Here is a 52,817-nt window from a genome sequence, read left to right as displayed (position 1 = left end):
CGGAAGCTAAGCCTTTCAGCGCCGATGGTACTGCCCGGGGGACCGGGTGGGAGAGTAGGACGCCGCCGGACATAACTTCACGAAACGGGGGTCGGAGCATTGCGCTCCGGCCCCCGTTTTGTGCGTTTGTCCGCTTTCGTCGACCGACCGGATCCAGCCGCTACCGCGGGGAACCGGGTGGATGCGATGCCGTTCAGGTGCCCCCACCGGGCGTGCGCCGTTCATCAGTGAGGTACGTAGAACACCATGACTTCTCCGCGACGAGGGCCGTCAGGGTCAGATCGAGGTCGTAGCGCCGGCGGCAGTGGCGGCGCAGCCCGTCAGGGTGGCGCCGGCCGTCCGCAGCGGCCAGCCGGACACCGCGGGTCCCGACCGACCGAGGGCAATCGGGGGGCCCGGCCTGCCGATGGCAGCCGTGGTGCCGCCAGCGGCCGCGGGTCGTCACGTGACGATCGTCCGAGCGCACCCGGTGGTCCTGGCGGCGAGTGGCGCGATCGGCGCCCCGCTGGCGAGCGTTCTTCTGGCGGTCGGTCCGGCGGCGGTCGGCCGCAGGGCTCTGGGCGTCCGCAGGGTGGTGGGCGTCCGCAGGGTGACCGGCCCTCCTGGCAGGACCGTCGTCCCAGCGGGGATCGTCCGCAGGGGCAGGGCCGTCCGCAGGGTGACCGTCCCGCGTGGCAGGACCGTCGGCCGGGTGGAGACCGTCCGCAGGAGCAGGGCCGTCCGCAGGGTGACCGTCCTTCCTGGCAGGACCGTCGGCCGAGTGGTGACCGTCCCCAGAGCCAGGGGCGTCCGCAGGGTGACCGTCCCGCGTGGCAGGACCGTCGTCCCAGCGGGGATCGTCCGCAGGGTGGTGGGCGTCCGCAGGGTGACCGGCCCTCCTGGCAGGACCGTCGTCCCAGTGGCGATCGTCCGCAGGGGCAGGGCCGTCCGCAGGGTGACCGTCCGCAGGGTGGTGGGCGTCCGCAGGGTGACCGGCCTTCTTGGCAGGACCGCCGTCCGGGTGGAGACCGTCCGCAGGGGCAGGGCCGTCCGCAGGGTGACCGTCCGCAGGGTGGTGGGCGTCCGCAGGGTGACCGGCCTTCTTGGCAGGACCGTCGCCCGAGTGGTGACCGTCCGCAGGGGCAGGGCCGCCCCCAGGGTGACCGGCCCGCGTGGCAGGACCGTCGTCCCAGCGGTGACCGTCCGCAGGGGCAGGACCGTCGTCCCAGCGGGGATCGTCCGCAGGGGCAGGGGCGTCCGCAGGGTGACCGGCCCGCGTGGCAGGACCGTCGTCCCAGTGGTGACCGCCCGCAGGGTGATCGCCCGGCGTGGCAGGACCGTCGTCCGGGTGGTGACCGTCCGCAGGGTGGCCGCCCTGCCGGGGAGGATCGGCGGCCCAATGCTGAGGCCGCGGTACGTCGTCCCGCCGGGCCGGCTCTGCCGGAGTGGGTGGACCCGCGCGACCTGGACCAGTCGGTCCGGTCGGCGCTGCGCGGGCTCGACTCCCGCAATGCCGACACCGTGGCCCGACACCTCGTGGCCGCGGGCGGACTGCTCGACGACGAGCCGGAGCTGGCCCTCGAGCACGCACGCGCTGCGCGGGACCGGGCGTCCCGGATCGCTGCCGTCCGCGAGGCCGTCGGCGTTGCCGCCTACCACGCAGGCGACTACGCCGAGGCTGCTCGTGAGCTGCGGGCCTACGCACGGATGAGCGGGGACGACAGCTACCGCGCAGTGCTGGCCGATTGTGAGCGTGCCCTCGGCCGGCCGGAGAACGCCCTGCGACTGGTCCAGGAGGCGCTGACCACCGAGCCCGGCGAGGAGGAGCTCGTGGAGCTGCACCTCGTGGAGGCCGGGGCGCGGCAGGACCTGGGTGAGACAGCAGCCGCTGCACTCGTGCTGGAGGCTGCCCTCGGCGGACGCCCGACCCCGGCCACGCTGGGCCACCCGGATCTCGGCCAGCTCCGACTCGCCACCGCGTACGCCGAGCTGCTCGACGCCCGCGGTGAGGAGGAACTGGCCGGCGACTGGTTCGCCGCCATCGCCGCAGCCGACCCGGACGACCTCACCGGCGTCGCAGCCCTCTTCGCGGACGAGGACGAGGAGGCCGACGAGAGCGAGGCCACCGGCGACCCGGATGTCGACGGGGCGATCGCCGACGAGCCGGTCGTCGACGAGCAGATCGCCCAGGAAGAGGCCGTCGCGCAGGAGGACCCGCCGGCAGGTCCGACCGAGGGCGACCAATCGGGTGCGGACGACGCTGTGCAGCTTCCCACCGCCGAGATCGGCGGCGTGGAGTTCGCGGACGTCGACTTCGGGGACGTCTCGGCCGATGACATCGAGGCCGAGGTGGCCGAGCTCCTGGGCGAGACCCCGCCCCCCGTGGAGCGGGACCACACGCGCCTGTTCCAGGAGGCGCCCGGGCACGACGTCCCGGAGCAGGAGGCACCGACGGACTGACCCCCGTCGTCCACACCGGCCAGGTACGTCCACAGACCGTGGGCGCACCTGGCCGGTGTGCGTTCCGGGCAGCGAGGCTGCCTGCATGAGCCTCGCTGTCATCGACCGGAACGACGTCGTCCTGCGCGGTCGGCTGTCCGCCGCACCCGAGCTGCGCCCGCTGCCCAGCGGCGACACCCTGCTGGTGTTCAAGCTCGTCGTCCGCCGGGACAGCCCGCGGCCTCGGGGGCCGAAGTCCGACGTCATCACCTGCGTCAGCCTGCTGCCGGCGCTCCAGCGCTACGCGGCCGCCTGGACGACCGACGACGTGGTGGAGGTGGAGGGGGCGCTGCAGCGTCGGTTCTGGCGGACCCCGACCGGCACGGCGGTCGCCTACGAGGTGACCTGCCGGCGCGGCCGCAAGGTCTCCCGGGCAGCGCCACGGCCATCCGCCGAGTCGGGATGAGCCGGGTGCGGCCGCCGGTCAGTCCCCGTGCGGGCGCAGCACCAGTCCGGTGCGGGGCTTGGGCACGAAGAGCGTCGACTTCCGGGGCATCCGTGCCCCGGCCCGGGCGACCGCGGCGACATCGGTCGGCGAGGGAGACCGCAGCAGCAGGGCCACCCCGGCCCGCTCCTCGGCCAGCCGCAGCGCCTCCTCGACGTCGTGGGCGACCAGCACCGACGACGGGTCGTCCGGGCGCCCCCAGAGACCGGCCAGCAGCGCGGAGTGGGCGAGGACGACGTCCAGCCGGCGCCAGGCCGTGGGCGCCTCAGCCGGTACGGCCGCCCGCATCGCCGGCGACGGTTCGGACAGTTCGGCGACCCGGTTGCCGTCGGTGAGCAGGAACGTGCCGTCTGCGCCGGTGTCCAGCCAGTCCGCGACCGCTGCCCGGACGCCGCCGGACGGTACGACGTCGCGGACGGTGAACCCGGCAGCCGCCGACCCCAGCGCGGTCGACATCGAGAGGTCGGGCACCACGCGGTGGATGGCCCGGACGCGGAGCCCGCCGGCCCCCATCGGCGTGACCAGCGCCAGCACGCTGCCGTGCCCGGCATGACCGTGGTGGTGGTCGCGGGCGGCGGCGAAGCGGTGGTGCCCGTCGGCGATCACCGCGGCGGTCCCGGCCAGCGCGCGGGTCAGCCGGTCCAGGAGCACGGGGTCGGTGACCCGCCACAGCCGGTGCACCACCCCGTCGGGGTCGGCGACCTCGAGCGTGGGTGCGAGCTCTCCGGTCTGCCGGGTCAGCGCCGCCACCTCCGGGTCGGGATCGTGCGCGAGGACGATGGGCTCCAGGTCGGTGTCGGTCCCTGCCAGCAGCGCGGCCCGACCGGCCACCGCCGGGGGGAAGGTGTCCTCGTGCGGGAGCACGGCCACCGACCCGGGAGCGGGCAGGGTGACCGCGCCCAGCCAGCCGACCGTGGGCTCGGCCCCCGGCGTGGCCATCTCGTACCGCCACAGCGCGGGGACCCGGTCGCGGACCAGCACGTTTGCGGCCAGCCAGTCCCGCAGCGTCTCCCCGGCGACGGCCGCGGACCGGCGGTCGCGCTCGGCGCGGGACACCTCCGGTCCCGGCAACGGCTCGACGTCGGGCAGGATCAGGCGGACGATGTTGTGCGGATCGGCGGCGGCCAGACGGTCCCGCCCTGCCGGGTTCACCAGGTCGTAGGCCGGTGAGCTCACCCGCGCCAGGTGGTCGGCGTCGTGCTCTCGATAGGTGAGGGCGCGGAACGGCCGGACGTCGAGGCCCGTCACGTCGGGAGGCGGGGCATCCGCCGACGTCGTGGGCAGGGAGTCGTCGAGGGCACGGAGTCGATCGTAGGAGCGCCCGCACCGGGGACCGGAGGGGTACCTGCCGACACGGCAGGGTGTGCAGCGCCGGGGAGGCGCGGGGGAGGAGCTGCGATGGCGGACCTGGGACAGCCGGACGGTGGCGTCTACGACTGGTACCAGCGGGGGCTCCACCTGCTGGGCGACGGCAACCCCGATGCGGCCGCGACCCTGCTCGGCCGTGCACTGGCCGCCGAACCCGGTTCGCGGAGCGTCCGGGAGGCGCTCGCCCGGGCCCAGTACGACGCCGGCCGGTACCGCGAGGCGATCGAGAACTTCGGCGCGCTGATCGCGGCCGACCCGGCCGACGACTACGCCCAGTTCGGCCTCGGGCTCGCCGCCAGCCGGGCCGGCGACCTCGAGCTCGCCGCCGAGCACCTCGCGCTGGCCGTGGCGATGCGTCCGGACCAGGGTCACTACGCCCGGGCGTTGCGCGGTGTCCGGGCCCGGCGGGGGATGGCGACGGAGCTGCCCTGAGGACAGGCTCCCGGGCCGCTGCGACAGGATGACGGCGTGAGCTCCGACGCTGGGTCCAGCCCGCGCACCACCGACGTCCGCACGCTGCTGGCCGCAGGCACCGACACCCCACCCACCCGGGCGTACGACGTGGCCCTCCTCGACCTCGACGGGGTCGTCTACGTCGGCCCCGTCGCCGTGCCCGGCGTACCCGCGGCCCTGGAGACCGCCCGGGACCATGGCATGCGGCTGGGCTTCGTCACCAACAACGCCGCCCGCACGCCGGAGCAGGTGGCCACCCACCTCACCGAGCTCGGCATCCCAGCCGCGCCCGACGACGTCATCACCAGCTCGCAGGCCGCCGCCTCGGTCGTGGCCGGGCTGGTCGGGCCGGGCGCCCGGGTGCTGCCGGTCGGCGGTCCCGGCGTCGCGGCCGCCCTGTCGGCAGCCGGTCTGACGGTGGTCGAGCGGGCCGAGGACGAACCGGCCGCCGTCGTCCAGGGCTACGGGCCGCAGGTCGGGTGGGCCCAGCTGGCCGAGGCGGTGGTGGCGGTGCGGCAGGGAGCCCGGCACGTCGCCACGAACACCGACGCGACCATCCCCTCACCGCGGGGCGTGCTGCCCGGCAACGGAGCGCTGGTCGGCGTCGTCAGCACGGTCACCGGGCAGCAGCCGCTGGTCACCGGCAAGCCCGACCCGGCCATGCACGCCGAGTGCGTCCGCCGGACCGGCGCCCGCCGGCCACTGGTGGTCGGCGACCGGCTGGACACCGACATCGAGGGCGCCCGGCGGGCCGACGCGGCCAGCCTGCTGGTGTTCTCCGGGGTGGCCTCTCCCGCCGACCTGCTCGCCGCCGGCCCGGTGCACCGGCCGGACCTCATCTCCGCCGATGCCGCCGGGCTGCTCGTCGCGCACCCGGTCGTGACCCCGGTCGAGGCCCCGGGCGTCTGGCGGTGCGGCGGCTGGGAGGCCCGCACCGACGGGGAGCAGCTCACGCTGCGCGCCGTCGGGCCGGAGCGCCAGGGGGCCGACGGGCTGGACGGCCTCCGCGCGCTCGCCGTCGCGCACTGGGCGCAGCACCCCGGAGACGGACGGACGGCGGTGCCGCACGCCGGTGACGACGCAGCCGCCGAGGTGCTCGCCCGTTGGGGCCTGACCGGCAGGTGAGGACAGGCCAGCGGGACCAGCGGGTCAGAGGAGCGAGCGCAGCCGCAACATGTCGCGGAGACCTGCCTCGAGCTTGATCCGGCCCGACGCCCACGCGGGCCCGAAGGACAGCTGCCCCGACGTCAGGGCCAGCAGGTCGTCGCTGGTCATCGTCAGCCGAATGTCGGCCTTGGGCACCGACGGCCCGTCCGGCACGGCGGCCATGTCGTGCACCGAGCCGCGGGCCAGCCGGCCGGCGACAACGTGGTCGAGGTCGGTCAGCCGGCAGGAGACGCTGCGGTCCAGGTCCCGCGCGCCCTCCTTGGCGGCCAGTTTCCCGACGAAGTCGTCCAGGGCGATCATGCACTCGTCGAGCGTCGCCACGTGTGGTGCCTCCTCCAGCCGAGGACCGGGCTCGTCCCGGCCGGTCGGTCGGAGCGGGACGCTACCGGCGGGGACGTCACGCCGGCCGGGCGGTCCGCGGGGCAGGCCGTCGCCGTGGGGCGAGGACGGGTCCACCGACTCCTCCGGTGCGCCGTCGCCGGTCGGTGGCGGCCGGTAGCCTGCCAGGTGGTCGCCGAGTCCTCGGTGCCCCGGGACCGGCAGCTGCCGACTCCGGTGAGAACCGTCGGTGGAGGAGGAGCCCGTGAGCGTGCCCGGCCAGCCACGCCCGGTCCCGCGCCCCCCCGGCGGCGCGCGGCCCGGTCCGGTCCCACCGACCGGCCCCGCCCCGGTCCCGGCGGCGACAGCTGAGCCGGTGGAGTCGACGGCCACGGCGGGGTCGACGGCGCCCGGCGGCCCCGGGGCACCCCCGTTCGCCGACCTGGCCGGGCGACCGGTGGCCGAGCACGTCGCGGTGTTCGAGGCCGAGCACGCGCGGCTGCAGCGCGAACTGTCCACCATCGACCAGCTCTGATGGCCCGCCGCAGCCGGCTCGACGCCGAGCTCGTGCGCCGCGGGCTGGCCCGCTCCCGCGAGGACGCCGTCGCCCTGATCGCCGAGGGGCGGGTCACCGTCGGCGGGCAGGCCGCCACCAAGCCGGCCACCGGCGTGGAGGCGGGCACGCCCGTCGTCGTCCGCACCGACCCCGACGAGCCCCGGTGGGTCTCCCGCGGCGCGCACAAGCTGATCGGCGCCCTCGACGCGTTCGGTGTCCCCGTCGAAGGGCGGCGCGCCCTGGACGCCGGCGCCTCGACCGGGGGCTTCACCGAGGTGCTGCTGAGCCGCGGGGCCCGGGAGGTCGTCGCGGTCGACGTCGGGTACGGCGAGCTCGCCTGGTCCCTGCGCACCGACGAGCGGGTCGCCGTCCACGAGCGCACGAACGTCCGCGAGCTGACCCCGGAGGCGATCGGCGGCGCCACCGACCTGGTCGTGGCCGACCTGTCCTTCATCTCCCTGCGCCTGGTGCTCCCGGCGCTGACCGGCTGCGCCGGGCCCGACGCCGACCTGCTGCCGATGGTCAAGCCACAGTTCGAGGTCGGCCGGCACCGGCTCGGCTCGGGCGGCGTCGTCCGCGACCCCGACCACCGCGCCGACGCGGTCGCCACCGTGGCGGCGGTCGCCGCCGAGCTCGGCTGGGGCACCGCGGGGGTGGTGGCCAGCCCGTTGCCCGGCCCGGCCGGCAACGTGGAGTTCTTCCTCTGGCTCCGCCGGGACGCACCCCCACCGGACCAGGCAGACATCACCCGAGCAGTTCAGGAAGGACCACAGTGACCGAGCCCCAGCCAGGCGCACCGGCGGGCAGCCCCGACGAGGCCTGTCCGGCTCCTCGGCGGGTGCTGCTGGCCGTGCACACCGGGCGCGCCGACATCGTCGGTCTCGCCCGGTCCGCCGCGGCCCGGCTCGCCGAGGCGGGCATCGTGGTCCGGCTGCTCGACGACGAGGCCGAGGCGATGGCCGTCCCCGGCGCGGAGGTCTGCCCCTTCGGGCCCGAAGCGGCCGAGGGCGTGGAGATCGTGCTGGTGTTCGGGGGTGACGGCACCTTCCTGCGCGCGGCCGAGCTGGCGCGCAGCACCGACGCGGCGATCACCGGGGTGAACCTCGGCCGGGTCGGCTTCCTGGCCGAGACCGAGCCCGAGGCGGTCGAGGAGATGATCGCCGCCGTGCAGCGCTGCGAGTACGACGTGGAGGAGCGGCTCACCCTGGAGGCGACCGTGCTGGACGCCGAGGGCCGGCCCACGGGCGAGGGCACCTGGGCGCTCAACGAGGTCTCGGTGGAGAAGGTGGAACGGGCCCGGGTGCTCGACGTCGTCCTCGAGGTCGACGGGCACCCGCTGACCAGCTTCGGCTGCGACGGCATCCTCTGCGCGACGCCGACCGGGTCGACCGCCTACGCGTTCTCCGCCGGTGGCCCGGTCGTCTGGCCCGACGTGGAGGCGCTGCTGCTCGTGCCGACCAACGCCCACGCCCTGTTCGCCCGGCCGCTGGTCACCTCACCGACGTCGGTGCTGACCATCGCCGTCCCGCCCGACGGCACCCGGGCCCGGGTGTCCGCCGACGGCCGGCGATTGGTCGACGTGCCCGACGGCGGCCGGGTCGAGGTCCGGCGCTCCGAGCGGCCGGTGCGGATCGCCCGGATGAACCCGACGGCGTTCGGGGACCGGCTGGTCGCCAAGTTCGGGCTGCCGGTGCGCGGCTTCCGGGACGCCCGGTCCCACGGGCCGGGTCACGAGGCGCCCGTCGGGCGCACCAACGTGCTCGCCGGCGACGTCAACACCAGCGACGGCGTCCTGCGGACCCCGGAGGAGGTGGGCGGTGGCCACCCGGACGGCGAAGCGTGAGCGACCGGCTCCGCAGCCGGGGCCCGCGCGGCCGCAGAACGGTGCCCTGTCGGAGCTGCACATCCACGGGCTGGGCTCCATCGACGACGTCACCCTGGAGCTCGGCCCCGGCCTGACCGTGGTCACCGGGGAGACCGGCGCCGGCAAGACGATGGTCGTGACCGGCCTGAGCCTGCTCTTCGGCGGACGGGCGGACCAGGGGCGGATCCGGGCCGGGGTGCGGGCCGGCGTCGAGGGCCGGTTGGTGCTGCCGCCGGAGTCGCCGGTGTGGGCCCGCGCCGCCGACGCCGGCGCCGAGCCCGACGAGGACGGCAGCCTGATCCTGGCCCGCACGTTCAGCGCCGAGGGGCGCTCCCGGGCGCACCTGGGAGGCCGCAGCGTGCCGGTCGGCGTGGTCGCCGAGCTGGCCGAGGACGTGCTCGCGGTGCACGGGCAGACCGATCAGCTGCGGCTGACCCGCCCGGCCGAGCAGCGGCGGGCGCTGGACCGGTACGCAGGTGCGGCGCACCTGGCCCTGGTCGAGGAGCACCGCACGGCCCACGCCACCTGGCGAGGGCTGGCCGAGGACCTGGACCGCCGTCGCGGCCAGGCGAGGGAGCTGGCCCAGGCCGCCGACGTGCTGCGGCACGGCCTGGAGGAGATCGCCGCCGTCGCACCGGAGCCGGGTGAGGACGTCGACCTCGACACCCTGGCCAAGCGGCTCGGGGACGCCGACGCGCTGCGGGACGTCGCCGACACGGCCCGGCTGGCCCTGGTCGGCGACGTCACCGGCGACCTCGGTGGGGACGGCGACCTCCCGCAGGACGCCACCAACGCGCTGGCCACCGCCGAGCGGGCGCTGGCCTCCTCCGACGACCCCACCCTGGTGCTGCTCGCCCAGGACCTCGCCGACGCCGTGGCCGTGGTCTCCGACGTCGGCGTGCAGCTGGCCAGCTACGTCGCCGACCTGGACGCCGACCCGGCGCGGCTGGCCGAGGTGCTGGACCGTCGGGCGGCGCTCACCGCGCTGGTGCGCAAGTACGCCGACGCGGGGGAGGGTCTGGCCGGGGTGCTGGCCTGGTCCGCCGACGCGGCGGACCGGTTGTCCCAGCTCGACGTCTCCGACGAGGCGCTGGCGACCCTGGAGGCCGAGCGGGACGCCGCCCGCGCCGAGCTGGCCGGCCTGTCCGCCCGGGTCACCGCCGGCCGCCAGGCCGCGGCGGAGGGCTTCGCCGCCGAGGTGGGGGAGGAGCTGGCCGGGCTGGCGATGAAGAACGCGCAGGTCTCCTTCCGGATCGACACCGACCCGGACCAGCCCGGGCCCGAGGGCGCCGACGAGGTCGTCCTGCTGCTGTCACCGCACCCGGGCGCCCCAGCCCGGCCGGTGCACAAGGGCGCCTCCGGCGGTGAGCTGTCCCGGGTCATGCTGGCCATCGAGGTGGTCTTCGCCGGCGCCGACCCGGTGCCGGTGATGGTCTTCGACGAGGTCGACGCGGGGGTGGGCGGTCAGGCGGCCGGCGAGATCGGCCGGCGGCTGGCCCGACTGGCCCGGGAGCACCAGGTCGTCGTCGTCACCCACCTGGCGCAGGTCGCCGCGTTCGCCGACACCCACCTGGTGGTGGACAAGTCGCCGGACACCGCCCTGGGGGTCACCGCCACCGACATCCGTGCGGTGCGGGACGAGGACCGGGTCCGGGAGCTGGCCCGGATGCTGTCCGGCCTGGCCGACAGCGACACCGGCCAGGCGCACGCCCGCGAGCTCCTCGCCGTGGCAGCCGAGCGAGGCCGCTGACGCTCGGCCCCCGCCGCGCGCGGTGGGGGCGAGGCGGTTCCGCCTTCAGGGGCGCTTGGCGTACCCGGCCAGGCCGAACTGCAGCAGCGCGAGCCCGCGCCGGCCGCGGGCGCGGAGATCGGCCACCAGCTCCGGGCCCGATGCGCCGGCCAGCACCCGGTCCCGGGCCAGTTCCAGCAGCGCCGAGTACAGCCCCATGACGGCGTTCGCGGCCAGCCACGGCTCCAGCTCCCCGGCGGAGGCGCGGGTCTCCAGGGTGATCTGCTCGGCCAGCGTGTCGGTCAGCGCACCGAGGATCTCCCGTTCCCGGGCCTGCAGCGTCCGGCTGGCGCGGATGATGCGGGCCATCTCCGCGACGCCCTCGGCTGCCGCGGGGGAGCCCAGCTGGCTGACGGCGGCGACGACGAAGCTGCCGGCCGCGGCTGCCGCGGACTCCCCGGCGGGGCGCCGGCGGACGGCGTCCAGCAGCGCGGCGCGCATCGGCGGGTCGGCCTCGAAGACCAGCCCCTCCTTGACCGGGAAGTGGTTGAAGACGGTCTTCTCCACGACGCCGGCGCGCTGGGCGATCTCCAGCACGCTGACGTGGTCGAAGCCGCGGGCGGCGAAGAGCTCGGCCGCTGCGTCGATGATGGCCTCGCGGGTGCGCAGGCGTCGCTGCTCCCGCAGGTCGGGGCCCCGCCGTTCCCGGCGACGGGCCCGGCGGCCGGGGCCGGAGGCATCCGCGGGATCGGCTGCCTGGGGGTCGGCTGCCTGGGCGTCACGGCCGGCCTGGACGTCGGCCGCGGGCTCGGCCGGCAGCCGCTCGGTCGTGTTCGGGGCCACCGGTGAGCTGGGCGCGGTGACAGGGGTGGGCAGGACGGCGGCGGGCACCGGGGGCCGGGACGGCAAGGGCACCACCCGGGCGGACGGCGGTTCCGCGCCCCGCGGAGGTGCGCCCGCCGGCTCGCGGGCGACGGTGTTCGTGGGCTCGACGTCCGGCGCGGCGGCGGCGTCGTCGGCGAGCAGGTCGGTCGCTGTACTCCGGCGCGCGGAGGCCCCTGCAGTCACAGCAGTCACGCTAGTGACGAGCCGGTCCCGTCCCGGGGCAGCGACGCGCGGTCACCTGCACGGCGAGTCGCCGTGCACCTGGTGTCGCTCACTGAGCGTGACTGGTCGACCCCGCTCGCGCGTCGGGGGGCCGGGCATCTGTTGGCCCGTGGGACGATGGACGCCATGCGCATCGGCACCCTGCGGCGCGGACGGTCGTCGGACACGGCTCCCGGCGTCACCGGAACAGTCCGCGTCGACCGGCGGACCAAGAACCTGACCAAGCGGCTGCGGCCGGGCGAGATCGCCGTGATCGACCACCTGGACATCGACCGGGTGAGCGCCGACTCGCTCGTGGCGGGCAAGGTCGCGGCGGTCGTCAACGCCTCGCCGAGCATCTCCGGCCGGTACCCCAACCTGGGCCCCGGGATCCTCGTCGAGGCGGGGATCCCGCTGGTCGACGGGGTGGGCAAGGAGGTCCTCACCCAGCTCAAGGAGGGCACCGAGGTCCGGCTGGAGGGCAACCGGCTCTACGCCGGCGAGACGGTCGTGGCCGAGGGCGTGGAGCAGACCCCGGAGACGATCGCCACGGCGATGGCGGAGGCGCGGGCCGGCCTCTCGGCGCAGTTGGAGGCCTTCGCCACCAACACCATGGAGTACATGAAGCGCGAACGCGCGCTGCTGCTCGACGGGGTGGGCGTCCCCGACGTCACGACCCGGATCGAGGGCCGGCACGTGCTGGTCGTCGTCCGGGGGTACGACTACAAGGAGGACCTCCAGGCGCTGCGCCCCTACATCCGGGACTACCGCCCGGTGCTGATCGGCGTGGACGGCGGCGCCGACGCGCTCAAGGAGGCCGGCTACCAGCCGGACATGATCATCGGCGACATGGACTCGGTCAGCGACTCCGTGCTCCGGTGCGGCGCCGAGGTGGTCGTGCACGCCTACCCCGACGGTCGGGCTCCGGGTCTCGAGCGGGTCACCGACCTCGGTGTCGAGGCCATCACCTTCCCGGCGGCGGCCACCAGCGAGGACATCGCGATGCTGCTGGCCGACGAGAAGGGCGCCACGCTGATCGTCGCGGTGGGCACCCACGCCACGCTCGTCGAGTTCCTGGACAAGGGCCGTGGCGGCATGGCCTCCACCTTCCTCACCCGGCTGCGGCTGGGCGGGAAGCTCGTCGACGCCAAGGGGGTCAGTCGGCTGTACCGCAGCCGGATCTCCACCCTCGCGCTCGTCCTGCTCGTGCTCGCCGCCCTGCTGTCGATCACCGCCGCGCTCGCCGTGTCCACCGCCGGCCGTGTCTACCTCGACCTGCTCATCGACCAATGGGACAGCTTCGTGTTCTGGTTGGAGAACCTCTTCTCGTGATCGACTTCCGTTACCACCTGGTCTCCCTGATCGCGGTCTTCCTGGCCGTGGCCCTGGGGATCGTCATCGGCACCACCCAGCTGAACGGGCCGGTGCTGACGAACCTGCAGAACCAGGTGGCCGCCCTCCAGGAGGACAAGCGGATGCTGGAGGACGAGACCCAGCAGCTGCAGATCGCCCTGGACCAGGTCGGCGGCTTCGAGGAGGCGGTCGGCCCGGCCCTGGTCGCCGAGACCCTCGCCGAGCGCAGCGTGCTGCTCGTCGTCGGCAGCGAGGAGGTCCCGACCGAGGTCGTCGAGGGGGTCACCGCGCTGCTGGCCGACGCCGGGGCCACCGTCACCGGCGTCCTGCGGCTCCCGGAGGGGTTCGGCGACCCGGCCAACGAGGCCGGTCTGCGCAGTTACCTGACCGGCCCGGGCCTGCCGCCGGGGATCACCCCGGCCGAGACCGACGACACCGGTGAGCTCCTGGCCGACGTGCTGGCCGACGTCCTGGTCGTCCCCGACGGCGAGGGTGACGAGGCCGGGGTCGCCCCCGACCCCGCCGCGACGGCCTCGGTGCTGGCCGGGCTGGAAGAGCTCGAGGTGCTCAGCCGGGACACGTCCTCGGTGGCCGCCGCCGACTTCGCCGTGCTGCTGACCGCGGGCACCGCCTCCGGTGACGAGGCCGAGGAGCGCACCACCGCGCTGGTCCAGCTGGCCACCGCCCTGGACGCCCGGGGCTCCGGCGCCGTGATCGCCGGCGACCTCGCCGCGGTGGAGGACGGCGGCCTGGTCGGTGCGGTGCGTGCCGACCGCCCGGTCTCCGACGGCCTGTCGACGATCGACAACGTGGACACCCCGGCCGGCCGGATCAGCACCGTGCTCGCGCTGGTCGCCGAGGCGTTGGACACCTCCGGCCGGTACGGGGTCGGGGAGGGCACCCAGCCGGTGCCCACACCCGTCTCGTGAGCAGCGCCCGTCTCGGGAGCAGCTCCCGTCCTGTGGGCAGCGCAGCCGGTCGGCGCGCCGCCGTGGCCGCCGGGGCCGCCGTGGCCGCCTGGGCCGGGCTGGCCGCGGCGGGCGCGCTGACGGCCCGACCGGCCGGGGCGCCGTGGCGGCGCACCAACTACGCCGGGCGCCCGGTGACCCTGCTCGGTGGTCCGGTGCTGGCCGCCGCCGCGACCGGGTCGGCGGTGCTCGGCGCCCCCGCGGGCCAGCGGGCGGCGGCCGCCGTCGTCGGTGCCGTCGCCGGGGTGGTCGGCGGCTACGACGACCTGGCGGGCGCCCGGCCGGAGCAGGCCCGGGACAAGGGACTGGCCGGTCACCTGGCCGCGCTCCGCGCGGGGCGGGTGTCGGCGGGGGCGGTCAAGGTCGCCGGCATCGGTGCCGCCGCGGCGGTCGCCGCCGTGCTGACCCGCCGGGGGTCCGGCGCCGCTGCCGTCGTCGACGGCGTGCTGGCCACCGGCCTGGTCGCCGGGACGGCGAACCTGGTCAACCTGCTGGACCTGCGTCCCGGCCGGGCCGCGAAGGCCGCCGTGCTGCTGTCCGCGGCCACCGTGGGCGGGCCCGCCGGTGGGCTGGTCGCCGGCCCGCTGGGCGCCGGGCTGGCCGTGCTGCCCGCAGACCTCGGCGAGCGGGTCATGCTCGGCGACTGCGGGGCCAACGCCGTCGGCGCGCTGCTCGGCCTGCGCCTGGCCGCACTGGAGAGCCGGGGTGCCCGCGCCGGCCTGCTCGGGGTGGTCACCGCGCTCACCCTGGCCAGCGAGAAGGTCAGCTTCACCCGGGTCATCGAGTCGACCCCCGGCCTGCGGGAGCTCGACCGGCTCGGCCGCCGCCGCGCGTGACCGCCGTGGGGCACCCCGGGGGGCGTCCTCCCGGGCGGGCCCGGCGATGACCAGCACCACTCGCCGCCGGGCCGTGCGGGGCGTGGCCGGGGCGGCGCTGCTGATCTCGGTGCTCACCCTGCTGGCGCGGCTGGCCGGCTTCGGGCGCACCGTCGTCTTCACCAACGCCGTCGGCGCCGACAGCACCGCGGACACCTACGTCGCGGCCAACACCGTGCCGAACATCGTCTTCGAGGTGGTCGCCGGCGGCGCGCTGGCAAGCCTCGTCGTCCCGATGCTCGCCGGTGGGATCGCCGCCGGGGACCGGGAGCAGGTGCGCCGCACCGCCAACGCCCTGCTGGGCTGGTCACTGCTGGTGCTGGTGCCGCTGGCCGGGCTGCTCGCGCTGTTCGCCCGGCCGATCGCCGAGGCGCTGCTCGGGGGCGATGCGGCGGAGGTCGAGCTGGCCGCCCGCTTCCTGCTCGTCTTCGCCCCGCAGGTGGTGCTCTACGGCGTCGCGGTGGTGCTGACCGGCGTGCTGCAGGCACACCGCCGCTTCGCCGGGCCCGCGCTGGCGCCGCTGCTGTCGACCCTCGTGGTGGCTTCCGCTTACCTGCTGTTCGCCGGCCTCGACGGCAGCCGCACGGTGAGCGGGCTGTCCACCACGGCCGAGTTGGTGCTCGGGGTGGGGACGACGTTGGGCGTCGTGGCGCTCGCGGCGTCCCTGCTGGTGCCGCTGCGCGGGTTGCGGCTGGGGCTGCGGCCCTCGCTCCGCTTCCCGGTCGGGGCGGCGCCCCGGGTGCGCCGGCTGGCGATGGCCGGGGTGCTCACCCTCGCCGGGCAGCAGCTGGTCGCCCTGGTCGCGATCCGGCTCGCCGCCGACGGGCCCGACGGCACCCAGGTCGCCTACTTCGCCGGGATGACCGTCTTCCTGCTGCCGTGGGCGGCCCTCGCGGTGCCGCTGGCCACCTCGGTCTACCCGGGCCTCACCGAGCGGTCCGCCGTCGGGGACGAGGAGGGGTACCGGCGGACGCTGGCGCCGGCCGTCGTCCTCACCGTGGTGACCAGCGCGGTCGCGGCGGCCGGGCTGGTCGCGGTCTCCGGTCCGATGGCCCGGGTGTTCCTGGCCGCCCCGGAGAACGCCGGCGCGGCGGACGCACTCCAGTCGAGCATCGCCGCCTTCGCCCCCGGCCTGGTGGGCTACGGGTTGGTCGCGCTGCTCACGCGCGCCCTGTACGCCCGGGGAGCGTGGCGCGCACCGACGATCTGCGTGGTCGGTGGCTGGCTGGTGGCCGTGGCGGCGGACCTGGTGCTGGCTGCGGTGCTGCCGTCGGCCGACCGCGCGTTCGCGCTGGCCGCCGGGCACAGCATCGGGGTCACCGTGGCCGGGGCCGCGCTGCTGGTCGTGGTGGCCCGGGAGGCCGGGGCCGGCGCACTGGCCGGCGCCGCCCGCACCGGCGGGCCGGCGCTGCTGGCCGGCGGGCTGGCGGGCGCGGCCGGCCTGCTCACCGTCCGGGCACTGGGTGCCGACCCGGTGCCCGAGGACGGCGTGCTCGCCGCGGTCGGCATCGGGCTGGCGGCCGGCGGGGTCGTGCTCGTGGTCGCCGCGGCGGTCATGATGGGGACCTCCCGGCGGCCGTTGACCGCGGCCGTGCAGGGCCTGCGGGGGGCCGACGCCCGAGGAGGGGACGGATGACCGACGAGCCTCTCCTGACCGGACGCCGGATCGCGCAGGTGCTGGCCACCAGCACCGGCGGCGTCGGGACCCACCTGCGCTCGGTGCTGTCCGCGCTGGCCCGTTCCGGCGCGGCCGTGCGGGTCTGCGGCCCGCAGGCCACCGAGGAGCTGTTCGGCTTCACCGCCGCCGGCGCCGACTTCCACCCGGTGGGCATCTCCGCGGGGCTGGACCCGGTCGCCGACCTGCGCGCCGTCCTCGCCCTGCGCCGGGCCACCGCGGGGGCGGACCTGGTCCACGCCCACGGGCTGCGGGCCGGGCTGGTCGCCGCGGCGGCCCGTGCGCCGGCCGGGCAGCGTCGTCGGCCGCTGGTGCTGACGCTGCACAACGCGCTGCCCGAGGGCGGCGGGCTCCGCCGCCGCGTGCTGCAGGCCGCCGAGCGGGCCACCGTCCGCGGCGCCGACGTGGTCCTGGCCGCCTCCGGCGACCTGGCCGAGAACGCCCGCCGGCTCGGCGCCCGGGACGTGCGGGTCGCCCCGGTGTCCGCGCCGCCGCTGGGGCCCGCCCGACGAGACCGCCGCGAGGTGCGCCGCGAGCTGGGGCTGGACGACGACCGCCGGCCGCTGGTCGTGGCGATCGGACGGCTGCACCCGCAGAAGGGGTACGACGTGCTGCTGGACGCCGTCGCCCGGTGGTCGGCGGACCCACGGCTGCACCCGGAGCCGCTGGTGGCCATCGCCGGGGACGGTCCGCTGGCCGACGAGCTGTCCCGGCGGATCGCCGCCGAGGGGCTGCCGGTGACCCTGCTGGGCCGGCGCACCGACGTCGCCGACCTGCTGGGCGCCGCAGATGCGTGCGTGCTGCCCTCGGTCTGGGAGGCGCGCTCGCTGACCGCCCAGGAGGCGCTGCGGGCCGGGACGCCGCTGGTCGCCACCGCCGTGGGGGGGATCCCGGAGCTGGTCGGGGACGCGGCGGAGCTGGTCCCCGCCGGGGACGTGGCGGCGCTGGCCGAGACCGTCGCCCGGGTGCTCACCGACCCGGCCGAGATCGCCCGGCTGGGAGCGGCCGGCCCGCGTCAGGCAGCCACCTGGCCCGACGAGGCGGCGACCGCGGCCGCCCTGGTCGACCTCTACCGGGAGCTGCTCGGACCCTCTGGGGTGCGGTGATGAGCCGACCGGGCGCCCTCCTGCGCCTCTCGCTGTCGCTGGTCGTGCTCACTCTGCTCGGCGGGCTGCTGGTGGGCTCAGCCGGCCCGGCGGCGGCCGCCTCCGCGGAGCCGTGGTCGGCCACCCGGGTGGTGGACGTCGGTGTCGCCGGGCTGACCTGGTCGGACCTGGACCCCGAGCGCACCCCCGAGCTCTGGGCGCTGGCCGAGGAGTCGGCCATCGGCGCGCTGTCGGTGCGGGCCGCCCGGCCCACCACCTGCCTGCTGGACGGCTGGGCCACGTTGGGGGCGGGGAACCGGGCCCGCTACCCGGGCCCGGTCGAGCCGGTGCCCCCGGTGTCCCTGCCCAGCGTCCCGATCCCGGACGAGGACGTCGCACTCCCGGGCGGCGCGGGAGCCGAGGAGGGCCCGGCCGCGGTGCAGCTGGACACCCGGCTGTCCTGGTGCGGTCTGGAGGAGCAGGTCGCCGACGTCGGCCTCGCCGAGCCGCGGCAGACCGTCGCGCGGGTGGCCGCCGACGAGGCCACCGCCCGGTTCGGCGCCGAACCCGGTGCGCTCGGGGAGGCGGTCGGGTGCAGCACGGTCGTCGGCCGCGCCGGCTCGCTGGCGGTGGCGGGGGAGAGCAGCGAGTTCACCGTCCGCGACCGGCTGCCGACCGACCCGGCCGAGGTCGCCGCGCTGCTGGCCGAGTGCCCGCTCACCGTCGTCTCGCTGGACCAGTTCACCGATGCCGGGGCGCCGGCCGCGGAGGAGACCGACACCGGCACCCAGCCCTCCCGCCGCGAGGCGGCACTGGCGGTCATCGACCAGACGATCGGCCGGCTGCGCGACGCGGTGGCCGAGCTCCCCGGGGACACGCTGTTCCTGCTGCAGGGCATCTCGGAGGTCAACGGCGGCCGGCCGCAGCTGCACGTGGGCCTGGCCAACGGGCCGGGGGTGCCGCCGGGCTGGCTGACCAGCGCGAGCACCGGCCGGGTGCCCTTCGTGCAGCTGATCGACGTCGCGCCCACGATCCTGCGGGCGCTGGACCTGGATCCGGTCGCCTCGATGAACGGGCAGCCCTTCCGGGTGGCCGGCGACCGCCCGGACCTGGCGACCGCGATCGCCGAGCTGGAGCAGATCAACACCAGCGCCGTCGTGCACTACCGCAGCACCAGCACGACCTTCTGGGCGCTGGTTCTGCTCAACGGCGCGCTGGTCGTGCTGGGCGTGCTCGGCCTGGGCGGCTGGGCGACCGGCTGGCTGCCCGGCCGGGCCCGGGGGCGGGTGCGTGGCTGGCTGCAGCGGCGCACCCGGGGACGACGGCGGACGGCGGCGCTGCGGGTCGCCGCGCTCACCGTCGCCGCCGTCCCGATCTCGACCTACCTGGCGAACCTGGTGCCCTGGGAGCTGAGCTCGGTCCCCCGGGCGGCGCTGGCCGGTTCGGTGCTCGGCTGCACCCTCGTGGTGACCGCCGTCGCCGCGCTGGGGCCGTGGCGGCGGACCCGGCTGGGCCCGGCGATCGCCGTCCTGGCCATCACCCTGGCCACCCTGGTGGCGGACGTGCTCACCGGCTCCCACCTCGAGCTCGACGGCCTGCTGGGCTACGACGCCATCGTGGCGGGTCGCTTCACCGGGTACGGCAACCTCAGCTTCGGGCTGCTGGCGGTCAGCTCCCTGCTGCTCACCGCCGCGGCGGCTGCGCTGGTGGCCCGCCGGGTGCCGATGCCCGGCCGCCGGCACTGGCTGCTGCCGGTGCTGGTGGCCGGGGTGGGGACCGTGGTGGTGATCGGCGCGCCGTCGCTGGGCCGGGACTTCGGGGGAGTGCTGGCCGCCGTCCCCGGCTTCCTGGTGCTGGGCATGCTGCTGGGCCGGATCCGGGTCACCGTCGTCCGGCTCGTGGCGGTGCTCGCCGTCGCCGTGCTGGCCGTCGGCGCCGTCGCGGTGTTCGACTGGCTCGGCCCGGCCGAGGAGCGCAGCCACCTGGGCCGCTTCGTCGGGCAGGTGCTGGACGGCCAGGCCTGGACGGTGGTGAGCCGCAAGGCCCAGGCCAACCTCAACATCCTGCTGGGGAGCCCGCTGGCCTGGATGCTGCTGGTCGCGCTGGTCGCCGGGGTGTGGCTGCTGCGCCCCGGGGGGCTGCTGCGCAGCCGCCCCGGCCGGCCGGCCGCCGGGCTGCCCGCCGCCGACGTGCGGGTGCTGCGGGCCGGGCTCACCGCGGTGGCGCTGAGCCTGACCCTGGGCGCCCTGGTCAACGACAGCGGCGTCGCCCTCCCGGCGACCGCCGCCACCGTCCTGGTGCCCCTGCTGGTCTGGCTGGTCGCCGGTGCACCGGGTGGCGCGGAGGCCGGGCGGCCGTCCCCGGAGGGGGCGTCGGCCTCGGCGCCGGAGGCCCCCGAGGCCCGTGTTAACGTGGGCGTCCGTGGGTCGACTGGCAGAACCTCGTGACCGCGGACCTCTTCTCCCCAACTCCCAGCCGACGAAGTTCGTCTTCGTCACCGGCGGCGTCGTGTCGTCACTGGGCAAGGGACTGACAGCAAGTTCTCTGGGGGCGTTGCTCTCCAGCCGTGGCCTGCGGGTCACGATGCAGAAGCTGGACCCGTACCTCAACGTGGACCCGGGGACGATGAACCCCTTCCAGCACGGCGAGGTGTTCGTCACCGAGGACGGCGCCGAGACCGACCTGGACATCGGGCACTACGAGCGGTTCCTGGACACCGACCTCACCGGCCGGGCCAACGTGACCACCGGCCAGGTGTACTCCGACGTGATCGCCAAGGAGCGGCGCGGGGAGTACCTGGGCGACACGGTGCAGGTGATCCCGCACATCACCAACGAGATCAAGGCGCGGATCCTGGCCGGGGCCGACGGCCCCGAGCGGGTCGACGTGGTGATCACCGAGGTGGGCGGCACGGTGGGCGACATCGAGTCGCTGCCGTTCCTGGAGGCCGCCCGGCAGGTGCGGCACGAGATCGGCCGGGACAACTGCTTCTTCCTGCACATCTCGCTGATCCCCTACATCGCGCCCTCCGGTGAGCTGAAGACCAAGCCCACCCAGCACTCCGTCGCCCAGCTGCGCAGCATCGGCATCCAGCCCGACGCGCTGGTCTGCCGGTCGGACCGGGAGATCACCGAGGGCATCAAGCGCAAGATCGGCCTGATGTGCGACGTGGAGGCCGAGGGGGTCACCTCCTGCCCGGACGCCCCGTCGATCTACGACATCCCCCGGGTGCTGCACCGCGAGGGCCTGGACGCCTACGTCGTCCGCCGGCTCGGGCTGCCGTTCCGGGACGTCGACTGGACGGTGTGGGGCGACCTGCTGGACCGGGTGCACGACCCGAAGCAGACCGTCACCGTGGCGCTGGTCGGCAAGTACATCGACCTCCCGGACGCCTACCTGTCGGTCACCGAGGCGCTGCGGGCCGGTGGCTTCGCGCACCGCTCGCGGGTGCAGATCCGCTGGGTGCCCTCCGACGACTGCGAGACCCCCGAGGGCGCGGCGGCCGCGCTGGCCGGCGTGGACGGCGTCTGCATCCCCGGCGGGTTCGGGGTCCGCGGCATCGAGGGCAAGCTGGGCGCGATCCGGCACACCCGGGTCAACGGCATCCCGACCCTGGGCCTGTGCCTGGGCCTGCAGTGCATGGTCATCGAGGTGGCCCGGGACCTGGCCGGGATCACCGGCGCCAACTCCACCGAGTTCGACCCGGAGACGCCCGACGCGGTCATCTCCACCATGGCCACCCAGCTCGACGTGGTGGCCGGCCGGGGCGACATGGGCGGCACGATGCGGCTGGGCAGCTACCCGGCTGTCCTGCAGAAGGGCTCGGTCGTGGCCGCGGCCTACGGCTCGAACGAGATCACCGAGCGGCACCGGCACCGCTACGAGGTGGCCAACGCCTACCGCGACCGGCTGACCGAGGCCGGGCTGGTGTTCTCCGGCACCTCGCCCGACGGCACGCTGGTGGAGTTCGCCGAGCTGCCCGCCGACGTCCACCCGTTCTTCGTCGGCACCCAGGCGCACCCGGAGCTGAAGAGCCGGCCCACCCGGCCGCACCCGCTGTTCGCCGCCTTCGTCCAGGCCGCTGCCGGCTACCAGGACGCCGCCCGGCTGCCGGTGCCCGAGGGCGAGCAGGTCGGGATCTGATGGCGCACGAGTACGAGGTGCTGGCCTCCGAGGAGCTCTACGCCGGCCGGATCATCTCGCTGCGCAAGGACACCGTCGCCATGCCCGGCGGCGGGGAGAGCGGCCGCGAGGTCGTGCACCACCCCGGCGCGGTCGGCATCGTGGCCCTGGACGACCAGGACCGGGTGGTGATGCTGCGCCAGTACCGGCACCCGGTCGGGGAGCACCTGTGGGAGGTGCCGGCCGGTCTGCGCGACGTCGACGGCGAGCCGCCGGTGGAGACCGCCCGCCGGGAGCTGGCCGAGGAGGTGCAGCTGTCGGCCGAGCGCTGGTCGCTGCTGACCACCCAGCACCCGTCGCCCGGCTTCTGCGACGAGCTCGTGGTGCTCTACCTGGCCGAGGGGCTCAGCGACGTCGCCCGCCCCGACGGCTTCACCGTCGAGCACGAGGAGCTGGACATGACGGTGGAGCGGGTGCCGCTGGCCGAGGCCGTCCAGTGGGTGTTCGACGGGAAGATCCGCAACTCCCTCGCCGTCATCGGGGTGCTGGCCGCCGCGCAGGTGCGGGTCACCGCGCCGCAGCTCCGCCCGCTCGACGCGGTGTGACGGGTGGGTCCGGGTTGCCCCCGGACCCACCCGCGGGCGAAGGTGGCCCGGTGCTGACACATGACCAGGCCCTGACCCTGCTCCAGGCCGCGCGGGAGGAGTCCGCGAAGCTCGGCGTCCCGATGTCCTTCGCCGTGATGGACCCCAGCGGCCACCTCGTCGCCTTCGTCCGGATGGACGGCGCGCCGTGGATCTCCGCCGACGTCGCCCAGGGCAAGGCGTGGACGGCGGCCGCCTACGGCGCTCCGAGTGCGGCGCAGAAGGCGAAGATGGAGCCGATGCCCAACTTCGCCTCGGCGATCACCACGATGACCAACGGGAAGTTCACCCCGCAGACCGGCGCCGTGCCGGTGTACTCCGACGGGACGCTGGTCGGCGCCCTGGGCGCCAGCGGCGGCACCGGCCAGCAGGACGAGGACGTCTGCGCCGCCGCCGTGGCTGGCTGCGGCTACTCCACGGACTGACCGCCGGGCGGGCGGAGGCCCAGCCGCTGCAGCTCCAGCCCGGCCAGCGCGTGCAGCGCGGCCGGGTCGCCCGCCCGCCAGCCGGCCCCGGTGCCGGCCGGCAGGCGGGCCAGCTGGGGCAGCGGCGCGGTGGCCATCGCCCGGGCGGCCAGCAGCTCGAGCTCCGGCGCCCGGCCCGGCCCGCCGCCCAGCAGCCGGTCGGTGGCCCGCGCCTCCCGCAGCCAGCCCAGCCGCCAGGGCAGCCAGCGCAGCAGCAGCCAGCCCACCGGCAGCAGCACCAGCACGACGGCGAGCACCACGGCCAGGGTGTGCACGGCGTCCGAGGCGCCCTCGCCGGCGCCGGTCACCGAGTGCCCGGCGTCGCTCAGCGCACCGAACGGGGCCGCGAGCTCGTCACCGACCACGGGCATCCCGTCGGCCGCGCCGGCCGCCGTCCCCATCGAGTCCGAGATCGACCGGCCGAGGTCGGCCACCGCCAGGCCCGGCTCGGCCAGCACCAGCACCGCCCCGTGCACCGACCGGGCGACCAGCACCCACAGCACCGCCCACGCCACCAGCCCCAGGTCGGCGACGAGCTGCCGGGTGCGGTGGTCGGGGCGGTCGGCGTACAGGCGCATCGGGCAGCTCCGGGTCTTCGCGGCGCGGGGGTCCCCGGGATGGTGCGTCACTGCGGCCGGGACGGCGATCCGAGCAAGAACGGTCGGGCGCCGTCCCCGCGGTGACGGACAGACTCCTGCCATGACGTCGGACCAGGCCCCCGCCGGGCGCGACCGGCTCCGCGAGCTGCTGGACGCCGTGCTCGACGAGGACAACCACACGCTGACCGAGATGGCCGGGGACGCATTCGCCTCGCCCTGGCACTTCGCCCGGCAGGTGACCCGCGGCGCGGGGGAGTCGCCGGTGGCGCTGCGCCGCCGGGTGCAGTTGGAGCGCGCGGCCTGGCAGCTGGCCGGCGGTGCGAGCGTGACCGAGGTGGCGTTCGCCGCCGGGTACGAGTCGGTCGAGGGGTTCAGCCGGGCGTTCCGGCGGGCCTACGGCCGGACCCCGGGTCAGCCGTGCGCCGCGCACACCCGCGACGGTCACTGGCTGCCCGCGCCCAACGGCGTCCACTTCCACCCACCCACCTCGCTGTGGGTGACCGGCGAGCAGGGGCCCCGCGGGGGCGACGAGGTCACCGCCCTGCTGGTGCACCACGCCCTGGAGGACACCCGCGCGCTGCTCGACCTCGCGACGAGGCTGCCCGAGGAGGAGTACCGGCGGCCCCGGGTGCCCGGCCTGGAGGTGCTGCCCTGGGACGGCCCGGAGGAGTCGCTGGCCGCGGTGCTGGACCACCTGGTCTGGACGACGGAGGTGTGGCTGGCCTCGGTCGAGGGCGCCGACCACCCCGATCGGGCCGCAGACGACCCGGTCGCCCTGCTGGCCCGGCACGACGCGGCCGCGCCCCGGTGGCTGGCCTCCGTCCGCGACGTCTCCCGGCGGGGCGCCTGGGGCGACCGGCTCGTCGACGCGCTCTGCGACCCGCCGGAGACCTTCGTCCTGGGCAGCGTGGTCGCCCACGTGCTGACCTTCGGCGCGCACCGGCGGCAGCTGGCCCGGCACTGGTTCCGCGCGGCCGGCGTCGCAGTGGACGCCGGCGACCCGATCGACTGGCTGACCAGGAGGACGCCATGACCAGGAGGATGCCGTGACCCGGAGGATCCAGTGACCCGCACCGTCTACTACACCGCCACCTCGCTGGACGGCTTCATCGCCACCGTCGACCACTCGCTGGACTGGCTGCTCAGCCGGGAGAACGACGCCGCCGGACCGATGGGCTACGACGGCTTCATCACCGGGATCGGTGCGGTGGCCATGGGCGCGACGACCTACCTGTGGGTCCGTGAGCACGACCCCGACTGGCTGCCGGAGAAGCCCACCTGGGTGTTCACCCACCGCAAGCTCACGGCACCGCCGGGGGCCGACCTCCGGTTCACCGCCGAGGACCCGGCCCGGGTGCACGCAGCGATGGTCGAGGCGGCCGCCGGCGGGGACGTCTGGGTCGTCGGCGGCGGGGACCTGGCCGGCCAGTTCGCCGACCGCGGGCTGTTGGACGAGGTGGTGGTCGCCATCGCCCCGGTGACCCTGGGCAGCGGAGCGCCGTTGCTGCCGCGCCGGGTCGAGCTGGTGGTCCGGGAGAGCGCCCGCAACGGCGAGTTCGTCTGCGTGCGCTTCGACGTCGTGCGGCCGGCCGATCCGGGGCAGGCCGCCGTCCGGACGCCGTCCCCGGCCTGAGCCGGTCCACCGCACCGGGCCGGACCGGCGCGGCGGGTCAGCGGCCGATCCACCGGCCTGAGCCCAGCTGCACCGGACCGCGGTGCTCGCCCAGCGGGCGGAGTACGACGCCCGAGTCGGCTGACCGGCGACCGGCCGGACGTGTCCGTTGCCACACCCGGGACGCCGTCCGTGCCTACACTCCGCGCGAGGCGCGCCCGGACCGGGCCGCCCAGACGCGGTGGCACCACCGACACCCCGGTGGCCGGCTGCCGAGACCGGGAGTCAGAGCAGATGCGGGTCGGAGTCGTCCGAGAGGTCAAGAACCACGAGTACCGGGTCGCGCTCACCCCCTCCGGGGTGACCGAGCTGGTCGCCGCCGGGCACGAGGTGCTCGTCGAGGCCGACGCCGGGGTCGGGTCGTCGATCCCCGACGCCGACTTCACCGCGGCCGGCGCGAAGATCCTGCCCACCGCCGACGACGTGTGGGGGGCTGCGGACCTGCTGCTGAAGGTCAAGGAGCCGATCGCCGAGGAGTTCGGCCGGATGCGCGCCGGCCAGACCCTCTTCACCTACCTGCACCTGGCTGCGTCGCGGGAGTGCACCGACGCGCTGCTGGCCGCCGGCACCACCGCGATCGCCTACGAGACGGTGCAGACCGACGGGGGCGCGCTGCCGCTGCTCGCCCCGATGTCGGAGGTCGCCGGCCGGATGGCCCCGCAGGTGGGCGCCCACACGCTGGAGCGGGCCTCCGGTGGCCGAGGGATGCTGTTGGGCGGCGTCTCCGGGGTGCACGCGGCCAAGGTCGTCGTCCTGGGCGCCGGGGTGTCGGGGATGAACGCGGCCACCATCGCGCTGGGCATGCAGGCCCAGGTCACCGTCCTGGACCGCGACCTGGAGAAGCTGCGCGCCGCCGACCGGATCTACCGCGGGCACCTGCAGACCGTCTCCTCCAACGCCCTGGAGGTCGAGCGCGCGGTGCTGGAGGCCGACCTGGTGATCGGCGCCGTCCTGGTGCCCGGGGCCAAGGCGCCCACCCTGGTCAGCAACGAGCTGGTCTCCCGGATGAAGCCCGGCTCGGTGCTGGTCGACATCGCCGTCGACCAGGGGGGCTGCTTCGCCGACACCCGGCCGACCACGCACGACGACCCGACGTTCGGCGTGCACGACTCGGTGTTCTACTGCGTCGCCAACATGCCCGGCGCGGTGCCGCACACCTCGACGTACGCGCTGACCAACGTCACGCTGCCCTACGTGCTGGCGCTGGCCGCCCAGGGCACGGCCGCCGCGCTGGCCGCCGACCCGGTGCTGGCCCGCGGGGCGAACGTCGCCGGCGGGCAGCTGGTGCACGCCGGCGTCGCAGACGCCCACGCGCTGCCCAGCGTGCCGTGGCAGGAGGTGCTGTCCTGACGGTCGTCACCAGTGCCGGGCCCGCCGTCGAGCGCACCGTCACCGGCTACCTCGACCACCTGACCGTCGAGCGCGGGCTGGCCGCCAACACCATCGCCTCCTACCGCCGCGACCTGCGCCGCTACGCGGAGTTCCTCGCCGCGGGCGGCGTCCGTGGGCTGGGCGAGGTGGGGGAGTCCGACGTCGCGGCGTTCCTGGTCGCCCTGCGGTCCGGGGACGACGACCACCCGCCGCTGTCGGCGACCTCGGCGGCCCGCGCGGTGGTCGCCGTCCGCGGGCTGCACCGGTTCGCCCTGCTCGACGGGCTGGTCAGCGACGACGTCGCGGCGGAGGTCCGGCCACCGGCCCCGGCCCGGCGGCTGCCCAAGGCGATCCCGGTGCAGGACGTCGAGGCGCTGCTGAGCGCGGCGGCGTCGGTGGAGGGGCCGCGGGGGCTGCGCGACCGGGCGCTGCTGGAGCTGCTGTACGGCACCGGCGCCCGGATCTCCGAGGCGGTCGGGCTCGCCGTCGACGACGTCGACCTCTCCTCGGCGGCGGTGCGGCTGGCCGGCAAGGGCGGCAAGGAGCGCATCGTCCCGGTCGGCAGCTACGCGGTGACGGCGGTGCAGGACTACCTGGTCCGGGCCCGCCCGGCGCTGGCCGAGAAGGCCCGGTCCGGGGTCCGCGGGGGAGCGTTGTTCCTCAACGCCCGCGGTGGACCGCTGTCCCGGCAGAGCGCCTGGTCGATCCTGCGGGACGCCGCCGAGCGGGCCGGGATCTCCGTCGAGCTCTCCCCGCACACGCTGCGGCACTCCTTCGCCACCCACCTGCTCGACGGCGGCGCCGACGTCCGCGTCGTGCAGGAGCTGCTCGGACACGCCTCGGTGACGACGACGCAGGTCTACACGCTGGTCACCGTGGAACGGCTGCGCGAGGTCTACGCCACCAGCCACCCCCGCGCCCTGCGCTGACCCCGCCCGCGGGGGGCGGTCGAGCCCGGGCTGAGGGCTGCCTCCGAGGCGCCGAGGCAGCCCTCAGCCCGGTCTCGGCGCACGGATGTCGACATGTTGCCCCGGGGTGGTCATGGTCGGGGACGGGGCTGCCGAGAAGAAGGGTGGGAGAACGGATCGGCGGCTTCCCCCCTGCCGGCAGTGCGCGTTCCCCGCCGTGCCCCCGACCGGGAGCCGCGGTCCGCACAGTCCAGGGAAGAGGCAGAAGCGATGTCGTCGAGACGAGCCGAGGCGGCGGCCTCCGCCGTCGCGCTCCCGCGCGGAGGGGCCCCGGCGGGCGACGCCGAGATGGGCGTCCCGACGAGCCGCGTCGACCCCGCCAAGGCCCGGCAGCGGAAGCTGCCCGACCCGAAGCCGATCACCTCCCACGGGCCGGCGCAGATCATCGCGATGTGCAACCAGAAGGGCGGGGTCGGCAAGACGACGTCGACCATCAACCTCGGTGCCGCACTCGTGGAGCAGGGCCGCCGCGTGCTGCTGGTCGACCTGGACCCGCAGGGTGCGCTGTCGGTGGGGCTCGGCGTCCCGGCGCAGGGGCTGGACCGCACCATCTACAACGCGCTGATGGAGCCGGCGACCACGCTGGCCGACGTCCGGGTGGCCACCCACATCCCCGGGCTGGACCTGGTGCCGAGCAACATCGACCTGTCCGCCGCGGAGGTGCAGCTGGTCAGCGAGGTCGCCCGCGAGCAGACCCTGATGCGGGTGCTCGCCGCGGTGCGCCAGGACTACGACTACGTGCTCATCGACTGCCAGCCGTCCCTCGGGCTGCTGACGGTCAACGCGCTCACCGCCGCGCAGGGTGTGATCATCCCGCTGGAGTGCGAGTTCTTCTCGCTGCGCGGGGTCGCGCTGCTCGTCGACACGATCGACAAGGTCAAGGAGCGGCTGAACCCGTCCCTGGAGATCTCCGGGATCCTCGCCACCATGTACGACACCCGGACCGTGCACTGCCGCGAGGTGTTCAGCCGGGTCGTCGAGGCCTTCGGCGACACCGTCTTCCAGACCGTCATCTCCCGCACGGTCCGCTTCCCGGAGACCACCGTCGCCGGTCAGCCGATCACCCAGTGGGCCCCCACCTCGTCGGGCGCCGCGGCGTACCGCGACCTGGCCAAGGAGGTCCTGGCCCTGTGACGCGCCGGCCCGTGCTCCCGGGTGCCTCGGAGCTGTTCCGGATGACCGACACGGCGCCGCAGCCGGCGCCGGTCACCGAGCTGTCGACCCTGGCCGCCGCCCAGTCCTCGCCCGCGCTGCGCTCCAACGGCTCCCGGGCCGACGGGGACTCCCCGGCCACGGCGTCGGGCCCGGCGGAGGTCCCGCCGCTGGCGCTGGTGCCCGACGTGGCCGGTGGCGCACCGCGCATCGTCGTCGACGAGCTGGCCTCGCACCGCGCCACGATGCCGGCGGCCGCGCCGCTCCGGCCGCAGCAGACCCGGGCGCGTACCGAGAAGGGGCGCACCCGGCACGAGGAGAAGATCACCGTCTACTGCTCGGCCGACGAGCTGCTCGCCCTGGAGACCGCCCGGCTGACCCTGCGCGGCCAGCACGGCGTGGCCACCGACCGTGGCCGGATCGTCCGGGAGGCGATCGCCGTCCTGCTGGACGACCTCGAGGTGCACGGCGAGAACTCCGTCCTCGTCCGCCGCCTCCGCAAGCACTGAAGGACGGCGCCGTTGATCATCGGCGAGTGGCTGCCCCGCCCGACGTGTCGGTCAGCCGATCGCCGATGATCAACACCCGGACGCGGCCGTAGGCTGGTCCGGTGATGACGGGGGAGGCCGGCGACGGACGGTTCACCGTCCGGCTGACCAACTTCGAGGGCCCGTTCGACCTGCTGCTGCAGCTGATCGGCAAGCACAAGCTCGACGTCACCGAGATCGCGCTCTCCACGGTCACCGACGAGTTCATCGCCCACCTGCGGGCCCTCGGCGACGAGCTGGACCTGGACCAGGCCAGTGAGTTCCTGGTCGTCGCCGCCACGCTGCTGGACCTGAAGGCCGCCCGGCTGCTGCCCGCCGCCGACGTGGAGGACGAGGACGACCTCGCCGTCCTGGAGGCCCGGGACCTGCTGTTCGCCCGGTTGCTGCAGTACCGGGCCTACAAGCGGGCGGCGGAGTTCCTCCGCGGCCGCGAGGCCGAGGCGGCCCGCCGCTTCCCCCGCAACGCGGACCTGGAACAACGCTTCGCCGACCTGCTGCCCGAGGTGCTGCTGGGCGTGACGCCCGAGCAGTTCGCGGCGATCGCGCACCAGGCGCTGGTGCCCAAGCCGCCCCCGACGGTGAGCGTCTCCCACCTGCACGCCCCCGCGGTCAGCGTCACCGAGCAGCTGCTGCTGGTCCGCGGCCGGATCGCCACCGCCGGGACGGCGACGTTCCGGGCGCTGAGCAGCGACTGCGCACACACCCTGGAGGTCGTCGCCCGGTTCCTGGCGCTGCTGGAGCTGTACCGCCAGCAGCTGGTCACCTTCGACCAGGTGGCGCCGCTGGGGGAGCTGCACGTCCGCTGGACCGGGCCGGCGCTGGTGGGCGGCCGGCTGCCCGAGGAGATCGACGCGGACACCATCGACCTGGACACCATCGACCTGGACACCATCGACGCGGACACCGCCGAGCACCTGGAGGAGTACGGATGAGCGACCAGCCGGACGACGACCGGCCGGACGGCGTCGACCCCGACGGTGTCGAGGCGGCGGGCGGTGGAGGAGCGACGGACGGTGGAGAGGCGACGGAGCAGGCGGTGCCGCCGCCGTTCTCCTGGGACGCCGTCGCCGCCGAGCTCGCCGCGACCCTGGAGGAGCACGACGAGGAGGCCGTGGTCGCCGGCTGGGAGCAGGTGGCCGCCCAGCTGGCCGCCGACCTCGGTGCCCCGGCCGCGCCGCCGCCCGGCGACGTCCCCGGCCGGGAGCCGGACCCGGCCCCGCTGGGCCGGGCACCGGCGGCGCCCCCGGTCCAGCTCGAGGAGGTCCCCGAGCGGGAGGCCCCGGTCGAGGAGGCCGTGACCGCGGGCCCGGTCACCGACGAGCCGATGGCCGAGGAGCTGGAGCCGGCGGCGGTGCGGGGCGGGCTGGAGGCGCTGCTGTTCGTCATCGACTCCCCGATCGACGAGGGCTCACTGGCCGCGGCGCTGCGCTGCCCGGTCGCCCGCGTGCGGGCGGAGCTGACCGCGCTGGCCGCCGACTACGACCACCGGCGGGCCGGCATCGCCCTGCGCCGGGTGGGGGAGGGGTGGCGGCTCTACACCCGGGAGGAGCACGCCCCGGTCGTGGAGCGGCACCTCCTGGAGGGTCAGCGCAGCCGGCTCACCCAGGCCGCGTTGGAGACCCTCGCCGTCATCGCCTACCGGCAGCCGGTGACCCGGGCCCGGGTGTCGGCGATCCGCGGGGTCGGGGTGGACGCCGTCGTCCGCACGCTGGTCTCCCGCGGCCTGATCCGCGAGGCAGGCTCCGACCCGGACACCGGGGGAGGCCTGTACGTGACGACGCCGCTGTTCCTCGAGCGGCTGGGGCTCACCGGCCTGGACGAGCTGCCCGAGCTGGCCCCGCTGCTGCCCGACACCGCCGCGATGGTGGACGAGCACCCCGACGCGTGAGCGGTCAGTTCGCGCCGGTCTTCTCCTGCTCGTACCGCTCGGTCATGGTGGCGACCGCCTGCAGCTGGGCCGCCGCGTAGTCCTCGCGCTTGCCGGTGGCGCGGGCCTTCGCGTCGAGCGTCTGCTGGGCGTGGGAGACGGCGCCGCCCTGGAAGTGCGGCATGACGTGCTGGGCGATGAGCTCCCAGGAGCGCTTCGTCGCCTCCGGGTCGGCCCACTCGTGGCCGAGCAGCAGCATGCAGCCGAAGCCGCCGGACTGGTCCCACAGCCGCTGCACCTGGGCCCGGGCGTCCTCGACGGTGCCGATGGCGCCGATGCCGGCCTCGTTGATGAAGTCGATCATCTCCTTGGCGTCCCCGCCTTCGACCGCCATCTGCGGGAAGGCTGCGGTCTTCTGGAAGTAGCGGAACCACGTCTCGATGCCGAACTGGACGTCGCGGTAGGCCTGCTCGCGGGTCTCGGCGACGTGCATGAGCCCGACGAGCCGCCAGTCCTGCCGGGACGCCGTCTGCCCGTGCGCCGCTGCCCGCTCCTCCACGACGCTCCAGTGGTGGGCGAGGGCGTCGAATCCGTCCTTGGACAGGGTGGCGCCGATGGAGAGCAGGCCGATGCCGTGCCGGCCGGCCATCCGGGGCCCGGTGGGGGAGGCGACCGCGGCGACGGCGATGTCGAAGCACGGCTGGGTGTAGGGGCGCAGGTGCAGCCGGGCGTCGACCAGTTCGTGGGTCCGGGTCGTCGCCGTGACGGTCTCCCCGCGCAGCAGCCGCATGATGATGTCGAGGTCGACCTCCATCAGCTCACGGGTGTCGGTGGGGTTCAGCCCCAGCATCATCGAGTCGGTGGGCAGCGAGCCCGGTCCGCAGCCGAGCATCGCGCGGCCCCGGGTGAGGTGGTCGAGCAGCACCATCCGCTCGGCCACCCACAGCGGGTTGTGGTACGCGATCGAGGTCACGCCGGTGCCCAGCTTGATCCGCCGCGTGCGTTCGGCCGCCGCGGCGATGAAGATCTCGGGCGAGGCGATGATCTCGGTGCCCGCGGAGTGGTGCTCGCCGATCCAGGCCTCGTCGTAGCCGCATCGGTCCAGGTGCTCGATCAGCTCCAGGTCGCGCTGGAGGGCCAGCGTCGGGTTCTCGCCGGCCGGGTGGAACGGGGCCAGGAACGTGCCGAACCGCATGCGGTCCATGGGATCCTCCTCGACGGGGCGCACTGACGTGAGCTGGCTCACACCCTCGGCAGTCTGCTGCTCGCCGGGGACGCTGTCGAGGGCCACGGTGGGCACACCGGGCCAGTTCGGCAGCCCCGGCCTGGCGCCCCGTCGCAGGTGGCGATCGGGGTGGCACGGAGATGGGAGACTGGTGGGGATGGACACGACTGCAGACGACACGCCCACCACCTCCGGCGGCGAGGGCTGGTCCGAGGACATGGAGCTCGCCCCGGCGCACCCCCGGGACGCCGAGCCGACCGAGCCCGACGACGACGCCCCCGGCGAACGACTGCAGAAGGTCCTCGCCCGGGCCGGCGTCGGCTCCCGCCGGGTGTGCGAGGACATGATCGACCAGGGCCGCATCTCGGTGGACGGCCAGGTCGTCCGGGTCCAGGGCAAGCGGGTCGACCCGGACACCGTCGTCATCGCCGTCGACGGCCGGCGGATCGACATCCGCAACGACAAGGTCACCTACGCGATGAACAAGCCCTTCGGCGTCATCACGTCGATGAGCGACGACCGCGGGCGACCCACCGTCGGCGACATGATGGGCGACCTGGCCACCGGGCTGGTGCACGTCGGCCGGCTGGACCAGGACACCGAGGGCCTGCTGCTGCTCACCACCGACGGCGAGCTGGCCCACCGGCTGGCGCACCCCTCCTACGAGGTGAAGAAGACCTACCTGGCGCAGGTCAGCGGCTCGGTGTCGCGGGACGTGACCCGCCGGCTGCGCAAGGGCGTGGAGCTGGAGGACGGCCCCGTCGTCGTCGACTCCTTCCAGGTCGTGGACACCCACGCCGGCCAGTCGGTGGTCGAGGTCGTGCTGCACGAGGGCCGCAAGCACGTCGTGCGCCGGCTGCTGGACGAGGTCGGGCTGCCGGTCAACCGGCTCACCCGCACCGCCATCGGGCCGATCGAGCTGGCCCGGATGCGCAGCGGCACGATCCGCAAGCTCACCCGTACCGAGGTCGGCGCCCTGCACGAGCTCGTCGGCCTCTGACCGAACGCCCTCCTGCCCGCGCGCGGCAGGAGGGCCGACCACACACGACTGCGGCCGCCGACCCACTCGGGTCGGCGGCCGCAGTCGTCGTCACTGGCTCGGTGTCCGCGCGGGGTCGGCCGCCACCGGGGTGGACGCGGACCGGTCAGAGAACCTGCCCGGGCGGAGCGGTGGACGAGCGCAGCACCAGCGAGGTGTCCAGGGTCCGGTCGAGGTCGTGCACGTCCTCCCCGGCGATCAGGGCGAGGAGCATCTCGGCGGCCTCCTGGCCCATCCGGCGGATCGGCTGCTGCACCGTGGTCAACGAGGGCTCGGCGAGCACGGACTCCGGGATGTTGTCGAAGCCGACGACCGACAGCTGACCGGGCACGTCGATGCCGAGTTCCTGCGCGACCTCCAGCACTGCCAGCGCAGAGAGGTCGTTCGCCGCGAACACCGCGGTCGGTCGATCGGTGCCGGACAGCAGCTCACGAGCCGCCACGCGCGAGAGGTCCGGCTCGAACCCGCCGGACTGCACGAGCGCCTGGTCGACGCCCAGTCCCGCGGCGGCCATCGCCTCGCGGTAGCCCTGCTCCCGCTGCTGCGCGGACATCAGGTCCGAGCGACCGGTGATCATGCCGATCCGGGTGTGCCCGAGCTCGATCAGGTGCTCGACCCCGAGCCGGGCGCCCTGGAGGTTGTGCGCGGCCACGGCAGGCAGCGCCGACGGCCCGGCCTGCGGGTCGACCGCCACCACCGGACCGTCGGCCTGCACGTCGGTGACCGTCGGCGTGACGAGCACGGCACCGTCGACCAGGGTCGCCATCAACCGGGTGAGCGAGCGCCTCTCCCAGCCCTCCCGGGCTTCCTCATGACCACCGGCGGAGTAGGCGATCAACTCGTACCCGGTGCCGTGGACGGCGTCGGCCACGCCCTTGAGGACCTCGGTGCTGAAGGGCTCGAAGTCCATGACGAGCACGCCGACGACGTTGGTCCGACGGTTGCGCAGGCTGCGCGCGACGAGGCTCGCCTCGTAGCCGAGCCGGTCGATCACCCGGGTGACGTGGTCGACGGTCTCCGCCGAGACGCCGTACCGCCCGTTGATCACCTTCGACACGGTGGAGATCGAGACGCCGGCCTCCGAGGCGACCTGCTGCATCGTCACCCTGCCGCGCAACGGGGGCGTGGGAGGGCGCGTGCTGGAGCTCGCACACCCGTCCACGAGCAAGGTCGGGACGACGTCGTCCGGCGTGGAGTCGAGCTTCACCGACCACCCTCTCCTGGTCCGGGATCGACCCCGGGTGTCCGGATCATCCCTTGACCGCGCCCTGGAGCCCACTGACGATGCGCCCCTGCATCGCGAGGAACAGGACGAGCGCCGGGATCATCGCGATGGTGGTGAACGCGAGCACCCCCGCGGTGTCGGCAGAGTACTGGGTCGAGAAGTCGGCCACGCCCAGCGGCAGGGTGCGCGTCTCGCCCCGCAGCAGGAGCAGCGGGAGGAGGTAGGCGTTCCAGGAGGTGACGAAGGCCAGCACGCCGACCGTGACCAGGGCCGGCATCGACAGCGGGACCGCGATCCGCCAGAAGACGCCCACGCGGGTGGCGCCGTCGAGCATGGCCGCCTCTTCGAGCTCCTTGGGCAGCGCCGCCAGGAACGGCCGCAGGATCACGACCGTGACCGGCAGTGCGAACGCCGCCTGCGGCAGCGCGACGCCCCACCAGGTGTCGCCGAGCCCCAGGTCCTGGGTCACGAGGATGAACAGCGGGATGATCGCCACCGCGGCCGGGAAGAGCAGGCCCAGCACGAAGACCAGGAACAGCGGCTCCCGGAGCTTGAACTGGTAGCGCGCCAGGGGGTAGGCGGCCATCACGCCGGCGAGCACCGCCACCACCGTGGTGATGAGGGCGATGGCGGTCGAGTTGAGCGTGTACTGCCAGAACGCCGAACTGCTGAGGACGCTGGTGTAGTTGCTGAACACCCACGGGTCGGGGAGTCCGGCGGGGTCGCGTGCCAGCTGGGCGTTGCTGCGGAAGCCGCCGAGGGCGCCGTAGAGCACCGGCCCCAGCGTGACCGCCACGACCACCAGGGCCACCAGGTAGACCAACGGGCCGCCCCGCCCGTACGCGGTTGCTCGCCGTGCCATCAGCGCTGTCCTCCTCGTCGCTCGTGCTGCACCCGGTTCATGCGTCGGCCTTCGTGTCTCGGCGCAGCACCAGGTACTGGTAGGCCAGCGCCATGGCGAAGCCGATGAGGAAGAGCACGACGGATGCCGCGCCCGCGATCCCGTAGTTGCTGCGCTGGGTGCCCATGCTGATCAGGTAGGTGACCATCGTGGTCGTGGCGTTCGCCGGCCCACCGCCGGTGAGGATCCAGACCATGTCGAACAGCTGCAGCGAGCCGATCATCGACAGGAAGACCCAGGTGCGGATGGTGGGCGCGATGAGCGGGACCGCGATCCGGCGCTGGACCTGCCACCACGAGGCGCCGTCGAGTTGCGCGGCCTCGTGGAGCTCGTCGGGGACGCCCTGCAGCCCGGCGAGGAAGAGCAGCACGGCCAGGCCGAGGTACTTCCACGTCAGGACGACGAAGACGGTGGTCAGCGCCAGGTCGGGAGTGCCCAGGAACCCCTGCTCGGGGACCGGGATCCCGACCGACGACACGGCCTGCTCGAGGAGCCCGGTGCGGGGCTGCAGCAGCTGGAACCACACGACGCCGGCGATGACCTCGGCCAGCACGTAGGGGACGAAGACGATCGTCCGCAGCAGCCCGCGACCCTTGATGCGGCGGTTGAGCAGCAGCGCGAGCGCCAGGCCCAGCGGCAGCTGCACCGCGATCGACGCGAAGACGATGATGAAGTTGTGCATGACCGCGTCGGTGAAGACCTCGTCGGTGAGCACGCGCAGGTAGTTCTCCAGGCCGATGAAGTCGTCCATCGGGCCGAAGCCCTGCCAGCTGTAGAGCGACATCCGGGCTGCGGAGAAGACCGGGTAGAGGACGAAGACGGCCATCAGCGCCAGGGCTGGCGTCACGAACAGGAGGATCTCGAGGCGCTGCCGACGCATCCCGCCTCGGCGACGGCCGGTCACCCGGGGGGCGTCTGCGCCGCCCCGGGTGACCGCTGCGCCGGAGGACGTCGCCGCCGGCGCAGCGGTCACTCTGGTCATCGGTGGATCACTTCTCCAGTTCGGCGGCCTGCATGGTGGCGTCCACGATCTCCTGCGGCGTCGCCTCGCCGGCGAACATCAGGGCGATCGAGTCGTTCATCGCGCCACCGATCGACTGCCCGAAGGCGGTGTCGAAGTAGAGCTGGATGTACGGGGCCGCGTCGCGGACCTCGAGCAGCTGGGCGAGCGCCGGGTCGGAGACGGCGCTCGTGGCGGCCGGGTTGGTCGGGAGGCCCATGTCGTTCTCCGCGAACCCGGTCTGCACCTCGTCGGAGAGCAGATAGTTGACGAGGTCGACCGATGCGTCGGGGGCGTCGGTCGAGACGGCCCACGCGTCACCACCGCCGAGCTGTGCCGCGGGGTCGCCCTCGCCACCCTCGATCTCCGGGAAGGCGAACCAGCCGGTGTTCTCGCCGAGGCCCGCGCCGTCGTCGGTCAGGCCCTGCATGACGCCGGGCTCCCAGTGGCCGGCCAGCTCCATCGCGACCTGGTCGGTGGCGAGCAGGCCGGAGGCCGAGGTGGCCCCCTCCTGTGCCGGGGTCGTGAGGAAGCCGGGGTTGAACGGCTCGGTGGCCAGCAGCTCCTCCAGGACCTCGCCGGCCTCGACGAAGCACTCGTCGGTGAAGTCGAGGCTGGTGACGGCGTCCTCGAGGACGTCCTGGCCGCAGGCGCGCAGCGCCGTGTAGTACCAGTAGTGAGCGGCGGGCCACTTGTCGCCCGCGCCGACCGAGAGGGGCGTGATGCCCGCGGCCTTCAGCTTCTCGATGGCCGCGTAGAGCTCCTCCATCGTCTGCGGGGCCTCGGTGATCCCGGCCTGCTCGAAGAGCTCGGTGTTGTACCAGAAGCCGACGACGCCGAGGGAGAACGGCAGTGCGTAGGTCTGGCCGTCGACCTGCCACCCGGACACGTTGCCGCCGAGCTTCTCGATCGCCTCGTCGGACTCCTGGGTGAGATCGCGGACCAGGCCGGCCTCCACGTGGTCGGCGAGCTCGCCGCCGCCGCGCTCCATGTACACGTCCGGCAGGTCGCCGCTCTGGAAGGCCGCCGCCAGTCGGTCGACCATGTCCTCGTGGGCCATGGCCTCGACCTCGACCTCGACCCCCGGGTTCGCCTCCTCGAACTCCGCGGCCACCTGCTCGTAGTAGCCCCGGCCGGGCTCGTTGTTGGAGTTGTGCCACCAGGTGATCGTGTTGTCGTCACCCCCGGCTGCACTGGTTTCCTCACCGCCACCACAGGCAGTGGCCGTCAGCAGCACCGCGCTGCCGCACAGCACCGAGAGAGCTGTTCGCCCCGAACGCCGCATGTCTGACCCCTTCGTCACTTCGCACGCCGTCGTGGCGTGCAACACGTTTATGAAGGTCGCAGCGGACACTTGCGTTGTCAATCGATGTCGATAACGATTTCGCACCATGACCCCTGCTGCTGCCGCCGATGCGGCCCGCGTGATCGACGCCACGCTCACGGTACGACGCGCGGACGGTTCACCCTGTGCGGACAGCGAGGTGCTGGTCGAGCAGGTCCGGCACCGATTCGCGTTCGGCAACATCGGGTTCGACTTCGTCGGGCTGGCCAACCAGGAGCAGGGGGCGGGCCGGGACAACGTGTTCGGCGGCGCGGATCCAGCCGCCGCCGGACGGCTCGAGGAGCTGTTCCTCGACGTCTTCAACACCGCGACGCTGCCCTTCTACTGGGCCGGCTTCGAACGCGCGGAGGGCCGGCCGGACACCGCGCGGCTGCAGGCTGCGGCCCGGTGGTTCCGCGACCGGGGCGTGGCCGTCAAGGGCCACCCGCTGGTCTGGCACACGCTGGCCCCGGACTGGCTGCGGGAGCACACCGACGCCGAGGTCGAGGAGATCGTGCGCGCACGGGTGCGGCGGGAAGTCGGCTCCTTCGCCGGCCTGGTCGACACCTGGGACGCGATCAACGAGGTCGTGATCATGCCGGTGTTCACCAACGAGGAGCGGCAGAACGCGATCACCCGGCTGTGCCGGCGCATCGGACGGATCCCCACCATCCGGCTCGCCTTCGAGGAGGCGCACGGCACGAACCCGGCCACGACGCTGGTCCTCAACGACTTCAACCTGGGCACCGCCTACGAGTGCCTGATCGAGGGCGTCCTGAAAGCCGGGGTGCAGGTGGACGCGATCGGCCTGCAGAGCCACATGCACCAGGGCTACTGGGGCGAGGAGCGGACGCAGGAGGTCTGCGACCGGTTCGCCCGCTACGGGCTGCCGCTGCACTGGACCGAGACCACCCTGGTCTCCGGCGACCTCATGCCGCCGGAGATCGTGGACCTCAACGACCACCAGGTCGACGCATGGCCCTCCACGCCGGCCGGCGAGGAGCGGCAGGCCGAGGACGTCGTCCGCCACTACCGGACCCTGCTGGCCCACCCCGCGGTGCAGGCCGTGACCTACTGGGGGATCACCGACCGGGGCGCCTGGCTGGGTGCACCCGCGGGGCTGGTCCGTGCCGACGGCACACCGAAGCCGGCCTACGACGCCCTCCGCGGCCTGGTCAAGGAGGACTGGTGGCTGGCCCCGACCGAGCTGCGGACGGACGGCGAGGGCCGGGTGGCCGTGCGCGGCTGGGCCGGGGACTACGCGGTCTCAGCAGCGGGCGGCACGGCCTCCTGGCAGCTCCGAGCCGACGCGCCGACGCCGGTGGTCACTCTCCCCTGACGGCACACCACCTCGGGGCCGGGGCAGGATGGTGCGGGCGCAGCACCTGCCGCAGCCGGCCACGGCACAGGCGGCTCATCGGATCGCCGCACCAGCACACACCACACAGGACGGACTCTCTTGAGCATGGTCATGAACGCCGACAACGGTCCTGCCCTCTGGCGCGACGCGGACGCCCGGGCCGAGGACAGGGTGGCGGACCTCCTCCGCCGCATGACGCTGGAGGAGAAGGTCGCCCAGCTCTACGGCGTGTGGGTGGGCATCGACGCGACCGAGGGTGAGGTCGCCCCGCACCAGCACGAGATGGCCGCGGCGCCGGTGGACTGGGAGGAGCTCATCCGCAGCGGGCTCGGGCAGCTGACCAGGCCGTTCGGCACGGCACCGGTGGACCCGCTGGTGGGGGCCAAGGGGCTGGCGGAGAGCCAGCGGCAGATCATGGCCGCCGGCCGCTTCGGCATCCCCGCGCTGGTGCACGAGGAGTGCCTCACCGGGCTGGCCGCGTGGACGGCGACCGTCTTCCCCTCACCGCTGTGCTGGGCGGCCAGCTTCGACCCCGAGCTCGTGCAGCGCATGGGTGCCCTCATCGGGGAGAACATGCGCCGGCTCGGCGTCCACCAGGGGCTGGCCCCGGTGTTCGACGTCGCCCGCGACCTGCGCTGGGGCCGGGTCGAGGAGACGATGGGCGAGGACCCGCACCTGGTCGGCACGATCGGCAGCGCCTACGTCCGCGGCCTGGAGTCCACCGGCGTCGTCGCGACGCTCAAGCACTTCGTCGGCTACTCCGCCTCCCGGGCCGGCCGCAACCTCGCCCCGGTCTCCGCCGGGCCGCGGGAGATCGCCGACGTGTTCCTCCCGCCCTTCGAGATGGCCCTGAAGGCCGGCGCGCGGTCGGTGATGAACTCCTACACCGACATCGACGGGGTGCCCTCGGCCGGGGACCCGGCGCTGCTGACGTCGCTGCTCCGGGAGACCTACGGGTTCACCGGCACGGTCGTCGCCGACTACTTCTCGATCGCCTTCCTGCAGGCCCTGCACGGTGTCGCCGGCTCGCCCGGCGAGGCCGCCGCGCTCGCCCTCGAGGCCGGAATCGACGTGGAGCTGCCGACGGTGGCCTGCTACGGCCAGCCCCTGGTCGAGGCGGTCCGCGGCGGTGCGGTGGACGAGGCGCTGGTCGACCGGGCGCTGCGCCGGGTGCTGCTGCAGAAGTGCGAGCTCGGCCTGCTCGACGCGGACTGGTCGCCCGACTCGCCGGCGGTCCTGGACGGCGCCGTCGCGCTGGACTCCGCGGAGTCCCGGGCGGTGGCCGGCGAGCTCGCCCGCCGCTCGGCCGTGCTGCTGGCCAACGACGGGACGCTGCCCCTGCGACCCGGGGCGCGCCTGGCTGTGGTGGGTCCCCGCGCCGACACCGCCCAGGCGATGCTCGGCTGCTACTCCTTCCCGATGCACGTGGGCGTGCACCACCCGGAGGTGCCGGTGGGCGTCGACATCCCGACGCTCGCCGAGGCGCTGAAGGCTGCGCCGGAGGCCTTCGACGTCGCCGTCGCGGAGGGCTGTCCGGTGGTGGGCGGTGACGACGACGCGATCGCGGCCGCCGTGCGCGCTGCGGCCGAGGCCGACGTGTGCGTCGCCGTCCTCGGCGACCAGGCAGGCCTGTTCGGCAACGGCACCTCCGGTGAGGGCTGCGACGCCGTGGACCTCCGGCTCCCGGGTCGCCAGGAGGAGCTGCTGGAGGCCCTGCTGGCGACCGGCACCCCGGTGGTCCTCGTCCTGCTGGTCGGCCGTCCCTACGAGCTGTCCCGCCAGATCGACCGGCTCGCCGCGGTGGTGTGCGGGTTCTTCCCCGGTGAGGAGGGGGGCCCCGCCCTCGCCGACGTCCTCAGCGGCCGGGTCTCCCCGTCGGGCCGGCTGCCGGTCAGCTTCCCCCGCGCCGGCAGCAGCCAGCCCGGGACCTACCTCGCCGCGGCCCTCGGCCGGGTCACCGACGTGAGCAGTGTCGACCCGACGCCGCTGTTCCCGTTCGGGCACGGCCTGGGGTACGGCTCCGCGACCTGGGGCGACGTCCGGCTGGGCACCGGCTCGGACTGGGACACCGCCGGGACCAGCGAGGTGGAGGTCGAGCTCCGCAACGACACCGACCGGGAGGTCACCGAGGTGGTGCAGGTCTACCTGCACGACCCCGCTGCCGAGGTGGTCCGGCCCGTGCAGGCCCTCATGGCCGCTCAGCGGGTCGACCTCGCGGCGGGCGGCGCGGCGACCGTGCGCCTCCGGCTGCACGCCGACCTCACCTCCTTCACCGGGCGCGAGGGCGCGCGGATCGTCGAGCCGGGCGAGGTGGAGCTCCGGGTGGGCGCGTCGAGCGCTGACGTGCGGCAGGTCCTCCGGTGCACCCTCACCGGCAGCCGCCGCACCGTCGGGTTCGAGCGGCAACTGCACCCCGAGACGGTCGTCGAGCACCGGCACGACGGCTGATGCCGCACACCGACCTGCCCCTGGAGGAGCTCCGGCGCTACACCCCGCACCTGCCCGCGCCGGAGGACCTCCAGGAGTTCTGGGACGCCACCCTGGAGGAGGCGGGGCGGTGGCCACTGGACGCGTCCTGGACTCCGGTCGACTCCGGGCTCGTGACCGTCGAGACCCTCGACGTGTCCTTCGCCGGCGCGGGCGGCTCGCCGGTGCGCGCCTGGCTGCACCTGCCCGCCCGTGCACTGCGGGGGGACGGGCCACTGCCCGGGGTCGTCCAGTACCAGGGCTACAACGGCGGCCGCGGGCTGGCGCACGAGCACGTCTTCTGGGCGTCGGCGGGGTTCGCCCAGCTGGTGGTCGACACCCGTGGGCAGGGCAGTGGCTGGACGGTCGGTGACACCGGCGACCCGGTGGGCTCGGCGGCCGCGCAACCGGGGTTCCTGACCCGGGGCGTGCTGTCGCCGCAGGAGTACTACTACCGGCGCGTCTACACCGACGCCGTCCGGGCCGTGGCGGTGCTGCGCGGTCACCCGGACGTCGACGACGACCGGGTCGCGGTGGCCGGCATCAGCCAGGGCGGCGGGATCGCGCTGGCCGTCTCGGCGCTCGCGCCGGGGGTGCGGGCGGTCATGCCCGACGTGCCGTTCCTGTGCGACTTCCCGCGCGCCACGCGGATCGCCCCGGGCGACCCGTACGGGGAGGTCGTCCGGTACCTCAAGGCCCACCGCGACCAGGTGGACCGCGTCTTCGCGACGTTGAGCTACTTCGACGCCGCGGTGCTCGCCCGCCGGGCCTCGGCTCCAGCGCTGTTCTCCGTGGCCCTGATGGACCAGATCTGCCCGCCGTCCACGGTGTTCGCGGCCTACCACGCCTACGGCGGTCCGAAGGACATCCGGGTCTACCCGTACAACGACCACGAGGGCGGCGAGGTCCACCAGCAGCGCGAGCAGCTCACCTGGCTGCGCAGCCAGCTCGGGGCGCCCGCCGCATCCGGCCCGTCGGTGGCCGAGCGGGCCACCACGTCGTCGAGGGGGACCTGATGTTGCGTGCACGTCTCGCGCTGGACCCGGCCCGATCGGTGGGTCCGGTGTCCCGACGGCTCTTCGGTGCGTTCGTCGAGCACATGGGTCGCGGGGTGTACGGCGGCATCCACGAGCCGGAGCACCCGACGGCGGACGAGGACGGCTTCCGCCGCGATGTGATCGACCTGGTCGAGGAGCTGGGGGTGACGACGGTCCGGTACCCCGGGGGCAACTTCGTCTCCGGGTTCCGGTGGGAGGACAGCGTCGGACCGCGCAGCCAGCGCCCGGTGCGGCTCAACCTGGCCTGGCACAGCACCGAGATCAACGAGGTCGGCCTGCACGAGTTCGCGTCGTGGCTGGAGAAGGTCGGCGCCGAGCTCATGCTCGCCGTGAACCTCGGCACCCGCGGCACCCTCGAGGCGCTCGACCTGCTGGAGTACGCCAACGTGCCCGCCGGCACGGAGCTCGCCGAGCAGCGGATCCGCAACGGGCGCACCGAGCCGTTCGACGTGCGGATGTGGTGCCTGGGCAACGAGATGGACGGCCCCTGGCAGCTCGGCCAGCTCTCCGCCGAGGACTACGGCAAGCTCGCCTCCCGGACCGCCAAGGCCATGCGCCAGGTGGACCCGGACCTGGAGCTCGTCGCCTGCGGTTCGTCGGGCGCGGGCATGCCCACCTTCGGGGAGTGGGAGCGGGTCGTGCTCACCCACGCCTACGACGACGTGGACTTCATCTCCTGCCACGCCTACTACGAGGAGAAGGACGGCGACCTGGACTCCTTCCTGGCGTCGGCGACCGACACCGACCACTTCATCGAGACGGTCATCGCCACCGCCGACCACGTGCAGTCGCTGCGCCGCAGCCCGAAGCGGATGTCGATCTCCTTCGACGAGTGGAACGTCTGGTACGCCTCGCGGGTGCAGTCGGGCCTGCCGAAGCGCATCGACGACTGGCCGGTCGCGCCGGCCATCAGCGAGGAGCCCTACAGCGTGGCCGACGCCGTCGTCGTCGGCAACGTCCTGATGTCGCTGATCCGCCACGCGGACCGCGTGACCAGCGCCTCGATGGCCCAGCTGGTCAACGTGATCGCCCCCATCGCCGCCGAGCCGCAGGGGCCGGCGTGGCGCAAGACGACGTTCTTCCCCTTCGCGACCACCTCCCGGCTGGCGCGTGGCGTCGCCCTCCAGGCGGACGTCGACGGTCCGAGCCACGTCACCGCCGAGCACGGTGAGGTGCCCCTGGTCGACGCTGCGGCCACCGCCGACGTCGACGCGGGTGTGGCGGCGCTGTTCCTGGTGAACCGGTCGCAGACGGAGGACGCCGAGGTCTCCGTGGACGTGTCGGCGCTCGGCGTCAGCACCGTCGAGGAGGCGCTGACGCTGTCCGACCCGGACCCGCACGCCGCCAACACCAGCGAGCAGCCGGCGCGGGTCGGGTTGCGGCCGAACCTGCGGGCGACGGTGGCGGACGGCACGCTGCGCGTCACGCTGCCGCCGGTCTCGTGGACGGCGCTGTCCCTGCGCTGAGCACGGCCGCCGGGACATGCGAGGAACAGCAGTCCCGGCGGCCGGCCTCCCGGGGGAGTCAGGAGGGGCGGGCGGTGGAGGCCCGGACGACCAGGTGCGTGGCCAGTTCGACCCGCTGGGTCTCGAGCCGGGCGCCGGTGATGAGGTCGTGGAGCATGCGCCCGGCCATGCGCCCCATGTCGGCCAGGGGCTGCCGGACGGTGGTCAGCGGCGGTGAGGACCAGCGGGCCATCGGCAGGTCGTCGAAGCCGACCACGCTCACGTCGCCGGGCACGGACAGGCCGGCCTTGCGCGCGGCCTCCAGCACGCCGAAGGCCTGCTCGTCACTGCCGGCGAAGACGGCGGTGGGGCGATCGGCCAGCTCCAGCACCGCCCGCGCCTGCTCGTACCCGCCTGCGTGGTGGAAGTTGCCGTGGCGCACCAGCGCCGGGTCGAAGGGGATGCCGGCCCGATCGAGGGCCGCCCGGTAGCCGTCGATGCGTGCCCGGCTGCAGAGGTGGTCCTGCTGCCCGCCGATCACGGCGATCCGCCGGTGCCCGAGCTCGATGAGGTGCTCGGTCGCGGCGAGGCCGCCGGACCAGTTGGTGGCACCGACGCTGGGCACCTCCTGACCGGGCATGTCGATCGGGTCGATGACGACGACCGGCAGCTTGCAGCCGCCCAGCCGCCGCTGGTCGGCCGTGGTCAGGCGGGAGGTGACCACGATGGCGCCCTGACGACCGCCGGTGATCAGCTCCTGGACCCAGTCCCCGGCGGAGGACCGGGACGTGACCACCACCTCGAGGTCGGCCTCGGTCACCCCGCGCAGGATCTCCATCGCCCAGGGGCTGTCCAGCGCGGTGAAGACCACGTCGACGAGCGGGCGCGCCGGCGGCCTGGGGGTCAGGGGGACGTAGTCGTACTGCTGCAGGACGTGCTGGACGTGCGCCCGGGTGGCGGCTGCGACGTCCTGCTTTCCGTTGAGCACCTTGGACACCGTCGGCAACGACACCCCCGCCGCAGCGGCGATCACCGCCAGGGTGGGTCGGTTCGGCTGCTGTGTCACGGGGCCTCCTGGGTCGTGCCGCGATGCCTGGCCCGGATGGACGCCGGGTGTCGGCCCGCGTGATCGTAACTTCGTCCCGCTTCTCTCGAAAGACTTTCGGAGACGGTGCCCCCGCATGGGTGTCCGGAGCCTCTCCCGGCCGCGACCGAGACGGTCGATCGGCGAGGTGGAAGGGGCTCTGTCGTGGCGGTGTCCTTGCTTTGACGTGTTCCGGTGATGCCGTTGACACCGGACTCACCGCGTCTTACGTTGTCGAAAACCGCCCGCAACTTTCGGGCCGCATGACTGGAACGATGAGTCGATCGGGGTCGCTGGCCCCCGACCGACGGGCGGGGTGACACTGTCGGTGTCGTCCACGTCGGCGAGCACCTGATCGCCCGTCGCAGCACCCGCCGGCTCCGGTCCCACGCCGTCCGGCGGGGACGCCCTCCTCCTGTTCCCGAGTCCTTGAGAGGAACCGCCCGATGTCCGATCTCACGCCCACCCGCGAGGACAAGTTCACCTTCGGCCTGTGGACCGTCGGCTGGCCGGCCGCGGACCCGTTCGGCACCGCCACCCGTGAGCCGGTGGACGTCGTCGAGTCGGTGCACCGCCTCGCCGAGATCGGTGCCTACGGCGTCACCTTCCACGACGACGACGTCATCCCCTTCGGCAGCGACACCAGCGCCCGGGACGCCCACATCAAGCGCTTCCGCGCCGCGATCGACGAGACCGGCCTGGTCGTGCCGATGGTCACGACCAACCTGTTCACCCACCCGGTGTTCAAGGAGGGCGGGCTCACCGCCAACGACCGCGAGGTGCGTCGCTACGCGATGCGCAAGGTCATGCGGAACATGGACCTGGCCGCCGAGCTGGGCGCGCAGACCTACGTGCTGTGGGGCGGCCGCGAGGGCGCCGAGGTCGACATGGCCAAGGACCTGATCGCCGCGCTGGACCGCTACGCCGAGTCGATCGACACCCTGGCCGCCTACTCGGAGGCCCGCGGCTACGGCCTGAAGTTCGCCCTGGAGCCCAAGCCCAACGAGCCCCGCGGCGACATCTTCCTGCCCACGATCGGGCACGCGCTGGGCTTCATCGCCAAGCTCGAGCACTCGCACCTGGTGGGCCTGAACCCGGAGACCGGGCACGAGCAGATGGCCAACCTGAACTTCACCCACGGCATCGCCGAGGCGCTGTGGGCCGGCAAGCTGTTCCACATCGACCTGAACGGCCAGCACGGCCCGAAGTTCGACCAGGACCTGGTCTTCGGTCACGGTGACCTGCTGCAGGCCTTCTCCACCGTCGACCTGCTGGAGAACGGCGGCGTCGACGGCGCCCCGGCCTACGACGGCCCGCGGCACTTCGACTACAAGCCGCTGCGCACCGAGGACATGGACGGAGTGTGGCGCTCGGCCGCGGCCAACATCCGCACCTACCTGCTGCTCAAGGAGCGGGCCGCGGCGTTCCGGGCCGATCCGGAGGTGCAGGAGGCGCTGGCCGCTGCGCGGGTGCCCGAGCTGCGCCAGCCCACCCTCGCCGCCGGTGAGACCTTCGAGGACCTGCTGGCCGACCGCTCCGCGTTCGAGGACTTCGACGCCGACGCCGTGGCCAAGCGCGGTGCCGGCGTCGTCCGGGTCGACCAGCTGATGATCGAGCACCTGCTCGGCGCCCGCTGAGCTGACCCCGACCGCAGAGAGCAGCAGGAGCAGGTCATGACGCTGGTGGCGGGGGTCGACTCGTCGACCCAGTCGTGCAAGGTCGTCGTCCGGGACGCCGAGACCGGCCGCCTGGTCCGGGAGGGCCGGGCGAGCCACCCGGAGGGCACCGAGGTCGACCCCGCCGCCTGGGAGGCGGCGCTGCGGACGGCGATCGAGGAGGCCGGCGGCCTCGCCGACGTCGCCGCGGTCGCCGTCGGCGGGCAGCAGCACGGGATGGTGTGCCTGGACTCCGACGGCGAGGTGGTCCGTCCGGCGCTGCTGTGGAACGACACCCGTTCCGCCCAGGCCGCCACCGACCTCACTGCCGAGCTCGGCGGCGGGCAGGCCTGGGCCGACGCCGTCGGACTCGTGCCGGTCGCGTCGTTCACCGTCACCAAGCTGCGCTGGCTGGCCGAGCACGAGCCGGAGAACGCGGACCGGACGGCGGCGGTCTGCTTGCCGCACGACTGGCTCACGTGGCGACTGGCCGGGGGCCGCCGGGGTGGGTCGGAGGGTGGCCAACAGAGCCTGGACGGCCTGGTCACCGACCGGGGCGATGCCAGCGGCACGGGCTACTGGTCGCCGTTCACCGGGGACTACCGGACCGACCTGCTGGAGCGGGCGTTCGGCGGCCGCGCCCCGGTGCTGCCCCGCGTCCTCGGTCCGGCCGAGCGGGCCGGCGCCGTTTCGGCGGGCGCGGTCGCCGCGGACGGCGGCGCCGTCCTCGGTCCGGGGACCGGCGACAACGCCGCCGCTGCGCTCGGCATCAACGCCGAGCCCGGCGACGTCGTCCTCTCCATCGGCACCTCCGGCGTCGTCTCCACCGTCTCCACCACCCCGTCGGCCGACCCGACCGGCACCGTCGCCGGGTTCGCCGACGCCACCGGCAACTTCCTGCCCCTGGTCGTCACGCTCAACGCCGCCCGGGTGCTGGACGCGACGGCCCGTCTCCTCGGGGTGGACCACGACGAGCTGTCCCGGCTGGCGCTGACCGCGCCCGCCGGTTCCGGCGGCCTGGTCCTGGTCCCCTACCTGGAGGGGGAGCGGACGCCGGACAAGCCCCACGCCACCGGCGCGCTGCACGGGCTGACCCTGTCGACCGCCGACCCCGCGCACCTGGCGCGCGCCGCGGTGGAGGGGCTGCTGTGCGGCCTGGCCGACGGGCTCGAGGCGATCGCCGCCCAGGGCAACCCGGTGCGCCGGGTGCTCCTGGTCGGTGGCGGCGCGCGCTCCGAGGCAGTGCGCCGGCTGGCCCCTGCGGTGCTCGGGGTGCCGGTGCTGGTGCCGCCGCCGGGGGAGTACGTCGCCGACGGCGCCGCCCGCCAGGCCGCGTGGGTGCTGGCCGGTGGGGATGCCCCGCCGGTCTGGCCCGCGACCAGCACGCAGACCTACCAGGCGGACCCGGTCCCGTTCGTGCGCGAGCGGTACGCGGAGGTCCGGGAGATGACCGCCGACCGGGTCTGAAAGCCCGGCCCCGCCGCAGGGCGGTAGAACTTGCACGGCACCACGACGTCCACGGCACCACCCACTCGGATCGTCCGGCACGTTCCTGCCGGTAGGAGGACACCATGGCCACCGTTACCTTCGACTCCGCGACCCGGATCTACCAAGCGGGTCAGCGCCCTGCGGTCGACTCGCTGGACCTGGAGGTCCAGGACGGGGAGTTCCTCGTCCTGGTCGGTCCGTCGGGCTGCGGGAAGTCCACGTCCCTGCGGATGCTCGCCGGGCTGGAGGACGTCGACGGGGGGCGGATCCTCATCGGGGACCAGGACGTCACCGACGTCGCCCCCAAGGACCGGGACATCGCGATGGTGTTCCAGAACTACGCCCTCTACCCGCACATGACGGTCGCGGACAACATGGGCTTCGCGCTGAAGATCGCCGGGATGAGCAAGGAGGAGCGCCGCACCCGGGTGGAGGAGGCGGCCAGGCTGCTGGACCTGGAGCCCTACCTGGACCGCAAGCCCAAGGCGCTCTCCGGTGGTCAGCGGCAGCGGGTGGCGATGGGGCGGGCGATCGTGCGCAAGCCGCAGGTGTTCCTGATGGACGAGCCGCTGTCGAACCTGGACGCCAAGCTGCGGGTGCAGACGCGTACGCAGATCGCCTCGCTGCAGCGCCGGCTGGGCATCACCACCGTCTACGTCACCCACGACCAGGTCGAGGCGATGACCATGGGGGACCGGGTCGCGGTGCTGAAGGACGGCCTGCTCATGCAGGTCGGCGCCCCTCGTGAGCTCTACGACCGCCCGGCGAACGCCTTCGTGGCCGGTTTCATCGGCTCGCCGGCGATGAACCTGTTCGAGGTGCCGGTCGTCGACGGCGGTGTCCGGTTCGGCACGGCGCTGCAGCCGGTGGCGCGCGACGTGCTGGGTTCCGAGCCCAGGCTCACGCTCGGCGTGCGGCCCGAGGACCTCGACCTCTCCGCCGAGGGCCTGCCGGTGGAGATCGACGTGGTCGAGGAGCTCGGCGCAGACGCGTACCTGTACGGCCGGGCCCTGTTCGAGGACGTGGAGCAGCCGATCATCGCCCGGGTCGACGGCCGTCGTCCCCCGCGCTCGGGGGACGTCGTCCACGTGACGGCCCGCCCGGACCACGTGCACCTGTTCTCCCTCGAGTCCGGGGCGCGTCTGGGATGACGGTCCTGCCCACTGGAGAGCAGTTCACCCTCCGCTGCGCCGGGGCCGAGGCGACCGTGGTCGAGGTGGGCGGCGGGCTGCGGTCCTACCACGTCGCGGGCCGAGCGCTCGTGGACGGCTACGGCGAGGACGAGATGGCCGGCACCGTCCGGGGACAGGTGCTCGTCCCCTGGCCGAACCGGCTCGCCGACGGCTGCTACACCTGGGACGGCGAGGAGCACCGCACGCCGCTGAGCGAGCCGGAGCAGGCCAACGCGATCCACGGCCTGGTGCGCTTCGTGGCCTGGCGCGTGGTCGACCGGAGCAGCGACGGCGTCACGCTGGAGCACCTGCTGCACCCGCAGCCCGGCTACCCGTTCGCCCTGCGCCTCCAGGTGGCCTACGAGCTGTCGACCGAGGGGCTGCGGGTCACCACGACCGCCGTCAACGAGGGGTCGGTCGCCCTGCCCTACGGCGAGGGGCACCACCCCTACCTGGCCGCCGGGCCAGGGCTGCGGGTGGACGACTGCGTGCTGGATGCACCGGGGCGGACCCGGCTGGAGACCGACGGGCGGGGGATCCCCACCGGCTCGGTGCCGGTGGCCGGCACTCCCTACGACCTGCGCGGCGGCCGGGCCGTCGGGGACCTGGTCATCGACCACGCCTTCACCGACCTCGAGCGGGACGCCGACGGGCTGGCCTGGGTGCGGTTCACCGGCCCGGACGGGCGTGGCGCTGCGCTCTGGCTGGACCCGGCCTACAGCCACCTGCAGCTGTTCACCGGCGACGTGGTGCCCGAGCCGCGCCGCCGGCAGGGGCTGGCGGTCGAGCCGATGACCTGCCCGCCGAACGCCTTCGCCACCGGGGAGTCGGTGATCCGCCTGGAGCCGGGGGAGTCCACCACGGCGACCTGGGGCCTCACGCCCCTGGGGTGAGCCGATCCACCACCTCTCCCGCCGTCCGGCGGGAGAGGTGGCACGGGCTCCGTAGACTCGATCGAGGTGCACGGCGACCCGTGCACCGCATCGATCGAGGAGAGTGCTGTGGCCGTCCGAGCCATCCGCGGTGCGACCCAGGTGGCCGCCGACGACCGGGACGAGGTGCTGGACGCCACCCGGGAGCTGGTGAGCACCGTCCTGGCGCGCAACGAGCTGGACCCCGCTGATCTGATCAGCATCCTGTTCACCGCCACGCCCGACCTGGTGTCGGAGTTCCCGGCCCTGGCCGCGCGGGAGCTGGGGCTCGGCGACGTCCCCCTGATGTGCGCCACCGAGATCGCCGTGCCGCACGCCCTGCCGCGGGTGCTGCGGCTGATGGCGCACGTGGAGACGGAGCGGAGCCGCGCCGACGTGCAGCACGTGTACCTGCGCGGAGCGGTCGCGCTGCGCCGGGACATCGCACAGTGAGCGGGTTCCGTGGCCAGGTGACCCTGGACGGGCCGTCGGGCACGGGGAAGTCCAGCGTCGCCCGGGACGTCGCCTCCCGGCTGGGTGCGGCCTACCTGGACACCGGCGCCATGTACCGGGCGGCGACCGTCGCGGTGCTCGACGCCGGGGTCGACCTGACCGACCCCGACGCCGTGACCCGCGCCGTCGCCTCCGCCGACATCCAGGTGGGGACGACGGCCGGTGCGGAGCTGGTGCTGGTCGACGGCGTCGACGTCGCCGCGCGGATCCGGGGTGCTGAGGTGACCCGCACGGTGTCGCCGGTCTCCGCCGTCCCCGCGGTGCGCCGGATGCTGGTGGACCGGCAGCGCGCGCTGGTCGCCGAGGCCGACGCAGTCGTCGTCGAGGGCCGGGACATCGGCACCGTCGTCCTGCCCGACGCCACCGTGAAGATCTACCTGACCGCCGCGCCCGAGGCCCGCGCCCAGCGGCGGGCCGGTCAGCTCGGGGTCACGGACCCCACCAAGATCGCCGAGATCGCCGCCGACCTGCGGCGCCGAGACGAGTACGACAGCAGCCGGGCAGACAGCCCGCTGCGCCCAGCTGTCGACGCCGTGGTCGTCGACAGCACCGGGCTGGACCGTGATGCCGTGGTCGAGCGTGTGCTCGACCTGGCTCGCACAGCAGTAGGAGCAGCATGAGCATGGACAACGACCTCGACGTACCCGGTGGTGACGAGCCCACCGGCCCGCTCCCCGTGGTGGCCATCGTGGGGCGGCCGAACGTCGGCAAGTCGACCCTGGTCAACCGGTTCCTGGGCCGCCGCGCCGCCGTCGTCCAGGACATCCCGGGCGTCACCCGGGACCGCATCCCGTACCAGGCGCTGTGGAACGGCAAGAACTTCACGGTCGTCGACACCGGCGGCTGGGAGCCGAAGGCGACCGGCATGGCCGCCTCCATCGCCCGGCAGGCCGAGTACGCGATGAAGACCGCCGACGTGATCGTCCTGGTCGTGGACGCCGCGGTCGGGGTGACCGAGACCGACCTGGCCGCCGCCCGGGTGCTGCGCCGCAGCACGACGCCGGTGATCCTGGTGGCCAACAAGGTGGACGACGAGCGGGGCGAGTCGAACGCCGCCGAGCTCTGGTCGCTGGGCCTGGGGGAGCCGTTCTCGGTCAGTGCACTGCACGGCCGGGGGAGCGGTGACCTGCTCGACCTGGTGCTGGACGCGATGCCGGAGGCGCCCCGGGAGCAGGAGAACCTGGGCGGCCCGCGCCGGGTGGCGCTGGTCGGCCGGCCGAACGTCGGCAAGTCCAGCCTGATCAACCGGCTGTCCAAGGAGGAGCGCTCGGTCGTGGACTCGGTGGCCGGCACCACGGTCGACCCGGTCGACTCCCTGGTCGCCCTCGGCGATGAGCAGTGGCGGTTCGTCGACACCGCCGGGCTGCGCCGCAAGGTCAACACCGCCAGCGGCACCGAGTACTACGCCAGCCTGCGCACCGAGGCCGCCATCGAGGCCGCCGAGGTCGCCGTCGTGCTGCTGGCCGCCGACGAGGTGATCAGCGAGCAGGACCAGCGGGTGATCACCCAGGTGATCGAGGCCGGGCGGGCGCTGGTCATCGCCTTCAACAAGTGGGACAACGTCGACGAGGACCGGCACGCCCAGCTGGAGAAGGAGATCGACCGCGACCTGGCCCGGATCACGTGGGCCAGCCGGGTCAACATCTCGGCGACCACCGGTCGCGGGGTGAACAAGCTGGCCGGTCACCTGAAGACGGCGCTGGCCGGCTGGGAGACCCGGGTGCCCACGGCGGAGCTCAACACGTTCATCCGGGCGCTGGTGCAGGAGACCCCGCCGCCGGCCCGCGGAGGCCGCGCCCCGAAGATCAAGTACGTCACCCAGGCCGACATCCGGCCGCCCCGGTTCGTGGTCTTCTCCACCGGTTTCCTGGAGGCGGGCTACCGGCGCTTCCTGGAGCGCAAGCTGCGCGAGCAGTTCGGCTTCCACGGCACGCCGATCGACGTGTCGATCAAGGTCCGCGAGAGCAAGGCGCGGGACCGCAAGGGCTGACCCGGCGCGCAGAGCGGGGGACCGGGTGCGGTAACCTGCTCGGGCAGCGATCGGGGCCGCAAGGCACCCGGAGCTCGGGCTGTAGCGCAGCTTGGTAGCGCACTTGACTGGGGGTCAAGGGGTCGCAGGTTCAA

The 52,817-nt window shown here is 74.5% G+C and carries 47 protein-coding genes, 1 tRNA gene and 1 rRNA gene (1 of these 49 cut by a window edge); 39 read left to right on the top strand and 10 right to left on the bottom strand.

What is annotated here, in order from left to right:
• The 3 genes from rrf to O2W16_RS09770 all read left to right on the top strand — a co-directional run.
• Positions 1-71 (top strand): 5S ribosomal RNA (rrf, locus tag O2W16_RS21670); the annotation flags it as partial.
• Between the two features lie 1,357 nt (positions 72-1,428).
• Positions 1,429-2,439 carry a tetratricopeptide repeat protein gene (locus tag O2W16_RS09775; RefSeq protein ID WP_269158624.1) on the top strand — a complete coding sequence of 337 codons (1,011 nt, stop codon included), beginning with the start codon at positions 1,429-1,431 and terminating at the stop codon, positions 2,437-2,439.
• 85 nt (positions 2,440-2,524) lie between these two features.
• On the top strand, positions 2,525-2,884 hold the full coding sequence (locus tag O2W16_RS09770) for a single-stranded DNA-binding protein (RefSeq protein ID WP_269158623.1): 360 nt from the start codon (positions 2,525-2,527) through the stop codon (positions 2,882-2,884).
• Between the two features lie 18 nt (positions 2,885-2,902).
• Here the strand turns inward: O2W16_RS09770 and O2W16_RS09765 are convergent, their stop codons facing one another.
• Positions 2,903-4,171 carry a DUF1015 domain-containing protein gene (locus tag O2W16_RS09765; RefSeq protein ID WP_269158622.1) on the bottom strand — a complete coding sequence of 423 codons (1,269 nt, stop codon included), beginning with the start codon at positions 4,169-4,171 and terminating at the stop codon, positions 2,903-2,905.
• A gap of 150 nt (positions 4,172-4,321) precedes the next feature.
• On the opposite strand from O2W16_RS09765, the gene O2W16_RS09760 reads away from it, so the two are divergent.
• Positions 4,322-4,723 (top strand): tetratricopeptide repeat protein, encoded by a 402-nt coding sequence (locus O2W16_RS09760; protein WP_269158621.1) that lies wholly within the window; start codon positions 4,322-4,324, stop codon positions 4,721-4,723.
• A gap of 36 nt (positions 4,724-4,759) precedes the next feature.
• On the top strand, positions 4,760-5,869 hold the full coding sequence (locus O2W16_RS09755) for an HAD-IIA family hydrolase (protein ID WP_269158620.1): 1,110 nt from the start codon (positions 4,760-4,762) through the stop codon (positions 5,867-5,869).
• A 24-nt stretch (positions 5,870-5,893) separates the two neighbouring features.
• Here the strand turns inward: O2W16_RS09755 and O2W16_RS09750 are convergent, their stop codons facing one another.
• Positions 5,894-6,232: an alkyl sulfatase C-terminal domain-containing protein gene (locus tag O2W16_RS09750; RefSeq protein WP_269158619.1), complete on the bottom strand. Its 339-nt coding sequence runs from the start codon at positions 6,230-6,232 to the stop codon at positions 5,894-5,896.
• A 373-nt stretch (positions 6,233-6,605) separates the two neighbouring features.
• On the opposite strand from O2W16_RS09750, the gene O2W16_RS09745 reads away from it, so the two are divergent.
• Genes O2W16_RS09745 through recN form a run of 4 tightly spaced genes read left to right on the top strand, consistent with a single transcriptional unit; the run spans position 6,606 to position 10,399 of the window.
• The gene (locus O2W16_RS09745; protein ID WP_269158618.1) at positions 6,606-6,764 is read left to right on the top strand and encodes a hypothetical protein; all 159 of its coding nucleotides are present in this window, start codon (positions 6,606-6,608) and stop codon (positions 6,762-6,764) included.
• The gene (locus O2W16_RS09740) at positions 6,764-7,561 is read left to right on the top strand and encodes a TlyA family RNA methyltransferase (protein ID WP_269158617.1); all 798 of its coding nucleotides are present in this window, start codon (positions 6,764-6,766) and stop codon (positions 7,559-7,561) included. The genes O2W16_RS09745 and O2W16_RS09740 overlap by 1 nt, the downstream gene beginning before the upstream one ends.
• A complete protein-coding gene (locus O2W16_RS09735) occupies positions 7,558-8,628 on the top strand; it encodes an NAD kinase (protein WP_269158616.1) in 1,071 nt (356 codons plus the stop codon). The genes O2W16_RS09740 and O2W16_RS09735 overlap by 4 nt, the downstream gene beginning before the upstream one ends.
• On the top strand, positions 8,603-10,399 hold the full coding sequence (gene recN / locus O2W16_RS09730) for a DNA repair protein RecN (protein ID WP_269158615.1): 1,797 nt from the start codon (positions 8,603-8,605) through the stop codon (positions 10,397-10,399). Before O2W16_RS09735 ends, recN begins: the two co-directional genes overlap by 26 nt.
• A 45-nt stretch (positions 10,400-10,444) precedes the next feature.
• On the opposite strand, the gene O2W16_RS09725 is transcribed toward recN, so the two are convergent.
• Positions 10,445-11,446, bottom strand: coding sequence for a TetR/AcrR family transcriptional regulator (locus tag O2W16_RS09725; protein WP_269158614.1), 1,002 nt, complete (start codon positions 11,444-11,446; stop codon positions 10,445-10,447).
• A 165-nt stretch (positions 11,447-11,611) separates the two neighbouring features.
• Between O2W16_RS09725 and steA the strand changes: the two genes are divergently transcribed.
• Genes steA through O2W16_RS09680 form a run of 9 tightly spaced genes read left to right on the top strand, consistent with a single transcriptional unit; the run spans position 11,612 to position 22,611 of the window.
• Positions 11,612-12,796 carry a putative cytokinetic ring protein SteA gene (gene steA, locus O2W16_RS09720; RefSeq protein WP_269158613.1) on the top strand — a complete coding sequence of 395 codons (1,185 nt, stop codon included), beginning with the start codon at positions 11,612-11,614 and terminating at the stop codon, positions 12,794-12,796.
• On the top strand, positions 12,793-13,746 hold the full coding sequence (locus O2W16_RS09715) for a copper transporter (RefSeq protein WP_269158612.1): 954 nt from the start codon (positions 12,793-12,795) through the stop codon (positions 13,744-13,746). Before steA ends, O2W16_RS09715 begins: the two co-directional genes overlap by 4 nt.
• Entirely contained in the window at positions 13,743-14,621 is an 879-nt protein-coding gene (locus tag O2W16_RS09710; protein ID WP_269158611.1) for a hypothetical protein, read from the top strand. The genes O2W16_RS09715 and O2W16_RS09710 overlap by 4 nt, the downstream gene beginning before the upstream one ends.
• A gap of 46 nt (positions 14,622-14,667) precedes the next feature.
• Entirely contained in the window at positions 14,668-16,296 is a 1,629-nt protein-coding gene (gene murJ / locus O2W16_RS09705; protein WP_269158610.1) for a murein biosynthesis integral membrane protein MurJ, read from the top strand.
• The gene (locus tag O2W16_RS09700) at positions 16,293-17,441 is read left to right on the top strand and encodes a glycosyltransferase family 4 protein (protein WP_269158609.1); all 1,149 of its coding nucleotides are present in this window, start codon (positions 16,293-16,295) and stop codon (positions 17,439-17,441) included. Before murJ ends, O2W16_RS09700 begins: the two co-directional genes overlap by 4 nt.
• Complete coding sequence (locus tag O2W16_RS09695; protein ID WP_269158608.1) at positions 17,441-19,867, top strand: hypothetical protein; 2,427 nt, start codon at positions 17,441-17,443, stop codon at positions 19,865-19,867. The genes O2W16_RS09700 and O2W16_RS09695 overlap by 1 nt, the downstream gene beginning before the upstream one ends.
• Positions 19,824-21,563, top strand: coding sequence for a CTP synthase (locus O2W16_RS09690; RefSeq protein WP_269158607.1), 1,740 nt, complete (start codon positions 19,824-19,826; stop codon positions 21,561-21,563). Before O2W16_RS09695 ends, O2W16_RS09690 begins: the two co-directional genes overlap by 44 nt.
• On the top strand, positions 21,563-22,147 hold the full coding sequence (locus O2W16_RS09685; RefSeq protein ID WP_269158606.1) for an NUDIX domain-containing protein: 585 nt from the start codon (positions 21,563-21,565) through the stop codon (positions 22,145-22,147). The genes O2W16_RS09690 and O2W16_RS09685 overlap by 1 nt, the downstream gene beginning before the upstream one ends.
• Positions 22,148-22,197: 50 nt before the next feature.
• On the top strand, positions 22,198-22,611 hold the full coding sequence (locus O2W16_RS09680) for a GlcG/HbpS family heme-binding protein (RefSeq protein ID WP_269158605.1): 414 nt from the start codon (positions 22,198-22,200) through the stop codon (positions 22,609-22,611).
• On the opposite strand, the gene O2W16_RS09675 is transcribed toward O2W16_RS09680, so the two are convergent.
• Positions 22,596-23,228: a hypothetical protein gene (locus O2W16_RS09675; protein ID WP_269158604.1), complete on the bottom strand. Its 633-nt coding sequence runs from the start codon at positions 23,226-23,228 to the stop codon at positions 22,596-22,598. The two genes, O2W16_RS09680 and O2W16_RS09675, sit on opposite strands and share 16 nt — an antisense overlap.
• A gap of 121 nt (positions 23,229-23,349) precedes the next feature.
• Between O2W16_RS09675 and O2W16_RS09670 the strand changes: the two genes are divergently transcribed.
• The 8 genes from O2W16_RS09670 to scpB all read left to right on the top strand — a co-directional run bounded on the left by O2W16_RS09670 (position 23,350) and on the right by scpB (position 30,848).
• Positions 23,350-24,282, top strand: a complete 933-nt coding sequence (locus O2W16_RS09670) for a helix-turn-helix domain-containing protein (protein ID WP_269158603.1) — start codon at positions 23,350-23,352, stop codon at positions 24,280-24,282.
• Positions 24,283-24,312: 30 nt separating this feature from the next.
• Positions 24,313-24,882, top strand: coding sequence for a dihydrofolate reductase family protein (locus tag O2W16_RS09665; RefSeq protein WP_269158602.1), 570 nt, complete (start codon positions 24,313-24,315; stop codon positions 24,880-24,882).
• 273 nt (positions 24,883-25,155) lie between these two features.
• A complete protein-coding gene (gene ald / locus O2W16_RS09660; protein ID WP_269158601.1) occupies positions 25,156-26,271 on the top strand; it encodes an alanine dehydrogenase in 1,116 nt (371 codons plus the stop codon).
• On the top strand, positions 26,250-27,221 hold the full coding sequence (gene xerD, locus O2W16_RS09655; protein WP_269158600.1) for a site-specific tyrosine recombinase XerD: 972 nt from the start codon (positions 26,250-26,252) through the stop codon (positions 27,219-27,221). The genes ald and xerD overlap by 22 nt, the downstream gene beginning before the upstream one ends.
• Before the next feature lie 249 nt (positions 27,222-27,470).
• Positions 27,471-28,394 (top strand): ParA family protein, encoded by a 924-nt coding sequence (locus tag O2W16_RS09650; RefSeq protein ID WP_269158599.1) that lies wholly within the window; start codon positions 27,471-27,473, stop codon positions 28,392-28,394.
• Positions 28,391-28,921 (top strand): hypothetical protein, encoded by a 531-nt coding sequence (locus tag O2W16_RS09645; protein WP_269158598.1) that lies wholly within the window; start codon positions 28,391-28,393, stop codon positions 28,919-28,921. The genes O2W16_RS09650 and O2W16_RS09645 overlap by 4 nt, the downstream gene beginning before the upstream one ends.
• A 104-nt stretch (positions 28,922-29,025) precedes the next feature.
• Positions 29,026-29,892 carry a segregation and condensation protein A gene (locus O2W16_RS09640; protein ID WP_269158635.1) on the top strand — a complete coding sequence of 289 codons (867 nt, stop codon included), beginning with the start codon at positions 29,026-29,028 and terminating at the stop codon, positions 29,890-29,892.
• Positions 29,889-30,848, top strand: a complete 960-nt coding sequence (scpB, locus tag O2W16_RS09635; protein WP_269158597.1) for an SMC-Scp complex subunit ScpB — start codon at positions 29,889-29,891, stop codon at positions 30,846-30,848. The genes O2W16_RS09640 and scpB overlap by 4 nt, the downstream gene beginning before the upstream one ends.
• A 4-nt stretch (positions 30,849-30,852) precedes the next feature.
• Here the strand turns inward: scpB and O2W16_RS09630 are convergent, their stop codons facing one another.
• Positions 30,853-32,031 (bottom strand): LLM class flavin-dependent oxidoreductase, encoded by a 1,179-nt coding sequence (locus O2W16_RS09630; RefSeq protein WP_269158596.1) that lies wholly within the window; start codon positions 32,029-32,031, stop codon positions 30,853-30,855.
• Positions 32,032-32,209: 178 nt separating this feature from the next.
• On the opposite strand from O2W16_RS09630, the gene O2W16_RS09625 reads away from it, so the two are divergent.
• Complete coding sequence (locus O2W16_RS09625; protein ID WP_269158595.1) at positions 32,210-33,052, top strand: pseudouridine synthase; 843 nt, start codon at positions 32,210-32,212, stop codon at positions 33,050-33,052.
• A gap of 145 nt (positions 33,053-33,197) precedes the next feature.
• Here O2W16_RS09625 and O2W16_RS09620 read toward each other — a convergent pair whose 3' ends face one another.
• The 4 genes from O2W16_RS09620 to O2W16_RS09605 all read right to left on the bottom strand — a co-directional run bounded on the left by O2W16_RS09620 (position 33,198) and on the right by O2W16_RS09605 (position 37,502).
• On the bottom strand, positions 33,198-34,190 hold the full coding sequence (locus O2W16_RS09620; protein ID WP_269158594.1) for a LacI family DNA-binding transcriptional regulator: 993 nt from the start codon (positions 34,188-34,190) through the stop codon (positions 33,198-33,200).
• 151 nt (positions 34,191-34,341) lie between these two features.
• Positions 34,342-35,178, bottom strand: coding sequence for a carbohydrate ABC transporter permease (locus tag O2W16_RS09615; RefSeq protein WP_269158593.1), 837 nt, complete (start codon positions 35,176-35,178; stop codon positions 34,342-34,344).
• Positions 35,179-35,215: 37 nt separating this feature from the next.
• Complete coding sequence (locus O2W16_RS09610) at positions 35,216-36,064, bottom strand: carbohydrate ABC transporter permease (protein WP_269158592.1); 849 nt, start codon at positions 36,062-36,064, stop codon at positions 35,216-35,218.
• A 142-nt stretch (positions 36,065-36,206) separates the two neighbouring features.
• The gene (locus tag O2W16_RS09605; RefSeq protein ID WP_269158591.1) at positions 36,207-37,502 is read right to left on the bottom strand and encodes an ABC transporter substrate-binding protein; all 1,296 of its coding nucleotides are present in this window, start codon (positions 37,500-37,502) and stop codon (positions 36,207-36,209) included.
• A gap of 106 nt (positions 37,503-37,608) precedes the next feature.
• On the opposite strand from O2W16_RS09605, the gene O2W16_RS09600 reads away from it, so the two are divergent.
• The 4 genes from O2W16_RS09600 (at position 37,609) to arfA (ending at position 43,891) form a co-directional block, all read left to right on the top strand.
• A complete protein-coding gene (locus O2W16_RS09600) occupies positions 37,609-38,880 on the top strand; it encodes an endo-1,4-beta-xylanase (protein WP_269158590.1) in 1,272 nt (423 codons plus the stop codon).
• Between the two features lie 126 nt (positions 38,881-39,006).
• Positions 39,007-41,349 (top strand): glycoside hydrolase family 3 N-terminal domain-containing protein, encoded by a 2,343-nt coding sequence (locus tag O2W16_RS09595; protein WP_269158634.1) that lies wholly within the window; start codon positions 39,007-39,009, stop codon positions 41,347-41,349.
• The gene (locus O2W16_RS09590) at positions 41,349-42,383 is read left to right on the top strand and encodes an acetylxylan esterase (RefSeq protein ID WP_269158589.1); all 1,035 of its coding nucleotides are present in this window, start codon (positions 41,349-41,351) and stop codon (positions 42,381-42,383) included. Before O2W16_RS09595 ends, O2W16_RS09590 begins: the two co-directional genes overlap by 1 nt.
• Positions 42,383-43,891, top strand: coding sequence for an arabinosylfuranosidase ArfA (gene arfA, locus O2W16_RS09585; protein WP_442928905.1), 1,509 nt, complete (start codon positions 42,383-42,385; stop codon positions 43,889-43,891). The genes O2W16_RS09590 and arfA overlap by 1 nt, the downstream gene beginning before the upstream one ends.
• Before the next feature lie 58 nt (positions 43,892-43,949).
• Here arfA and O2W16_RS09580 read toward each other — a convergent pair whose 3' ends face one another.
• On the bottom strand, positions 43,950-44,936 hold the full coding sequence (locus tag O2W16_RS09580; protein WP_269158587.1) for a LacI family DNA-binding transcriptional regulator: 987 nt from the start codon (positions 44,934-44,936) through the stop codon (positions 43,950-43,952).
• A gap of 464 nt (positions 44,937-45,400) precedes the next feature.
• On the opposite strand from O2W16_RS09580, the gene xylA reads away from it, so the two are divergent.
• The 8 genes from xylA to O2W16_RS09540 form a co-directional block, all read left to right on the top strand.
• Positions 45,401-46,591 carry a xylose isomerase gene (xylA, locus tag O2W16_RS09575; protein ID WP_269158586.1) on the top strand — a complete coding sequence of 397 codons (1,191 nt, stop codon included), beginning with the start codon at positions 45,401-45,403 and terminating at the stop codon, positions 46,589-46,591.
• 36 nt (positions 46,592-46,627) lie between these two features.
• Entirely contained in the window at positions 46,628-48,076 is a 1,449-nt protein-coding gene (gene xylB, locus O2W16_RS09570) for a xylulokinase (RefSeq protein ID WP_269158585.1), read from the top strand.
• Between the two features lie 104 nt (positions 48,077-48,180).
• A complete protein-coding gene (locus O2W16_RS09565; protein WP_269158584.1) occupies positions 48,181-49,248 on the top strand; it encodes an ABC transporter ATP-binding protein in 1,068 nt (355 codons plus the stop codon).
• Positions 49,245-50,162, top strand: coding sequence for an aldose 1-epimerase family protein (locus O2W16_RS09560; RefSeq protein WP_269158583.1), 918 nt, complete (start codon positions 49,245-49,247; stop codon positions 50,160-50,162). The genes O2W16_RS09565 and O2W16_RS09560 overlap by 4 nt, the downstream gene beginning before the upstream one ends.
• Before the next feature lie 108 nt (positions 50,163-50,270).
• A complete protein-coding gene (gene aroH, locus O2W16_RS09555) occupies positions 50,271-50,633 on the top strand; it encodes a chorismate mutase (RefSeq protein WP_269158582.1) in 363 nt (120 codons plus the stop codon).
• The gene (gene cmk, locus O2W16_RS09550) at positions 50,630-51,313 is read left to right on the top strand and encodes a (d)CMP kinase (protein ID WP_269158581.1); all 684 of its coding nucleotides are present in this window, start codon (positions 50,630-50,632) and stop codon (positions 51,311-51,313) included. Before aroH ends, cmk begins: the two co-directional genes overlap by 4 nt.
• Positions 51,310-52,683, top strand: a complete 1,374-nt coding sequence (der, locus tag O2W16_RS09545; protein ID WP_269158580.1) for a ribosome biogenesis GTPase Der — start codon at positions 51,310-51,312, stop codon at positions 52,681-52,683. Before cmk ends, der begins: the two co-directional genes overlap by 4 nt.
• Before the next feature lie 75 nt (positions 52,684-52,758).
• Positions 52,759-52,817 (top strand) — tRNA-Pro (locus O2W16_RS09540); it runs 15 nt beyond the window's last position.

Source organism: Modestobacter sp. VKM Ac-2984 (assembly GCF_026967985.1).
GTDB lineage: Bacteria > Actinomycetota > Actinomycetes > Mycobacteriales > Geodermatophilaceae > Modestobacter.
The sequence above is the reverse complement of the archived record's forward strand: the minus strand, read 5'-3'. Positions and strand labels throughout refer to the sequence as shown.

Excerpts from the sequence above, each read along its gene's own strand:
- O2W16_RS09615 (WP_269158593.1), bottom strand. The coding sequence starts at position 35,178 with ATGGCACGGCGAGCAACCGCGTACGGGCGGGGCGGCCCGTTGGTCTAC.
- O2W16_RS09685 (WP_269158606.1), top strand. The coding sequence starts at position 21,563 with ATGGCGCACGAGTACGAGGTGCTGGCCTCCGAGGAGCTCTACGCCGGC.
- murJ (WP_269158610.1), top strand. The coding sequence starts at position 14,668 with ATGACCAGCACCACTCGCCGCCGGGCCGTGCGGGGCGTGGCCGGGGCG.
- O2W16_RS09640 (WP_269158635.1), top strand. The coding sequence starts at position 29,026 with ATGACGGGGGAGGCCGGCGACGGACGGTTCACCGTCCGGCTGACCAAC.
- O2W16_RS09630 (WP_269158596.1), bottom strand. The coding sequence starts at position 32,031 with ATGGACCGCATGCGGTTCGGCACGTTCCTGGCCCCGTTCCACCCGGCC.
- O2W16_RS09700 (WP_269158609.1), top strand. The coding sequence starts at position 16,293 with ATGACCGACGAGCCTCTCCTGACCGGACGCCGGATCGCGCAGGTGCTG.
- ald (WP_269158601.1), top strand. The coding sequence starts at position 25,156 with ATGCGGGTCGGAGTCGTCCGAGAGGTCAAGAACCACGAGTACCGGGTC.
- xylA (WP_269158586.1), top strand. The coding sequence starts at position 45,401 with ATGTCCGATCTCACGCCCACCCGCGAGGACAAGTTCACCTTCGGCCTG.
- O2W16_RS09620 (WP_269158594.1), bottom strand. The coding sequence starts at position 34,190 with ATGCAGCAGGTCGCCTCGGAGGCCGGCGTCTCGATCTCCACCGTGTCG.
- O2W16_RS09595 (WP_269158634.1), top strand. The coding sequence starts at position 39,007 with ATGGTCATGAACGCCGACAACGGTCCTGCCCTCTGGCGCGACGCGGAC.
- O2W16_RS09650 (WP_269158599.1), top strand. The coding sequence starts at position 27,471 with ATGTCGTCGAGACGAGCCGAGGCGGCGGCCTCCGCCGTCGCGCTCCCG.
- O2W16_RS09675 (WP_269158604.1), bottom strand. The coding sequence starts at position 23,228 with ATGCGCCTGTACGCCGACCGCCCCGACCACCGCACCCGGCAGCTCGTC.
- O2W16_RS09590 (WP_269158589.1), top strand. The coding sequence starts at position 41,349 with ATGCCGCACACCGACCTGCCCCTGGAGGAGCTCCGGCGCTACACCCCG.
- O2W16_RS09605 (WP_269158591.1), bottom strand. The coding sequence starts at position 37,502 with ATGCGGCGTTCGGGGCGAACAGCTCTCTCGGTGCTGTGCGGCAGCGCG.
- O2W16_RS09670 (WP_269158603.1), top strand. The coding sequence starts at position 23,350 with ATGACGTCGGACCAGGCCCCCGCCGGGCGCGACCGGCTCCGCGAGCTG.
- scpB (WP_269158597.1), top strand. The coding sequence starts at position 29,889 with ATGAGCGACCAGCCGGACGACGACCGGCCGGACGGCGTCGACCCCGAC.
- O2W16_RS09740 (WP_269158617.1), top strand. The coding sequence starts at position 6,764 with ATGGCCCGCCGCAGCCGGCTCGACGCCGAGCTCGTGCGCCGCGGGCTG.
- O2W16_RS09695 (WP_269158608.1), top strand. The coding sequence starts at position 17,441 with ATGAGCCGACCGGGCGCCCTCCTGCGCCTCTCGCTGTCGCTGGTCGTG.
- O2W16_RS09600 (WP_269158590.1), top strand. The coding sequence starts at position 37,609 with ATGACCCCTGCTGCTGCCGCCGATGCGGCCCGCGTGATCGACGCCACG.
- arfA (WP_442928905.1), top strand. The coding sequence starts at position 42,383 with ATGTTGCGTGCACGTCTCGCGCTGGACCCGGCCCGATCGGTGGGTCCG.
- der (WP_269158580.1), top strand. The coding sequence starts at position 51,310 with ATGAGCATGGACAACGACCTCGACGTACCCGGTGGTGACGAGCCCACC.
- O2W16_RS09565 (WP_269158584.1), top strand. The coding sequence starts at position 48,181 with ATGGCCACCGTTACCTTCGACTCCGCGACCCGGATCTACCAAGCGGGT.
- O2W16_RS09625 (WP_269158595.1), top strand. The coding sequence starts at position 32,210 with ATGGACACGACTGCAGACGACACGCCCACCACCTCCGGCGGCGAGGGC.
- O2W16_RS09770 (WP_269158623.1), top strand. The coding sequence starts at position 2,525 with ATGAGCCTCGCTGTCATCGACCGGAACGACGTCGTCCTGCGCGGTCGG.
- steA (WP_269158613.1), top strand. The coding sequence starts at position 11,612 with ATGCGCATCGGCACCCTGCGGCGCGGACGGTCGTCGGACACGGCTCCC.
- xylB (WP_269158585.1), top strand. The coding sequence starts at position 46,628 with ATGACGCTGGTGGCGGGGGTCGACTCGTCGACCCAGTCGTGCAAGGTC.
- O2W16_RS09560 (WP_269158583.1), top strand. The coding sequence starts at position 49,245 with ATGACGGTCCTGCCCACTGGAGAGCAGTTCACCCTCCGCTGCGCCGGG.
- O2W16_RS09760 (WP_269158621.1), top strand. The coding sequence starts at position 4,322 with ATGGCGGACCTGGGACAGCCGGACGGTGGCGTCTACGACTGGTACCAG.